Genomic DNA, 55,167 nt, shown 5'->3' on the forward strand with positions numbered 1-55,167 from the left:
GAGAATCGCGATGACTGAACGGTTGATCAGGCTGCGGCCATAGATCGAACTCACCACATTGTTATTGCGGTAGAGCTGACCGATAAGCGGGATCATCGCCTCGGCGAGGGCTTCACGATCGATCCATTCACCAAGACACTGGTCGGGCTTCTGAGTCACGGGAACCTTCCACATGTAGGGGCTGAAAAAAGGGGCTACATTATGACCACGCCAGTGTTTATGAGCAATGCACGACTGTCAGATCGTTACGCACTACATAATTTGAGCCCGTAAATACGCGGTAATAGTCCGGAAAACTGACAGCCACCACCTTCCCCCGCTACAATCGCCGCCCCTGTTGCAACGCCTGGAGCCTGACCTTCCGTGCCAGTTCTGCGTCTACCGCCTCTCTCTGCCGCCGCAGGCAAACACCACTGGGGCAATCTTCCCGGTGCCGCACTGAGCCTGGCGATCGCCGAAGCGGCCAGCGCCGCCAAGCGCTTTACGCTGCTTCTGACCGCCGACAGCCAAAGCGCCGAGCGGCTTGAACAGGAGTTGAAGTTCTTCGCGCCTACGCTTGCGGTGCTGCACTTCCCGGACTGGGAAACCCTGCCTTACGATCTGTTCTCGCCGCATCAGGACATTATCTCCCAGCGCATCGCGAGTCTTTATCGTCTGCCGGAGCTGGAGCATGGCGTTCTGGTAGTACCGATCACGACCGCCCTACACAGACTCGCGCCGACCAAATTCCTGCTGGGCAGCAGCCTGGTACTGGACGTCGGCCAGAAGCTTGATGTCGACGCCATGCGTACCCGCCTGGAAGCCAGCGGTTATCGCTACGTGGATACGGTGTACGAACACGGTGAGTTCACCGTGCGCGGCGCGCTGATCGATCTGTTCCCGATGGGCAGCAAGGTGCCTTACCGCATTGATCTGTTCGACGACGAGATCGAAACCCTGCGCACCTTCGACCCGGACACGCAGCGCTCCATCGAGAAGGTCGAGTCGGTACGTCTGCTGCCTGCACGCGAATTTCCACTGAAGAAAGAAGAAGTGACGCGCTTCAAGGCGCGCTTTCGTGAGCGCTTCGACGTGGACTTCCGGCGAAGCCCGATCCTTCAGGACCTGAGCAGCGGCATCACGCCTGCCGGCATCGAGTACTACATCCCGCTGTTCTTCGAGGAAACCTCGACCCTGTTCGACTACTTGCCGCAGGACACTCAGGTGTTTTCGCTGCCGGGTATCGAGCAGGCCGCAGAAAACTTCTGGAAAGACGTTCGCAATCGCTACGAAGAGCGCCGCGTCGACCCTTCGCGTCCCCTGCTGCCACCCGCCGAACTGTTCCTGCCGGTCGAAGACTGCTTTGCGCGCCTGAAGAACTGGCCTCGCGTCGTCGCCAGCCAGCAGGACATCGACGCCGGTGGCGACCGCGCGCGCTTCCCTGCGCAAAGCCTGCCGGACCTGGCTATCGAGGCCAAAGCGACCCAGCCGCTGGCTGCGCTGTCGAAATTTCTCGACGAATTCCCCGGACGCGTGCTGTTTACCGCTGAGTCGGCGGGACGACGGGAAGTCCTGCTGGAACTGCTGGAACGCCTGAAGCTGCGGCCAAAAACGGTCGACAGCTGGCTCGATTTCGTGGGAGGCAAGGACCGGCTGGCGATTACCATCGCGCCGCTGAACGAAGGCCTGCTACTGGAAGATCCCGCCCTGGCGCTGGTTGCCGAGAGTCCGCTGTTTGGTCAACGCGTCATGCAGCGTCGTCGCCGCGAAAAACGCAACGATGGCGGCAACAACGATGCGGTCATCAAGAACCTGACCGAACTGCGTGAAGGTGCGCCGGTGGTACACATCGACCACGGTGTCGGGCGCTACCTGGGTCTGGCCACGCTTGAAGTTGAAAATCAGGTCGCTGAATTCCTGATGCTGGCCTACGCCGAGGACGCCAAGCTGTACGTCCCGGTCGCCAACCTGCACCTGATTGCCCGCTACACCGGCAGCGACGATGAAATGGCGCCGCTCCACCGTCTGGGCTCGGAAACCTGGCAGAAAGCCAAGCGCAAAGCCGCCGAGCAAGTGCGCGACGTGGCCGCCGAACTGCTGGACATCTATGCACGCCGCGCCGCCCGGGAAGGCTATGCCTTCGCCGACCCGAAAGCCGATTACGCCACCTTCAGCGCGGGCTTCCCGTTCGAGGAGACGCCGGATCAGCAGACCACCATCGAAGCTGTGCGCGCCGACATGCTGGCACCCAGGCCGATGGATCGGCTGGTCTGCGGCGACGTGGGTTTCGGCAAGACCGAAGTTGCCATGCGTGCTGCATTCATTGCCGTGCACGGCGGGCGTCAGGTCGCGATTCTGGTCCCGACCACCCTGCTCGCCCAGCAGCATTACAACAGTTTCCGCGACCGTTTTGCCGACTGGCCGGTGACGGTCGAGGTAATGAGCCGCTTCAAGTCCGCCAAGGAAGTCAGCGCCGCCGTCGCCGATCTGGCCGAAGGCAAGATCGACATCGTCATCGGCACGCACAAGCTGCTGCAGGACGACGTGAAGATCAAGAATCTGGGGCTGGTCATCATCGATGAAGAGCACCGTTTCGGCGTGCGTCAGAAAGAACAGCTCAAGGCCCTGCGCAGCGAGGTCGACATCCTGACCCTGACCGCAACGCCGATTCCGCGCACGCTGAACATGGCGGTGTCGGGCATGCGCGACCTGTCGATCATCGCCACGCCACCGGCCCGCAGGCTGTCGGTGCGCACCTTCGTCATGGAGCAGAACAAGCCCACGATCAAGGAAGCGCTGCTGCGCGAATTACTGCGCGGCGGGCAGGTCTACTACCTGCACAACGATGTCAAAACCATCGAAAAATGCGCCGCCGACCTCGCCGAACTGGTGCCAGAGGCCCGCATCGGCATTGGCCACGGCCAGATGCGCGAGCGCGAACTCGAACAGGTGATGAGCGATTTCTACCACAAGCGCTTCAACGTACTGATTGCCTCGACCATCATCGAGACCGGCATCGACGTGCCCAGCGCCAACACCATCATCATCGAGCGCGCCGACAAGTTCGGTCTGGCGCAACTGCACCAGTTGCGCGGCCGCGTCGGGCGCAGTCACCACCAGGCGTATGCCTATCTGCTGACGCCACCGCGCAAGCAAGTCACCCGCGATGCCGAGAAGCGTCTGGAAGCCATCGCCAACACCCAGGACCTGGGCGCAGGCTTCGTGCTTGCCACCAACGATCTGGAAATCCGTGGCGCAGGCGAACTGCTGGGTGATGGCCAGAGCGGCCAGATCCAAGCCGTTGGCTTCACGTTGTACATGGAAATGCTCGAACGCGCGGTGAAGTCGATTCGCAAGGGCGAACAGCCCAACCTCGACCAGCCACTGGGTGGCGGACCGGAAATCAACCTGCGCGTGCCTGCACTGATCCCCGAGGCCTATCTGCCGGATGTGCATACGCGCCTGATTCTCTACAAACGCATTGCCAATGCGGCCGACGAGGATGGCTTGAAGGACTTGCAAGTCGAGATGATCGACCGCTTCGGCCTGCTGCCGGAACCGACCAAGTCGCTGGTGCGGATCACGCAACTCAAGTTGCGCGCCGAGCAACTGGGCATTCGCAAGATCGACGCCGGACCGCAGGGCGGGCGCATCGAATTTGCCGCCGAAACACCGGTTGATCCGCTGACCCTGATCAAACTGATCCAGAGCCAGCCCAATCGCTACAAGTTCGAAGGTGCCACGCTGTTCAAGTTCATGGTGCCCATGGAACGCGCAGATGAGCGTTTCAACACGATCGAAGCGCTGCTTGAGCGCCTGACCCCGACAACTGCTTGAAGGATTCATCCATGCGTCTGTTTCGTTCATTGACCCTGCTGCTGGCGCTGGTCGCGCCAAGCGCTTTTGCAGAAGGCACCTATCAGGTGGAAATGATTCTGTTCCGCCAAAGCGGCGAGCCGGCCGCCACGCGCCAGCTTGCCCCGGAAGACTGGGCTGCAGGCGCGCAGAAGATCGGCGCCGACAATGAACGCAGCCCTGCACTCAACGACCTGGTGAGCAAGTTGCAAGGCAGTGGCAGTTATGAAGTGCTGATGCAGCGCGCCTGGCAGCAGACCGTGGGCACCGAGCCCGGTAAAATTGCCGTTACCGGCGGCAAGGAGCAGCTTGGCCACTTCCCGATCGAGGGTACGGTGAGCCTGGCGATGGATCGCTTTACCGATATCGACGCACAGTTCTGGGTCAATCAACTGGACCCGCATGGCGTGGTCGTCAGCAGCGAGCGCATGAAGCAGACCGCCAGGGTCAAAAACGGTGAGCTGACTTACCTGGACAACGGCAATCTGGCGCTGCTGATCAAAGTCTCTCCACTGTGATCGTTACGTATTCAAGGAGCACAGGCGTGCTCTCTTTCTTTTTGAGCATCGCTGCGGCGTAGGGCTTTTTTTAACTTGTCGTCCATTCTCGAAAAAGTCCTCGCCTCGGCCTGGGCAGACCTGTTCACTGATCGAACGCTTGAGCGCGGGCGCGACTATGCCCGTCAGAAACGCATCGTGCTGGAAGATTCCAGCCCGCAGATCATCCGTACCGCTTGCCGAGGTTCGGGGCTGGATATCTACACCCAGACCCTGCTGTTCAAGGACCCTGATCGCTATCGCAATTACCTGACCTGCAAATGCACCTGCCCGGTACGAAACGACTGCAAGCACTGTGTCGCGGCCATGTATTTTCTTCAGGACCCGACCAATCAGCCACTGTTGCAGGCCGCGCTGAGCACGCACGAACGCGAGATCAAGCCCCAGGCCGAGCCGAAACCCAGACTGCCCGAGCGTCTGGTCGATGACCTGCAACCCAAGCCGCGCCTGATTCTGGCCAGTATCGAATTCAGCGCCTACGAGCCGCGCAACGGACGCATGCAGCGGCACATTCAGCATCGCGCCGCACTGGCGTTTGCCTACGGCAAGCACTATGCCGTGGGCACCACCAATGTCAGCATTCTGGTGAGTTCGCTGGGCAGCGATCTGGTGAACCAGAAAAGCGACATCATCGAACACACTGAAACCGAAACCCTGCGCATCCGCCGTCAGGGCGAGCAGGAGCGGCAGCTTCGCCAACAGTTGACTGACCTGGGCTTCAAGGTGTCGACCCGGCAGAGCAAGGCCCTGCCGGATAGCGCGGGCGATATGTATGAGCTGCCGAACGACAAGGCCTGGCTGCATTTCGTGCTCGACGACCTTCCCAGGCTTCGCGAGCAAGGCTGGGAGATCGAGATTCAGGACGATTTCGGCTTCGACGTCACGCCCGTGGACGACTGGTACGCGGTCATCGACGAAGAAAACGAGCGCGACTGGTTCGATCTGGAACTGGGCATTATCGTCAATGGCGAACGCCTGAGCCTGCTGCCGATCCTGATCAACCTGATCCGCAGCCATCCTGAACTGATGAGCCCGTCTGCCGTGGCCAAACGCGGTGATGAAGAGCAACTGCTGGTCCAGCTCAATCACTTCACGCAAAGCGGCGGCAGTCCCGTGCAGATCGCCCTGCCCTATGGCCGTCTCAAACCGGTGCTGGCGACGCTGGGCGATTTCTACTGGCGTCAGGAAGGCAACAACGCGCTGCGCATGAGCAAAGCCGATGCGGCCCGCCTGACGCAACTCGAAGATCTGCCGCTGACCTGGCAGGGCGGCGACCGGCTTCGGCATTTTGCCGAGCGTCTGGTCAATATCAAGGATGCGCCGGTTGCCGTGCCGGACGGGCTGAACGCGACCCTGCGCCCCTATCAGCTCGAAGGCCTGAGCTGGATGCAGTCGTTGCGCGAGCTGGAGGTCGGCGGCGTGCTGGCCGATGACATGGGCCTGGGCAAGACCCTGCAGACCCTGGCGCACCTGCTGATGGAAAAACAGGCCGGGCGTCTGGACCGTCCGGCACTGGCGGTCATGCCCACCAGCCTGATTCCCAACTGGCTGGACGAGTCCGAACATTTCACCCCGGACCTCAAGGTGCTGGCACTGTATGGCGCCAATCGTCATCAGGACGCCAGCAACCTGCAGGACTACGACCTGATTCTGACCACCTACGCCTTGCTGCCCCGCGACCTCGAACTGTTGAAATCACAGCCGTTTCATCTGCTGATTCTCGACGAAGCGCAGTACATCAAGAACCCCAACAGCAAGGCCGCTCAGGCGGCACGCGACCTCAACGCACGCCAGCGTCTGTGCCTGAGCGGTACGCCCCTGGAAAACCACCTGGGCGAGCTGTGGTCGCTGTTCCACTTCCTGATGCCCGGCTGGCTGGGTAACAGCAAGGAGTTCAACAGCAATTACCGCACCGCCATCGAGAAGCACGGCAATCAGGACCGCCTGCAACACCTGAATGCGCGTATCAAGCCGTTCCTGCTGCGCCGCACCAAGGAGCAGGTGGCGACCGAACTGCCGCCCAAGACCGAGATCATTCACTGGGTGGACCTCAACGACGCACAGCGCGACGTTTACGAAACCGTACGCCTGGCGATGGACAAAAAGGTCCGGGACGAGATTACCCGCAAGGGCGTGGCACGCAGCCAGATCATCATCCTCGAAGCGCTGCTCAAACTGCGTCAGGTGTGCTGCGACCTGCGTCTGGTCAACCAGGACATGCCGGTCAATAGCAAGCAGGGCACCTCGGGCAAGCTCAACAGCCTGATGGAAATGTTCGAAGAGCTGCTGGCCGAAGGGCGCAAGATCCTGCTGTTCTCCCAGTTCACGTCGATGCTGACCCTGATCGAAGCCGAGTTGAAACAGCGCGGCATCGCCTACGCCCTGCTCACCGGCTCGACCCGCGACCGGCGCACGCCGATTCACGACTTCCAGAGCGGCAAGCTGCCGATCTTCCTGATCAGCCTCAAGGCGGGCGGCACCGGGCTGAACCTGACTGCCGCCGACACCGTGATTCACTATGATCCGTGGTGGAACCCGGCAGCCGAAAACCAGGCCACTGACCGCGCCTACCGTATCGGTCAGGACAAGCCGGTGTTCGTCTACAAAATGATCGCGCGCGGCACGGTGGAGGAAAAAATCCAGCGCCTGCAACGCGAGAAATCAGCCTTGGCGGCGGGTGTTCTGGATGGCCGCACCAGTGGCGACTGGAAGCTGCGCGACGAAGACCTGCAGGCCCTGTTCGCCCCTCTTCCGGCCGCCCCCAAGAAGTCCAGAAAATAGCAGCCGAGAATGCAGGCGCTGAGCTACTATCGGCAGCGCTCGCACCCTCGCCGTTTGCTCGTTAAAAGGATTTCTCATGCGTACCCGATTGCTCAGCGCTGTGGCGGTCATGGCAAGCTCTGCCCTTCTCAATCAGGCTCAGGCCAGCGGCGATGACTCCTGTTATCCGTCCTGGAACGTGCTCAAGGAAAATCTGGACGCGTGCAGCAACCTGCCGTTCCTGAGCCCGGGCAACGACAGCGAGGTCAATCTGCGCCTGTTGCTGGCAGACAAGGGGCTGAACACGTTTCAATTGCCAGCCGATAAAAACCTGGAGTTGAATGAAGGTTACGGCGCGGTGCCGTTCTCGCTCTTTCGCTTCGGCGCGACGGATCTGGTCGAGCCAGCGCAGCCGGGCGAGACGAACGCCGCACCGCTGCAATCATCGCTGACCCCCTTGCTTGAAAAGCTTGGGCTGACACGTGGCGAGACCCCGGCGGCAGGCGATGCGTTTCTGGACGGTGAAGGCAGCCGCTGTCGCAGCAACTCCGACGACAGCGCTCAAGCGTTCATTGAGGAGGTGTCGGTCAGCACTGACCTGACCGACACCGAGCGCAAGGCACTGGCAAGTAGCCGCTTGCAGATGCTGAGCGCATGCAGCTGGGATGCCGATACCCGAGAGGCGCTGCAACCCAAGGCCATCGAATCTGCAACCGGCAAAGCGTTCGGCACTTATCTGCGTGCGTCCAGCGCCTTCTACAACGGAGCATTCGATGAAGCGCTGAGCGGATTCAACGCGCTGTCAGACAGCACGCAGCCCTGGCTCAAGCAAACCGCGCTCTACATGATTGCTCGTACGAAGTTGAACGCCGCCCAGCAGGACGTGTTCGACGAATACAGTCAGTTACTGCGCGACAAAGTCGACAAGACCGCTCTTGCAGATGTCGACGCTGCATTCAAACAGTACCTGGACAGCTATCCCGACGGCGACTACTCGGAATCCGCTCAAGGACTTTTGCGGCGCGTCCACTGGCTGGCCGGCGATGACGTGAAACTGGCCGAAGACTACGCCCGACAGCTCAAGCAACAAGGCCAGAAGCCGGAGTACCTTGACCCGCTCGTCACCGAGATGGACCGTTCGATACTGAGCAGCGCCGGACAAAACCTGCATACGCCCTGGATGCTGGCGATCACCGATCTGATCCGCATGCGCGAAACGTCCGCCCCCAGATTGAGCGAAGCCGATCTGAAAACCCAGGAACCGCTGTTTGCCGATCAGCCCGAGCTCTACCGCTATCTGCAAGGCGCCCTCGCGCTGTACGTCTTGGACGACCCGGAACACGCCCTGAAACAGCTGCCGACCGAGCTGCCGGAACACCTCGATTACGTCACCTTCAGCCAACACCTGCTGCGTGGCCTGGCGTTGCAGGCCCGACAAGACTTCAAGGGTGCGCAGGCCCTGTGGCTGGACATGCTGCCGCGCGCCACCCAGCCGTTGCAACGTGAACAACTGGAACTGGCGTTGGCCATGAGTTTTGAACGCGATGAGCAACTTTCCCGGGTGTTCGCAGCCGACTCGCCCATCCACTCGGCCAAAGTCCGTTACATCCTGCTCAGCCATGTCGCCGATGCCGACCTGCTGCGTCAACAGACGACCCAAGGCCCGACTGAAACCGAACGCAACACGGCACTCTTTGTACTGCTGTACAAGGATCTGATGCGCAAACGGTACGCAGATTTTGCCGAGGACCTTAAGCGTCTGCCGGAAAAACTGCCGGAGGAAAAACTGGGTTACGCCTTGGGCTACACCTATGAAAAAGGCCCGTCCCTGAGCTTGTTCCAATGGCAGGGCGACAAAGCCGAAGCCGCTTACACCTGCCCCGCTATCGTGCAGACAGCCGCCGCCTTGAAGCTTGACGAGAAGGATGCCAAAGCACTGAACTGCATGGGTGAGTTCATCCGTGGCAACAGCCTCGACGGCATGCCGCTGGACACCAAACGCAATGCCGACACCTTGGGTGGCAGCGCGCCGGGCTTCAGCGGCGAGGTGTTTTCCAGACTGGAAGGCTACAAGACCGTCATCGCCACCCCCAAGGCCCCGCGTGACGAAAAAGCCTACGCCCTGTTTCGGGCGATAAACTGCTACGGCCCGTCCGGCTACAACACCTGCGGCGGCAAGGAAGTCGAACCGTCTGTGCGCAAAGGCTGGTTCCGCCAGTTGAAAAAGGACTTCGCCACCACTCAGTGGGGCGAGGCCCAGCAGTACTACTGGTAATGCGTAGCCAGGTTCGCTACAGCCTGGCCCTGCTCTGCCTCTTGGCATTCGGTCAGGCAGGCGCAGCGGTCAAGGCTGAAGACTACGACGCGTTCTGGCTGTGGGCGGGGGTCAAACCGCAGCCGGTGATGGAACAGGCAAAAACCCTTTATGTGCTGCAAGGCCAGGTCAGCACATCGCGCCGCGACCCGCAGCAAGGCGTCAACTTCATCGCGCAAGGCGTGTCGGTCACACATCTTCCTCAGGAGCAGGTGTGGCTGGTCTACCGCGCCCACACGCTGCGCTGGCCGGACGCTGTCTATCGGCAGTTGCTCGGCCAGGTTCAGCGCTGGAAGGCCACTGGCACGCACGTCATCGGCATTCAGATTGATTTCGATGCCCGTACCCGTTATCTGAACGAGTACGTCGGTTTTCTGCGCGACCTGCGCCAGCGCATGCCCGACGACGCTCGCCTGAGCATCACCGGCCTGATGGACTGGAGCAGCAACGCCGACATCACCGCTATCGGCGAACTCCAGGGCGTGGTGGATGAAGTAGTGGTGCAAACCTATCAAGGCCGCCGGAGCATTGCGGATTACGCCGCCTACCTGCCTCGCCTCAGTCGCCTTGGCCTGCCTTTCAAGGTCGGACTGATCCAGGGTGGCGACTGGCAAGCGCCGGGCTATCTGAGCGACAGCCCATGGTTCAAGGGTTACGTGGTGTTCCTGCAGAATCCCGGGCCTCAGCGCTGATCGAGAATCTGCGCCGTGGAAAGCACCGTGGCGTACTCGCCGTGAAGATTGGCCAGTGACATCGCATGAACCTCTTCGGCGCTGCGCTGCGTGCCAAAGAAGTCCGCCTGATCGAAGGTGAAGCAGGCATCATGAGCGACGATGACCTCGAACCCCAGGTTGCCTCCGCTGCGTGCCGTGGACTCCACGGAGTTGTTGGTGACCACACCTGCAATGACCAGTTGCCGAATCCCGTCGGAACGTAGCCACATTTCCAGAAACGAGCCGCAAAAGGCATCGGGCACTTGCTTGCTCAGCTCACGCTCGTCCGCTTGCGGCACAAAGGCTGGCTGATACTCCACGCCAGACTGCTCGGGCCAGAACACCGAATCAGGCGAGGTGGAAAAGTGCCGGACATGAATCACCGGACGGCCCGTCTGACGCCAGGCAGACAGCAGTTCGGACAGACGGTCTTCGGCCTGAGGATTGTTACGCCGCCCCAGCTTTGGGTGATTGATGCCTTGCTGCAAGTCGATCAGGACCAGTGCGCTATTGGGTTGAATGTCCATCGGGGTTCGTTTCCTTGAAATTTTTGAGCCCGACAGTAGCCATAATCCGCGCACAGTTCCAGCGCGACATCAGGCCCCAGACAGCTTATTGCGACTACGCTGTCTACGCACATGCATTCCCTATCGCATCCACACACTGGAGAACATCATGAATCAGCACCTGCCCCTCACCGGCAAAGTCGCCTTCGTTCAAGGCGGCTCCCGTGGGATCGGCGCGGCCATCGTCAAGCGCCTGGCCAAGGAAGGCGCTGCCGTCGCCTTTACTTACGTCAGCTCTGAAGAGACAGCGCAGGAGCTACAAGGCAGCATCACCGCCAACGGTGGCCACGCACTGGCCATTCGAGCCGACAGCGCCGATGAAAAAGCCATCCGCCAGGCCATTCAGACCGCTGCCGAAAACCTGGGCGGGCTGGATATTCTGGTCAACAACGCAGGCGTGCTGGCCATCGCCCCGCTCAACGAATTCACCATGCAGGATTTCGACAGAACCCTGGCCATCAACGTACGCAGTGTCTTCATCGCCAGCCAGGAAGCCGCGCGCCACATGGGTGAAGGCGGACGCATCATCAACATCGGCAGCACCAACGCCGACCGCATGCCCTTTGCCGGCGGCGCGACGTATGCCATGAGTAAATCGGCACTGGTCGGCTTGACCAAAGGCCTGGCACGCGATCTCGGCCCGCAAGGTATTACCGTCAACAACGTCCAGCCCGGTCCGGTCGACACCGACATGAACCCCGCGCACGGCGATTTTGCCGAAACCCTCAAAGCGATGATGGCCATCCCGCGCTACGGCACGAGTGAAGAAATCGCCAGCTTCGTCGCCTACCTCGCAGGCCCCGAAGCGGGCTACATCACCGGCGCGAGCCTGACCATCGACGGCGGTTTCGGCGCCTGAGCACAGCGGTCACGTAAAGACCCAGGCTGGTCCGGCCTTCCCATGAAAGCCAAAGCCAGCCTGTCTGCACCGAGCTTCAGGTAGGCAGACTGTGTTTTTTGCTTAACCGCATGAAAATTCTGAAAAAAAGTTTTGCGTTCCGAAAAGCTTTCGACTACATTAGCGCGCCTCGACAGACACAACGTTGTCAGCGAGATACGGTGAGGTGTCCGAGTGGCTTAAGGAGCACGCCTGGAAAGTGTGTATACAAGAAATTGTATCGAGGGTTCGAATCCCTCCTTCACCGCCATATTCGAAACAGCCCAAACCCCTGACAATCCTAGCGAATGTCAGGGGTTTTGTGTTTATGGAGTGGCTGCCAGGACCAAAGCAGGACCAACGTAGCGTTTTCCACGCCGTTCAAGCCCCATCTGCCCCCCCTTCCCCGGCGTCCTGCCAACGAACATCACTGCCGATAATCGCAACCTCAACGAAAGATAATGACCGCCGCCACAGCGATTACGGCGACGACACCGAACACCATGCGCGCCAGCCAGGGGGCGGTCAGCCATACCCCGGTCACGCCAGCGATCTGGCCGATGTTTTTTTCACTGAAATAACGGTTTGAAGGCGACTCTCTGAACGGGTTGCCGCAATGCGGGCATGCATGGGCTTTATCGGAAATTTTTGCAGAGCATTCCGGGCAGTCAATCAGGCTCATTGCGTATCGTCCTTTTCATTAATGAATGGCTGCGAAGCTAAAAGAAGACCCGATTTTCCGGTTTTGGTTCTGTGATCGGAAAACGCCGCGCTTATCTGTGAGCGCTTTCACAAAACAGTTGATGCCGGAATTCGCGGCTTGATTCGTTATAATTCCGCCACGGATTCAATGCCCAAAGACCTTCCTGACGCGCCCGACAGACCGAGACAGCCGGCGCAGAACTCAAGGAGAGATGTTTGAAACCTGAAAAACATGGGCAGGAACTGCGCTTGGCCGCCGTGCCATTGTGTGCTGGCGTCGTGTTCGCTGTTACGCGCGGGATGACCGAAGTGTGGAATGGCGAGAACCTGACACCGGGTTTTCTGTACGGCAGTTTCATTGGCATTGTTCTGGGGATTCCCCTGCTGCTGCGCAGCGATGCGAAAGGTAAGGACTCCCTTGGTCGCCATCTGCTGAATGCGCTGATACAGGCGCTGGTCGCATGGCTGCTGGCGGGTGCTTCACTCGCTTATCTGCCACTCGCCATCGGCCGTGGCGTCGCCCTTGGATTACTCTTTTCGGCCACAACCTACGGCATTCGCAAGCTGTATCAGGGCCATGACCCAAGCCGTCCAGCGAGGCGTGGCTGGTTGTATGCCGTTCCATTGTCAGGGGCGCTGACACTGGGTGTGGCTGCGAGTCTGGGCTTCTCAGCCGAATCGGATGAGCGCCTTTCGTTATTTATCCTGCCGTTCATGGTCGGCGGTTTTCTGGGCATGTTGGCTGGCTGGCCCGTTTTGTGGTGCGTCGAGCGCTACCTGCACACACCGCTGCGTTACATCGCCGGAGGCATGATCACCGGATTGCTGATCTGGACGGCCATTATCCTGCCCAATCTTGTTGAAGCTACGCGTGCATTCATGTCAGGTGATGCCTATGCCTGGCCGAGGGAATTTCTCGGCGGCGCAACGTTTTTTGCAGGGATCGGAATGATCGCAGGCCTCGTGTGTACGCTGATCAACCTGTGTGCTGAGCGCATCAAAGGGATAAAGAACTCAGCTCCTCTGCCCTGATCTGCACAGCGTCAGTCGATAACGCTACCCGTCACGGTGACAGGCAGCGGCGCGACAGATGCGCACACCGCCCTCTTGTGGATTCACTGCGGGTTTCTGCCTGCCTGCGACTGCGGTAGCATTCTCGGCTTTGGGGATCAGCCCTCAAACGGCTGTCATGGGGCATCAATGAAGAAGACCGCGCTATTCGTGCTTGCGCTAGCGGTTCACCTGAGCGCTCAGGGCGCAGGCGATGCAGAGGCTGGCAAGGCGGTGTTCACGCGACTCTGCTCCGGCTGTCACAAGATCGGACCCTCGGCACGCAGCGCATTCGGTCCGCCGCTGAACGGGATCATCGATCGCCAGGCGGGTCAGCAACCGGATTATGTTTACACCGATGCGATGAAAAATTCCGGGATTGTCTGGACGCGAGAGCAGTTGACGACCTACATCAAGGACCCGAGCGCCGTGGTGCCCGGCACGCGCATGAAACTGTGGTGGATGGGCAATGATCAGCGCATGGAAGATCTGCTCGAATACCTGCACGCCAATCCGTAACCCTGAGAACGCGCGCAACGAAAATGCCCCTGGACGTCTCCGGGGGCACATGTCATTCGCCTGTTACTTGTCTGATTCGTAGGGCGGGTAGTCGTCTTTCGTGCCGTGTTCCTTGGCAGGTGTTTTCGCAGGCTTGACCGGATCGACTTGCGGATCGGCGGCATCCGGTGATTCGGTATCGAAGTCCGGTGTGTCGGTGTTGTTAGTGCTTGGCTTGTTGCCAGTCATATGCGCCTCCGTTGATTAAAACGTACAACCTGTTACTTCAGAGGTGTGATCCCCTCAGGCGTGCCATGGGACTGACGAACGGGGCCATCTGGCAGGTGCCGACGACAACTGGTAGCCTTGCGCCATTCATGGAGGATGACGATGAAAAGGCTTTCATTGACGCTGGCAGTCGCCGCGTTATCGATTTCAGGTCTGGCGCACAGCGAGATATTCAAATGCACCTCCCCTCAAGGCCGGGTGAGTTATGCATCCATGCCCTGCGAAAGCGGCCTGCAGAGTAGCGTGCAGCGCGCTGGCCCGCCCAACATGCTGAGCAAGGGCGAGCCGGTCGATCAAGCGCATAAGCTCAACCTCAAAGCCACTGAATACCTGAAGGTAAGCGGCCGCGCGTCTGTCACGGTATACGAGACGGAATCCTACAAGGCCTTTCAGAGAAATCGTCCGCCGCCGCCCAACGTGCCGTCGCAATGCCACGGCCCGCATTATGACAGCCAGTGTTTTGATCCTTCGGGCGGCACATCCTCCAGGAAAGCAGCCTCCGGCAACTGAGACTACTCGGCGCGGACCTCACTGATCTGCACCACCGGAATCAGGTCGGTGTAGTTGATGATATCGGCGTTGATGCGCTCCTGATGCGGCCCCATACCGGCCTGAAACGCTTCGACGGACTCGCAATAAATGTGGCACATGCCGATGTAGACCGGGTTGGAGCCGGGCGTTGCGCCGCCCACTCCCTTATCGACGCTGTAGCGTTTGCAGTGCTCGCCCATCAACGACTGCACCAGTGGCATGTGCTGGTCGCGATAGTAGTCATGGTCGAACCGGGCGCCTTCTTTATACGGGTACAGCACGCTGACTTTAATCATCTCGATATCTCCGATAGCCGCCAAAAATCACCTTGGCACTCTACCGTGATTATTCACGGCAAAGGGATGTGACAACACTGGCACGCGTTTCTCCCTTCCCGCACAATCACGCCGTTTGGCCAGACCGCGTTGAAACGATGTCCGGCTGCCCTGTCAGATCGAGGAACACCGCATGAATGCTCTTGAGTGGAACGAGGCCGCCCTGGCGAAATACCTCTCGACCCATCCCACGCTGAAAGATGAAATCAGCAACCTCAGCGCCACAGAACAGAAGCAGCAAGTCCAGTGGGCGTTCGAGGATGAAGCCGAAAGCCAGGGCATCGAACCCTGGGAACTGGCGCTGGAGTTGATTGCACAATCCCCGGAGGAGTTGCAGCAGATGCGCCTTGAAGCCCATGCACAGGTTGCCGAAGCCCTGGGCATGGACTGGGACGAGTACTGTGAGCTGAATGACATCAAGTTGTAACTGCCCGGCCCGTGCACAATCAGTGACCCATCAGTCAGCGCTTTACCTCTGCATGACGGGTGAGTAACGTCTGCTCACTTCAATAAAAAGGAATCGTGTCATGAGTGATCTGGTCTCGTACCACCTGGACGATGGCATCGCCACGCTGACCCTGAACAATGGCAAGGTGAACGCCATTTCCCCGGACGTCATCGCCTCGTTCAATGCCGCGCTGGATCAGTCCGAGAAGGATCGGGCGGTAGTGATTGTGACCGGACAGCCCGGCATTCTGTCCGGCGGCTATGACTTGAAAGTCATGACATCGAGTGCCGAAGCGGCCATCAGTCTCGTGGCCCAGGGCTCGACACTGGCGCGGCGCCTGTTGTCTCACCCTTTTCCGGTCATCGTTGCCTGCCCGGGGCATGCGATTGCCAAGGGCGCGTTTCTGCTGCTGTCGGCCGATTATCGAATCGGTGTCGAAGGGCCGTTCAATATCGGCCTGAACGAAGTGCAGATCGGCATGACCATGCATCACGCCGGCATCGAGCTGGCACGTGATCGCCTGCGTAAGTCGGCCTTCAACCGGTCGGTCATCAACGCCGAGATCTTTAGCCCCGAGGGAGCGCTGCAGGCCGGCTTCCTGGATCAGGTGGTCAGCGTTGAAGCCTTGGTGCCAACGGCACGTGCCGTCGCCACGCAGTTGAAGAAAATCAATATGAATGCTCACAAGAAAACCAAGCTCAAAGCCCGCAAAGCGCTGCTCGACATCCTTGACGCCGCCATCGAAGAAGACAAGCAACACACGCTGTAAGTCTCACCACAAAGCCCGCCATGGCGGGCTTTTGTCTATCGGCGAACTCCTGCGCGTTTGGTTAATCTCATTAGCCACCGCGCATCCGTTTTGCGCCATTGCCACATAGAGGAAGCGATAGCACCATGGGCCGAGTTGTTGCAGCCGCGGTTTACAGCAAGGGCAAGAAAGTTACGGATATCAGCCTTGATGAAGGCGCGGCATGGGCCGCCAAGCCGGATCACTTTGTGTGGATCGGCCTGGAGCAACCCAATGCCCAGGAGCTCACCAGCCTGAAGAAGCAGTTCAACCTGCATGAACTGGCACTCGAAGATGCAATGGAAGTTCACAGCCGCCCCAAGCTTGAAACCTTTGGTGATGCGCTGTTCATCGTGACGTACACCCCGGTTCGCGACAACGGCAAGTTGCTGTTCATCGAGACCCACATCTTTGCCGGCAAGGGCTACGTCATCACCTCGCGCAACGGCCACTCCAAGTCCTACGGACTGGTGCGCCAACGCTGTGAAGCCAGGCCTCTGCTGCTGGAACACGGCGAAGACTTCGTGTTGTATGCGCTGCTGGATTTTGTCACCGAGAACTATCAGCCGGTCACCGAGGCGATCCACGCCGATCTGGAAGTACTGGAGCAGAACGTGCTGGGCGGCGCACTGCGCGAGTCCGACATTCAGCACATTCATGCCCTGCGGCGTGACCTGCTCAGAATGCGGCGTTATGTGGCGCCTATGGTGGAGGTCGGTGAGGAATTGCAGAAGCTCAGCTTTCCGTTCATCGACAAGAACATGCGACCTTACTTCCGTGACGTCGAGATCCATGTCAAACGACAGATGGAAGACCTGGGCAACCTGTGCGACATCGCCAGCCAGACGATCGAAATCGGCCTGCTCCTGGAGTCCTCGCGACAAAGCATTGTGCAGCGCAAGTTTGCCGGCTGGGCCGCCATTCTGGCGTTCCCGACTGCCATCGCGGGCATCTATGGGATGAACTTCGAAAACATGCCGGAACTGAAATGGCACTACGGCTATTTCATTGTGCTGGGCGTGATCGTTGGCGGGTGTTCAGCGCTGTTTGCCAGCTTCAGGCGCTCAGGCTGGTTGTAGCCTCACGCGCAGACGTCCGTGAACAAATGAGCCATGTTTACGGGGGAGGCAAGCCGCCTCCCCCCGCTCGTCCGCTTGCTGATAAAAATCAGATCACACCGCCGCAGCATCCGGCTTGTGCGCCACGAAACGCATCATCCATTCGGCAACGGTCACGCCATGATGGTCATGATCAAGGCTGGCCATGCCTTTCTGGTAAACCTGTTCACCCAGCGACTGCTGGCGAATCTCCAGCAGGGTACGCGAATAGTCATGAATGAACTCAGGGTGCCCCTGGAAGCACAGCACCTGATGGTTGATGTGGTAGGCGGCAAACGGGCAGAAGTCGCTTGAGGCGATGACCGTCGCATTCTCCGGCAACGTGGTGACCTGGTCCTGATGACTGATCAGCAGCGTAAGGTTTTCCACAGCAGGTGACATCCACGGCGTGGCGGACGCCAGCTGGTAGTGATGGATACCGACGCCCCAGCCTTGCGCGGCACGCTCGGTCTTGCCGCCCAACAGCAGCGCCAGCAACTGATGACCGAAGCAGATGCCCAGCAACTTGTCGCCACGCTCATAACGCGTGAGCAGATAGTCTTTGAGAACCTGAATCCAAGGATCGGTGCCAAACGAGTCGGCCTTGCTGCCGGTGACCAGATACGCGTCGAATTCATCATCATCTGACGGATAAACGCCTTGCATAACGTTGTAGATCTGGAACTGGGCAGCAATCGGCTGGCGGGCGAACAACATCTCGAACATGTGCCCATAGCCCTGATATTGCTCAACCAGCTCAGGGCGCAGGATATCGGTTTCCAAAATACAGATGCGTAACGGCATATAAAGAGGACCTGACACAGTGACAAAGCAATATCGTAAGCGCGAAGCCTGCCTTGAAGCCCCTTCCAAATCAAGTTGAGAGTTGCCCGACACACGTTCGATGCGTTGAATCAAAGCGTGGGCAAGGACCGAATGATCTGGCAGGAGACCCTGCCTCGAACCGAAAGGCAGATAGGCGCTTCGAGCCGTTGTAGGACTTTTCCTGCCCGGACGAACGGTAGAAGACTAACGATTTCCCTCAACGTGTCTAGCAAAGGCCTGAACGGGTTTTGCGGTCGAGATATATAACAAATAACCTTCACTTTTTATTTTTACATTCCCAACCGTTCTAAACGGCATTGCACTGCGACCCTAAGGTTAAGTCTGTAACAGAACGGCGCTATAAAAATATCGCGAGCGCCCGGCTGCCGGTCGATTGATCGGAGCTCACTGTTCGAGTGCTTCACCTTTGCCAGCTGCCCGTTGTGCCGTTCATCAATCCGGTCAGCTTTTGTCGCTCAGGAATAACAACAAAAGGCAGTCAGCCATGTTCAAACATTCGAAAGTACGCCAGGCGGGTCTTATTGTCTTCGCCACCACGCTCTTATTGATCTTGCCGAACCTGACTCGACTGTTCGGTTAGACCAACATGCGCTGTCGAACTGCGCGCAACTGTGCCACTCTTCTCACTCCAATAAAGGGAGAAAGGCTCATGCGCCGATGGATAGCGTTGTGTATGGCCCTCACAGGCAGCCTTGTTGCGCAGGCCGGGGAAGTGGATCAGGCCGCTGCAGTGGCCGCACTCAAGGAAGGCAAGCTGGCGATGGATGTTCGCAGCCAGACCGACTACGACGCGGGGACTGTACTTAATGCGGTGCGCGTTGATCAGGTGCGACTGGTCAATCAGATGAAACTGGTACTCAACGACCGCAATGCCGTGTTCGTCATTTTCAGCAGTTCAAATGAAAAAGCCAGTAAAGCCCAGGACAAGCTTATGAAAGCGGGCTATTACAGCGTCATAAACGGCGGCAACTATGAAGAGTTGCACAACGCGCTGTATGACATTACGGACGATCCTGCAGAGTAAATAAACCGTCTGATAAATCCGGATAAACAACAGGCCGTGAACGCTCATCCGTGCACGGCCTGTTACCTCGATGGGTTATCCGGGCTTACTGGTGTTGCGCCTGCCCCTGAACGCGGGCTTTGGTCTTGGGCACGCTGACCACAGGTGACACCACCACTTTGGCGTGCATCTGTTCTGCCCCGCCACCGCGCCGCATGCCACGCACCGGACAGGCATCCAGATAGTCCAGACCGACTGCCAGCTTCAGATGGCGCTCAGGAATGGCCAACTGGTTGGTCACGTCAAAGCTGTACCACGCATCATCGATCCAGGCCTCGGCCCACGCATGGCTGGACAAATGATCGCTGTCCTCGCTGCACAGGTAGCCCGAGACATACCGCGCCGGTACACCCAGGGTTCGAGCACAGGCCAGAAACGCGTGAGTGTGGTCCTGACAGACCCCGGAACGCCCGGCAAAAGCCTTGGCCGCACTGGTGTCGACTTCCGTCGCGCCCTGCGTGTAAGTCATGTGCTGGTTCAGCGCCTGCATCAGGTCGATCAACGCGCTGCGATCGATACGCTTGCCACACTGCGTAGCCGCGAAGCTGCGAATGGCCTCGTCAGGTTCGGTCAGACGCGTTACGCGCAAGAACGGCAAGGGTGATTGGCTTTCATGCTCGGCCTCGCAGGTCGCGTCGATCTCCACTTGTCCACGGGCACCGATGATGATGGCCTTGTGCGGCTCTTCAAGACTCAAGACATGCAGAATGTTGCCGAACGGATCGACCTGCGCACGCACTGCGCGCGGTAGGGTCAACTGCCAGCTGAGCACCTTCTGGCGCTCGCTGTCGTGAGGTGTCAGACGCAGATACTGGATACTGGAACGCACCTGATCATCGTAGTGATAGGTGGTTTCGTGGCTAATTGAGAGTCTCATGCAGCCTCCAGGTACGAAATGTGGATAGCATCACCCAGTTGGGCCAGCATCGGGATGAATTCGTTCAACCACTCATGCAGACCTTCATCCAGGATCTGGTCGATACTGGTGTAGCGCAGTCGTGCGTCCATCTCGGCGGCCATGCGCTGTGCAGGCCTGCCGTTGACACCCGGCAGGCTGGCCAGAATCAGGTCCATCTCTTCCAGGCATGCACGCAACGAACGCGGAATGTCGGCGCGCAACAGCAGCAGCTCGGCAACCTGTCGGGCGCCCGGTGCGTCACGGTAGACTTCGGTGTACGCCTCGAACGACGACAGCGCACGTAACAACGCACTCCACTGGTAGTAACCGGCGGCGGAACTGTCTGCCGCCGCATTGGCCTGAGGGCCGCGCAGTTCGAGCATTTCATAGCGTGCGTCGAGCATGCGCATGGTGTTGTCGGCGCGCTCGATGAATGTCCCCAGACGAATGAAACGGAACGCATCGTTACGCATGATGGTGCCGTACGTTGCGCCGCGAAACAGGTGCGAGCGCTCCTTGACCCATTCACAGAAACGGCTCATGCCGTAGCGCGTCAGGCCCTGCTGCGCGATACCACGAATTTCAAGCCACGTGGAGTTGATGTTCTCCCACATGTCGGCCGTGATCCGGCCGCGCACGGCGTGAGCACTGGCCCGTGCCGCACCCAGACAGCTATAGATGCTGGCCGGGTTACTCGCGTCCAGCGCAAAGAAATGCAGCATGCGTTCGGCGTGCAATTCGCCATGACGCTCGATGTAGGTTTCCAGCGTACCGGTGATCAACAGCGGCATGGCTATTTCATCCAGCCCGTCGCCGCGCCCGTCCTGGGGCATCAACGACAGCGAATAGCTCACGTCCAGCATTCGGGCGAGGTTCTCCGCTCGCTCCAGGTAACGCGACATCCAGAAAAGATCCGAGGCAGTTCTACTTAACATTGGCAGGCATCCTTAATCCTCGACCACCCAGGTGTCTTTGGTTCCGCCACCTTGCGACGAATTCACCACCAGCGAACCTTCACGCAAGGCCACTCGGGTAAGGCCGCCGGGGACAACGCGGGTTTCGCGACCGGACAGAACAAAGGGGCGCAGATCGATGTGGCGCGGGGCGATGCCGTTCTCGACAAACGTCGGACAGGTCGACAGGCACAAGGTGGGTTGAGCGATGTACGCATGCGGCTTGGCTTTGAGACGTGCCCGGAAGGCTTCGATCTCGGCGGCCGTGGCGGCAGGACCGACCAGCATCCCGTAGCCGCCCGACCCTTGGGTTTCCTTGACGACAAGGTCCTTCAGATTGGCCAGCACGTGGGACAGCTCTTCAGGCTTGCGGCATTGCCAGGTGGGTACGTTCTTGAGAATCGGCTCTTCGTCCAGGTAGAAACGAATCATGTCGGTGACATACGGGTACACCGACTTGTCGTCCGCGACGCCGGTGCCGATGGCGTTGGCCAGCACCACATTGCCGGAACGATACGCCGCCAGCAGGCCGGGCACACCCAGCATCGAATCCGGGTTGAAGGCCAGCGGATCGAGGAACGCATCGTCCAGGCGACGGTAGATCACATCCACGGCTTTCGGGCCATCGGTGGTGCGCATGAAGACGCGATCATCACGCACGAACAGGTCGGCACCTTCCACCAGCTCGACCCCCATCTCGCGTGCCAGAAAGGCGTGCTCGAAGAAGGCACTGTTGAAACGGCCAGGCGTGAGTACCACCACGCTCGGGTTGTCCAATGGGCTGGAGCTTTTGAGCGTATCGAGCAGCAGGTTCGGGTAGTGATCGATCGGTGCGATGCGTTGTGCCGCGAACAGCTCGGGGAACAGGCGCATCATCATCTTGCGATCTTCGAGCATGTAGCTCACGCCACTGGGCGTACGAAGATTGTCTTCCAGCACGTAATACGTGCCGTCGCCATCGCGGACCAGATCGACGCCGGAGATGTGCGAGTACAGGTCACGGTGCAGGTTCAGGCCTTGCATCGCCAGCTGATATTGCTCATTGGCCAGCACTTGCTCGGCAGGAATGATTCCGGCCTTGATGATGCGCTGATCGTGATAGAGGTCAGCAAGAAACATGTTCAGCGCTTTGACGCGCTGGATGCAGCCGCGCTCTACAACCCGCCATTCGCTGGCCGGGATACTGCGCGGGATGGTATCGAACGGAATGAGCCGCTCGGTGCCCTGCTCGTCACCATAGAGCGTGAACGTGATCCCGGCACGATGAAACAGTAAATCGGCTTCACGCCTGCGTTGAGCCAGAAGCTCAGGGGGCGTATCGCCTAACCACCGGGCAAATTCCCGGTAGTGCGGGCGGACCAGACCGCCAGCGTCGTACATCTCGTCATAAAAGGTGCGGATCATGCCGTACTCCTTGTCACCATGGACACCTTAGGCTTCGCAAGGCCCGTGCCACCGGCATAAACGCTTGAATATCAATAAGTTAGATATACATCTGACGATCTGCGCACCATTCCTGTGCACTAAACGCCCCAGCTACTTCTCCTACGCCTCATTCGGAAGCGTCATTCAACCGTGAAATCTATGATCAGCATAGTCAGAGTTGATTTCCGGTGGCGATATTAGTTCGCCATAATCGCCAGCAACCGAGCAAACAGGGCATCAAACGTCACTTTTGCCCCGCCCCTTATTTTTCAGCGAGCGCGATCCACCTGACACGTTCCTGACCTGACTTCCCTTTGAGCCACTCTCTTGAGTGGCTTTTTTTTGCGCATGGAAATGTTTTCGAGAAAAGGCCTGCGCTCGGCCAACGGAACATGTTCTATGAGATACACGCCTTCCACGTTTCTGTGTTGAGGGTGAGACAGCACGTTCTCATGGACCCGGGAAGCCATCGAACCACCCCCGAAACAAGACCGGCCGACCCGGCGTTTTTTTCCAGGTCGACCGGTCAGTGCTCATGCTTCAGTGACAGCGGATCAGGCGTGCAGCCTTCTGATTTCCTGGGTCACACCCCAGCCTTCAACCTCCCCGTCCATTGGCGAAATAACGCTTTGAAAGTCCTGTTCGAAATCACCGATGCCGTCGTAAGTGGCGTACATCACCTTGCTCAACTGCAAATGCCAGGCACCGTCGTCGCGCACGTTGATCTGGGTGTTGAGGGATTCTCCGCGAAATTGCTCAGCAGCCTGCCGTGCCCGGTCCTCGTCGGGGAAAATGGCATAGAACTCGATGGGATGGATGCGTGCGAAGTCAAAACCGCCTTCTTTCATGCGGCGCAGTACGTTACTGCTGATGTCCTCTTGATAGGCTGTGCTCATGAAACGTCCTCCTATTCAACGATAGATAGAGTTTCAACTCTTCCAGAGCGATCCCGTGATCCGGGATCGCCGCACGACAGATACTCCGGCGTGAGGAATCAAGCATGTAGCTGACCGAACCTTGAACAGGTCGGAGATGGACGTGTGTCAGAGGCCGCTTTCACGGCCTCGTTTGCAGAGTAGACCCATTGCGAGGTCATTGCCAAGTGGTTGGCGCATCAAGATTTTTTGAGCAGCGGGTCAGCTCATTTCTGTAATGGAAATGATTTGCACACTGTTATGGTCCTTGAGCGTCTTGACGGTCGGCTGATCGGTCCGGCCCTCAAGGTCATTGAGATCCAACTCATCCGTGACCGGATACAAATCCTTGCGCAGCAGGCGCGCGGCGTCTTCGTCGCTGGGACGCTCCTGCCATTGCACCTCACGGCGTTGCTGCACGCCATCCTTGTCCAGATACAAAATGGCCCACTGTTTCATCAATGCCTCCAGAGTAGGCAAGCCAGGCACTCTGGCTTACCTACTCTGGACCCATTGCCAGCGGCATTCGTTCCAATGAATTGCGTCCTGAAACAGCCTCACACGGGCAAGAAAAAAGGCCCTCGCAGTCAATGCCGAGGGCCTCTCTTCTCACTGAAACGATCAACCCGACGCCTTGCCCGGCAGTCACCGGGCAAGGCTGCAGGTATCAGTTTCTGTTCTTGCTTGCCTCAACGCCTGCCGTGTTGTCCAGCAGGCTCTTGGTAGCGGTCTGCAGGAAGCTTTCCAGCTTGCGCTTGAGCTCCGCAGTATCCGGCGCGTCAGGCACTTCTTCGGCGTGCGGTTTGGCACCCAGCGTGTAGGTCAGCAGCTTGGCTGGCATTTCGGTCGGCTCGATCAGGATGCGATTGCCATTGATGATCGCCACCACCTGCTCACTGCCCGACGGCTTGATGACACCAAAGCCCTTGTCGCCTTCCGGCAGGTTGAGCAGGTCGCGTCCCCAGCACTGGTTGCGCGTCACGCCACCCAGACGACCCATGATGGTCGGTACGACGTCGACCTGGGTCCCCACGATGCTGCTGCGCTGGCCGAACTTTTCCTGCATACCCGGGGCGATCAGGAGCAGAGGCACGTTGAAGCGCCCCAGGTCCATTTCAGTCAGCTGTTTGTTGTTGCCGAAACCATGGTCACCCAGCACCACAAACAGGGTGTTCTTGTAGTAAGGCTCTTTCTTGGCTTTCTCGAAGAACTGGCCCAGGGCCCAGTCGGAATAGCGCATGGCCGTCAAATGCTCGTCCAGCGAACCATGCCCGGTTACGCGCTCGACCGGCAGGTTCTCCGGCAGTGCATAAGGCGTGTGGTTGGACAGGGTCTGCAGCAGCGCATAGAACGGCTTGCCGTTCTGACGCGCCTTGAGCTCTTCAGCGCCACGGTCGAACATGTCCTGATCGGACACGCCCCACGTCGGGTCGGAGAACACCGGATTGACGAAGTCTTCACGACCCACAAAGTTGGTCATGCCCTGGTTGCTGAAGAAGCCCGACTGGTTGTCCCACGCGAAGTTGCCGTTGTACACATAGACGTCGTCGTAGTTACGACCTGTGCTCAGCAGCTGTGGCAGACCCGACAGCTTGTGGCTGCCTTCCGGGGTCTGCATCAGGTATTCGAAACCTGGCAGGTTCGGGAAGCAGGCCATGGTCGCGAACATCCCCTGGTGGGTGTGCGTGCCGTTGGAGAAGAAATGATCGAACAGCAAGCCTTCCTTGGACAGCCTGTCGAAGTTCGGCGTGATGTTGGCCTCGCTGCCCAGCGCTCCGACCGAGTGACCCGCAAAGCTTTCCATCAGGATCACGACCACGTTGCGGATCGGCAACGTGTTTTCCGCGGGCGGCGTGAAGTCACGACGAACGGCGGCGATGTCCGGCTCGACCAGCTTGTCGTGAGAGGTCAGCAGCATGTCACGCACGGTCTGCTGGGCGTCGGCCTGAGGCAGCGTGGATTTCCAGATATTGTCGCGGTCCTCGGACATGCGGCTCTTGGCAGCCGTGATCAAGGTCAGCGTGCCATTGAGGCCCAACTGGTTGGCGAAATTCGATTCGGTGGTGTACGCATCTCCCCAGCGCAGGGGCGGACCCTGGCGCAGGGTGCCACGGGCACAGATAACCGCAACGATCAGAACCAGAAAGAACACACCCACACGCATGTACCACGGCGCGATGGCGCGAGTGCCCACGCTTGTGCCCGACACTGCATGACGCGGGCGCGTGGCACGGTCGATGCCTTTGAATACCAGGCTCAACAGCCAGGTGACCACGGCCCAGGCCAGCAGGTAACGCACGACCGGGAAGCCGTACCACAACATGCTCAGGACGGTTTTCGGGTCTTCTTTCACGTACTGGAACACCAGGCCGTTCAGGCGCTGGTGAAACTCACGGTAGAAGTCCATCTCCATCAGGCCAAAGAACAGCGTGATGCTACCGACCAGGGTCAGCCAGAACCGGAAGAAACCGCGCGCCGCCATGGCCCGCGCGCTGAACAGGGCCAGCATCAACGGGATAAGCAGGTAAACCGTCAGGCGCAGGTCGAAACGCATGCCGTTGAACAACGCTTCGATGAAGGTCGAGGCTGGCGTATCGCCGATCATCTCGCGGTTATAAACCAGCAGCCCGATACGCAGCAGCGTGTACATCACCATCAGGGCCAGGCCACTGAGCAAGGTGTACGCCAGGTGCGATTTGACGGTGGGGTTTTGCAGGCGGGACAAGGCTTGCCGATGAATCTGGGCGTCCGTTTTGGCCATGGTTGTCAGGATCCGGTGGATTCAGGGTGGGTTCAGACGTGCGACACCGACGCTCCATCGTGTGGGCAGTCGGGTGCAAGGGGGGCAGATAGTACTTGATCGCCAGGTGTTTGGCGCTCGTTCAGCGTGTCTCGTTCAGCGTCAGAAACCATCTGCAGGTTAAGCATCGCGCGCAATTCTGTGCCAGGAGGTGTGAAAATTTTGTCGCATCAAGCGCACAGGCAGCGGGGGCCGGAACGTTTCAGGCGATCACGCCTGAAACGTCTTGCACAGCCTCTTTTCCGGTTTCAGTCGTTGCTGGGCTTGCTGATCGCCTGGAGTACGAACTGCGGCAACGCGAACGCGCCGATGTGCACCTCAGGGTTGTAGTAACGGGTCACGACGCCGCTGCCGGCGAAACGCTGACGCAGGGTTTCCAGCGGCAATTTGCGATAGGCCTTGTCGGTGGCCCCCCACGCAAAGGTCATGGCACCACCGATGTAGGTCGGCACCGCCGCCTGGTAGAAATGCCAGTCAGCGAACAAGCCTTTCATGCGCCCGGCGGTGGTCTGCACGCCGTCCAGTTGCATGAACGGCGTGCCGTTCTGGGTGACCAGTATCCCGCCCTCGTTCAGGCAGCGGTGGCAGGCTTGATAGAAATTCTCCGAGAACAGCACCTCTCCAGGACCGATAGGGTCGGTGGAGTCAGAAATGATCACGTCAAACTTTTCTTCGGTGGTTGCCACGAAGCGCATGCCGTCGTCGATCACCAGATTCAGACGTGAATCCTCGAAAGCGCCATTGGAGTGATTAGGCAGAAACTCCTTGCACATCTCGACCACGGTGCCATCGATCTCGACCATGGTGATGTGCTCGACCGTCGAGTGCTTGGCCACTTCACGAAGCATGCCGCCGTCGCCGCCGCCGATGATCAGTACGCGCTTGGCAGCACCGTGGGCCAGGATCGGCACGTGGGTGAGCATCTCGTGGTAGATAAACTCATCGGCCTCGGTGGTCTGGATAACACCATCGAGCGCCATGACACGGCCCATGCGCGGGTTCTGGAAAATCACCAGATGCTGATGCTCGGTGCGCACTTCATGAAGCATTTTTTCCATACGAAAGCGCTGGCCGTAGCCTTCGTATAACGTTTCCTGATAATCACTCATGGATAAGCTCCTGAAAAAGACAGATGACAGGACGGCCGGCCGCCCGCAACAAAGGCGCGCATTCTACGTCGCGGAACATGACAGGTCGAACCTCTCTACACTCAGCCTGACGTGCGAGCCCTTCAGACAGCTTCTCTGTAACGCAAAAAGCGCCTGATTACCCGTGTAATCAAGCGCTTTGTGTCCAGCAACCCCAGGGGTCAGATACGCACGTTGCCACGCGGACCTGCAATCGCCCAGATGATCAGGCCCAGTACAGGCAGCAGGACAATCAACAACACCCAGAGGATCTTAATGCCGGTTTCCGCACCGCTTTTAAGCACATTGATAATGGCCCAGATATCGAGCGCGAGGATGATCAAACCGACCAGACCGTTAAACGTGGAACCCATGGTGTTGCCCCTGATTGAATGCAGTTACTTCTAGGATAGTCGCGCGGTTCGGGGGTTCCGTTGAACCAACGGCATATTTTCGGGCTCCGAAACAGGGTGATCCTGTTCAGGCCATGGTATTGGCCACCGGCCCCTCAGAAAAGGTACGGCTTTACATGCAACCCTCTGCACACTCCCGAACACTGCGAGCGACCTGGCTCGCCCAGCTCCAAAGCAGCCCGCTGGTCAGCCTGGGCTTTATAGTCGCCGCCCTGATCGTTGTGATTCTCGGGGCTATCAGCCTCTACAACGCGTTTTTCGGCACCAGGCAGGTCAACTTCAACTACGCGCTGCTGGGCGGTACAGCAGGCTTCGCAGCCACTGCGCTGGGCGCCGTCATGGCCGTGGTGTTTCGCAATATCGCGCAGCGCACCCAGGACATCATGCTGGGCTTTGCCGCTGGCATGATGCTGGCGGCCAGCTCTTTCTCGCTGATTCTGCCGGGGCTGGAGGCGGCCCGGGAAATCACCGGCACCGGCCCGTTCGCAGCGGCGACCGTGGTCGCCGGCCTGGCACTGGGCGTGCTGCTGATGCTGGGTCTGGACCGGTTCACCCCGCATGAACACGAAAGCTCAGGACGTCACGGTCCGCATTCGGACCGCATCAATCGAGTCTGGCTGTTCGTGCTGGCTATCACGCTGCATAACCTGCCCGAAGGCATGGCGATCGGTGTGAGCTTTGCGGGCGGCGACATGAACGTCGGCCTGCCCCTGACCACAGCCATTGCCATTCAGGACATTCCGGAAGGCCTTGCCATCGCCCTCGCCTTGCGCGCAACCGGCCTGTCGGCCTACAAGGCCATGCTGGTCGCCATCGGCTCCGGCCTGATGGAGCCACTGGGTTCATTGATTGGTCTGGGTATATCCAGCGGTTTTGCCATTGCTTACCCGCTGAGCATGGGTCTGGCAGCGGGCGCGATGATTTTCGTGGTCTCTCACGAGGTCATCCCGGAAACCCATCGCAACGGTCACCAGACCTCGGCAACCCTGGGACTGATGGGCGGGTTCGCGGTGATGATGTTTCTGGACACTGCTCTGGGTTAACCGCGCAGTGCCTGCAGCGATGGCACGGCATGAATGCCGGCTGCCGCTGCCAACTCCAGCACGCGGGCTTCATCGTTGCCGAACACCAGAACGGCCTGCAGCTCATCGTCCAGCGGCTGACTGAAGTCCATCAGCACATAGCCGCCCATTTCTTTGTTCATGCTGCTCAACTGAATCTGAATACGATTGAGCGCCACAAGCGGCTCTATTTTGCTCAGCTGTTTAGGCTTGATGTTGAACGCCACGTCCTTGCCGAAAGACTGGACGATCTGTTCGAACAAATCGGCATACGTGTCGGCTTGAAACAATACGGTCGCCGGCAGGCTACCCACCACCACCCACTCACCCAGCGGAATCGGGAAGGTGTCGTCGTAGTTGATGTCGGGATTGGCTGTCAGAAACGCCTGCGGATCGGCGTATGCCTGGGCGGCTTCGTCGGCGACCCGCACGATGTCTTCATCGCCCATGCACCCGGAACTGATTTTGCTGATTAATTCGACGAGTGAGTCTTTCATGGGGGCGATCCTGATAGCGGGTAAAAAAGAGGCGCGAAGGATAACGGGAAATCCTTCGCGCCTCTACGCCATTGGCATCGACGGGGTGCGGCTCAGACCGGCTGCACACCCAGTTTACTCAGTTGCTCTGCCGTTCCCGTCGCGCCCATGGTCTGGGCCGCGCCCAGCGCATTCACGCCCTTGGCATCACGGACATGCGGGTCGGCGCCCTTGGCGATCAGGTAGTCGACAATCTCCGTACGGTTGAACATGGCCGCCATCATCAATGCAGTGCGACCATCAGCCGACGCGCCTTCTACTTCCGCGCCGCCTTCGACGAGCATTTTGACCACCGCCAGGTCGCCCTTGAAGGCTGCACCGGCGATAGGGCTCTGACCATTATCGTTACGAATTTCAGGGTTGGCCTTGTGGTCTAGCAGCACGCGCACAGCGTCCTGGTGGCCGTGATAGCTGGCCAGCATCAGCAAGGTGTCGCCCTTGTGATTGCGCAGGTCGGCTGGCAGCCCCTTTTTCAGAAGCCGTTCGAGCATCACTGCATCGCCCTGGCGAGCGACGTTGAACACCTGTTCGGCGAACTCTGCAGTTTCTTCGTCCGTCATCGTCTTGGGTTGGTGGCTCGTTGAATCAGTCATCAGTCACTCCTTGGCGCGCGGTCATCCGGGAATCCGATGTACCCGGCAGCGGTAAACACACTGACCGCAAGTCTTGCCAGCTGTTCGATCAGGGTCAAGCGATGCCGTGGATAGCGAAAAATGTGGATCCGATCATCGCGCCAGGCATTTGGTTCCCCATAAACGGCAAAATGCAGGATGCACGACAGGCATTCATGCAAAATGCACGAAGAGATGAAATTCGAAATATTATAAGTTATTGATTTTAAAGGTGAATATTTTATAGCGAATGCTGGCACAGACACTGCACTAGTACTACCAAGCTTGTTATCCCGTGAGCAATGGAGCCGCTAGACATGACTTTTATTCAAGAAAAATTCGCTTCCGTATTCTCCGACTACACCGTTACCACCCAGCCACGTCCAGACGGCGGTGTGCTCTTGTCGCTGCGTAACGATGAAGGCAAACAGATCCGTCGCTCCGTGTCTTATGCACAACTGCACACTCCGGTTCAGCTGGAATGGGTCATCAGCGCCATTCGTCGCGACCTGGCTGCACAAGCCAGTGAACTGCCGGCGATTTCGATGCTGCAGAGCCAGCACCGCTTCGACCTGCCGACTTATCACACCCGTTGATGCTTCACGCTTTATGTCGCTCCCGCCGGGGCGGCACTGTTGTACGCTCTCTCATCCCTTGTTCACCGCGATAACAATGCTTATTTGTTATCGCGGTTTTTTTTGGCCTGTTCAGCCTATTAATCCCCGACACAGGGCTTCCCCGACAGCCTGCGCCTTGTTGGCCACGCCCAGCTTTGAATAGATCGTTTTGAAGTGATACTTGACCGTAGCCTCTGAGACACCTCGAATCACCGAAATCTCCCAAGCCGTCTTGCCATTTCTGGCCCACTGCAATATTTCCAGTTCCTTTCGGGTCAGCCCGCGAGAGTTGGACCCGATCCCGCGGCACACCCGATGCAATACCGGAACCAGGCTGGTGATCAGGTATTTGTCTTCAGGACCAAGTGCCCGCCGCATGCCGCCCAGGGTAATGACCGAGGTCACACTGTTCATATCCCGACAATGGCCGGTATAGCCATAAGACATTGCAGGCAACAGCTGGCAGGCGGCCAACGCCTCTTCATACCAGACAGGGGCAGGAAACAGCCGCAACGCATCTCGCCAATCCAGAAATCCAAGATTATTGCGGTAGAAGCGGATCACCGGGTCCTGAGCGATCATCTGTGCCCGCCCATACTCACGACGCCAGGCTTCGTCGACGTTGGAGGTGACGAGCGCCAGCAGACGAGCGCTCTTGAGCTGGTAAAACATGGCTGTTTCGCAGCCGCACTCGCGCCGCAGCCACTCAAGCGCATTCTCGATGGCAGTCTGGCCGTCGAATTCGGTGATCGTATTGACCATCTGTTCTATCAATGAGCCCATTGTTACGTTGTCTGTCATGGCACTGCACATCGCGGCCGCTCCCTACGCACCCTCGACACATGCACTGTTGGCAATTTGATTGACGAGGGGTCTGAAGGCGCGAAACTTACACGATTAACAACGTTTAAAAACAACGATTCAAACAAACAGGATTAACGCACTTACAGCCCGGCAGAGCCCTACACAACGGAAGGACACTGCCTACAAAAAGTGCCTGATTGACAGAAAAAACGTGTGCAGAAAGGCCCGTCGTCAGAGGCTCTGGAAGCTCTTGGGGTCAATGGCCGCGAAGCTGGCGACATTCTGATGCCCCACCAGAAGTCCGTCGGCGCGCACGAGGCCACAGGTGGCCATGCCAGCCGCCTGCGCGGCATCCAGTTCTTCGACAATGTCGGAAAGAAACAGAATGTCCCCAGGCTCACAGCCAATGGCCTGAGTGATCGTTCGGTACGATTGCGCTTCACGCTTGGGCCCGGACGTGGTGTCGAAATAACCACTGAACAATCCGGAAAGATCACCCGCCTCGGAGCAGCCGAAAATCAGCTTCTGGGCCTGTATCGAGCCCGAGGAATAGACGTAGAGCCTGTAACCCTCTTCATGCCAGCGCTTCAAAGCCTCGACGGCGTCCGGGTACACGTGCCCCTTGAGCTGACCGGCGTTGTAACCCTGCTCCCAGACCATGCCTTGCAGCGCCTTGAGCGGCGTGGCCTTGCGATCCTCGGCAATCCACTGCAAGAGAATCCCGATGACCCGTTCGACGTCGGCGTCAGGTTCGCCACTGTCGCTGCGCACGGCCTGCAATTGCGCTGCAACGGCGGGCTTCTCGGCATTCTGGCGAACAAAGTCCGGCAAGTGCTTTTTCGCGAACGGAAACAACACGTCGAACACGAAACTCACCGCACTGGTCGTGCCTTCGATATCCGTGAGGATGGCTTTAATGGGCATCAGGGTGTGGCTCCTCTCAAGCAACAAGTCAGTCTTCAAGCCTTGGAAAACGACCGGCGATGTCTTCGCCGGTGAAGTTCGCCACCCAGCCTTCAGGATTATTGAACAGGCGGATGGCGACGAAATGAGGGTTCTCGCCCATGTCGAACCAGTGCTTCGTTCCGGCGGGGACGGAAATCAGGTCGTTCTTTTCGCACAGCACGGCGTACACATAATCGTCGATGTGCAGGGTGAACAAGCCACGGCCCGCGACGAAGAAACGTACTTCGTCCTCGCCATGACGATGCTCTTCAAGAAATTTGGCACGCAACTCGGCTTTCTGCGGGTGATCGCTGTTGAGGCTGATGACATCCACGGTCACATAACCGTGCTCGGTCATCAGCGCGTCGATCTGGCGACGATAGGCGTGGATGACTTCTTCCTGAGAAGCACCCGGCGTGATCGGCGTAGCGGCTTCCCAGCGCGCAAACGAAACGCCCTGCTCGGCCAGCGTCGACGCGATGTCTTCAAGGTGAGTCAGTACCTTGTTGGGTACTTCGGGGCTTGAAACGTGATAAACGGACAGGCTGCTCATGGTAAAAATCCTCGGTTCAAGGCTTGGCAACACCTTCCGGCTTTTACAGGCCGGTCAGGCACACACTCTTGTTTATCGCGTGACGCTCAGCGGTTCAATACCGCACGCATCTTCAATTCGCATTCGAACAGAAACTCGAAGGCCTCGATCTGACGCAATGCATCGCTCATGTGCGCTCCCCAGGTGTACAGGCCGTGGCCGCGAATCAGATAACCCGCGCAATCGGGATGGGCATCAAGCCACGGCTGCACTCTGGCGGCCAGGCGGGCGATATCCTGATCGTTGTCGAAGATCGGCACCACCACCCGCGACTCGTGAGTGACCACACCCTGGAAGGCCTTCTGCAGTTCGTAGTCCTCGAACACCAGATGATCGGCATCGGTCAGTCTGGACAATACCGTCGCGTTCACCGAATGGGTGTGCAGTACCGCGCCGACCTGCGGCTTGCAGCTGTACAGTTGAGTGTGCAACAGCGTTTCGGCGGACGGTTTCTTGCCTGGCTCCAGGCTGGAGCCGTGCAGGTCAGTGGCCAGCACATCGTCGATGCCCAACTGGCCCTTGTGCTTGCCGGACACAGTCAGCAGCGCTTCGCTGGCCGACAGTCGCACCGAATAATTGCTGCTGGTGGCAGGCGACCAGCCGCGGCCGTACAGAAAACGACCGGCCTCGATGATCTGTTGTGTCAATTGTTCACGGGTCATACACCTTCCTCTTTCCTGGGTGTGACAATCATGATGGCTGCGGCCAGTGCCGCAACACTGGCAATGGCAAAGGTCCAGAAGGAACCCAGCACGTTCCAGCTGTAGCCTGCATACAGTGCGCCCAGCGCACCACCAACACCGGACAGCGCTGCATAGAGTGCTTGTCCCTGACCTTGCTGGCGGGGGCCGAAGCTACGTTGCACGAAATGGATGGCAGCGGCGTGAAAGCTGCCGAATGTTGCAGCGTGCATGACCTGAGCGAGCAGCAACACCGCCAGGTGCTCGGCAAATGCACCCAGCAGCAACCAGCGCAACGCCGCCAACAAAAAACTGGCCAGCAACACCTGACGCACGGAAAAACGCTGCAGAACCCGACTCATGACCATGAACATCAAGACTTCAGCCACTACGCCCACGGCCCACAGCAAACCGATCAGGCCGCGACCGTAGCCGAGCGCCTCCAGATGCAGCGTGAGGAACGTGTAATAGGGCCCATGACTGAGCAGCATCAGCGCCACGCTGATGTAAAACGCCAGTACACCGGGTCGCATCAATTGCCTGAGAAAGCCACCCTCCTCTGCTGGCCGGGTCGAGACCGGCGGCTGCGCATTGGGCACCCACCAGCTGCTGACGGCGATGCCGGCCATGATCGCCAGAAGAATGTAGGGAAACAGGTCCAGACTGAACCACTCGAACAGACGACCGAGCACCACCACCGCAAGAATGAACCCGATCGAACCCCACAGGCGGATCTGGCTGTAACGTGCTGTCTGGCCTTGCAGGTGCGCCAGCGTGATGACCTCAAACTGCGGCAGAATCGCGTGCCAGAAGAACGCGTACAAGGCCATGACCAGCGCCAGCCAGGCATAGCTGTGATCAAGCAGAATGAGCGAGAACGCCAGCAGCGTGCAGATCGCGCCAAAGCGGACAATGGCCAGCCGTCGCCCGGTGTAGTCGCCCAGCCAGCCCCAGATATTGGGTGCCACGCAACGCATCAGCATGGGAATGGCGATCAGTTCGCCAATCCGCGCACTGGAAAACCCGAGATGATGCAGGTACAGCGCCATGAAGGGTGCCGCCGAGCCAAGCAAGGCGAAGTAACACACATAAAACCCGGACAGCCGCCAGTAAGGCAACTGTCCGCCGGGAAGTGGCGCCACGCTAGCAGTCCGCGACAGCCGCAGCGCCCATTACAACTGAGCCAGTACAGGCGTGTTGACGCTGACGTCCGCGTTCTGACCGCGATGACGCAGCAGATGGTCCAGCAGCACGATTGCCATCATGGCTTCGGCAATCGGTGTGGCGCGAATGCCGACGCACGGGTCGTGACGGCCTTTGGTGATGACGTCGGCAGCGTTGCCATCGACATCGATGGAGCGGCCCGGTGTGGTGATACTGGACGTCGGCTTAAGCGCCAGGTGCGCAATGATCGGCTGACCGGAGGAGATTCCGCCCAGAATGCCGCCCGCCTGATTGGACACAAACCCTTCAGGCGTCATTTCGTCACGATGCTCGGTGCCACGCTGGGCAACGCAATCAAAGCCTGCGCCGATTTCCACGCCTTTGACGGCATTGATGCTCATCAGCGCATGGGCCAGTTCGGCATCCAGGCGATCAAAGATCGGCTCGCCCAGACCCGGCATGACACCTTCGGCAACCACGGTAATCTTCGCGCCGACCGAGTCCTGGTCGCGACGTAACTGGTCCATATAGGCTTCCAGTTCCGGCACCTTGTCAGGGTCGGGGCAGAAAAACGCGTTGTCCTCTACCGAATCCCAGGTCTTGAACGGAATCTGGATAGGGCCCAACTGACTCATGTAGCCACGAATGACAATGCCCTGAGTCGCCAGGTACTTCTTGGCGATAGCACCCGCTGCGACACGCATGGCGGTTTCACGCGCGGAGCTACGACCGCCGCCGCGATAATCGCGGATGCCGTACTTATGGTGGTAGGTGTAGTCGGCATGAGCAGGCCGGAACAGATCCTTGATGGCCGAGTAGTCCTTGGACTTCTGATCGGTGTTGCGGATCAGCAGGCCGATGGAGGCGCCTGTGGTCTTGCCCTCGAAGACCCCCGAGAGAATCTCGACCTCATCGGCTTCCTGACGCTGCGTGGTGTGCCGGCTGGTGCCCGGCTTGCGGCGATCCAGGTCGCGCTGCAGGTCCTGCAGGTCCAGCTCAAGCCCTGGCGGGCAGCCGTCGACGATCGCGACCAGCGCCGGACCGTGGCTTTCGCCGGCAGTGGTGACAGTGAACAGCTTGCCGAAAGTGTTGCCGGACATGCGGGCGCTCCGAAAAATCAGTCAAAAAACCGAATCAATGAATCAAGCGCGCCAGTATACGCAGGCTCGTCGCTCAGTTCATCCTCGAACCTTCCGTGACGGCGTGCGTCCAAGCGAGACCCCGCCCCAATGATGGCCTTGCGATGTTATCTGGTAATCCCTTGATGAAAGCTCCAAACCTGCTGCGCCTGCTGGTTCTGCCGATGACATTGATGCTCAGCCTGCTGAGCGGACTGGCCAGCGCAGCCACGCCCAGCGTGGTGCAACGGCCCATGAGCGTGGACACCGGCAACGGCAAGCTCTACGGCACGCTGCTGATGCCCCGCGCCGACACGCCCGTACCGGTGGTCCTTATCATTGCAGGCTCAGGCCCGACGGACCGCGACGGCAATAACCCCGAAGGCGGACGCAACGACAGCATGAAACGCCTGGCAGTCATTCTGGCCACCCATGGCATCGCCAGTGTGCGCTATGACAAGCGCGGCGTCGCCGCCAGCAAGGCGGTGACCCCGGACGAACGCGACCTGAGCGTCGAGCGCTATGTTGCCGACGTTCAGCTGTGGGTCCGGGCGATCAGAGCCAACCCGCGCCTGGGTCAGCTAATCCTGCTGGGGCATAGCGAAGGCGCATTGGTGGCCAGCCTGGCTGCCGAGAAAGCCGACGCCGCAGCGGTGATTTCGGTCGCAGGCACCGGGCGACCGGTGGATCAGGTGCTGCGTGAGCAGTTTCAGGAGCGCCTGCCGCCCGAATTGTTGCAGCGCAGCAACGAACTGCTCGATGAACTCAAGGCAGGCAAGACCGACGACAAGGTGCCGCAGGAACTTGAGGTGGTGTTCCGCCCCAGCGTGCAGCCTTACCTGATCTCGCTGTTTCGCCAGGATCCAGCCGACGCATTCGGCAAGCTGAAAATGCCTGCATTGATCGTTCAGGGTCGCAACGACATTCAGGTCGGCGTGGGCGACGCCCTGCTGCTGCAGAAAGCCAGGCCTGATGCCGAGCTGGCACTGATCGATGGGATGAATCATGTGCTGCGCATTGTCCCGGACGATCTTGAGCAACAACTGCTGTCCTACCGCAACCCTACGCAGCCCTTGGCCAAGGAAGTGACGGCCCGGATCCTGCGCTTCATCAAGGCATTGCCCCCCGCCTGACAGAAGATTTGACGCCAGCAAACCGTGAACCCTTCAGTCTGGCAAAAGGCTGCCGATAGCGGAGTGCTGGCGTTGTGTTTGCTGCACAGCGCCAAGGACAGGACCGCCATTGATGACTGACACGACTATGACCGACACCGTCGCTGAACCCGAGAACGCGGAAGCCGCCGCGCCTGCGCCGCCGCAGCCGTGGGAAGATGTGGTGCCCGAGCAGTTCCAGATGCTGCGTCTGTCGCCATTGCCGACCGACCGCGCCACGGGCGGCCGACCGCTGCGCTTCGTGCAATTCGGACGCGCCGAGCGTCACAGCAAGGAGCTGAGCCTGCTGCGCATCAGCATTCAACTGCCCGGCCAGCGCGTGCGCAAGGAGCAGAACAACCTGGATATCTGGGTCGATCACGAAAAACGCATGGTGCGCTTCGGACCCGAGTCCGGCCTGCAGATCGAGCCCTGGAACCGGGGCATCGGCCGCTTTCTGATTGCCCATGGCGTGCACTGGGCTCAGCGCAAATGGTCATCGTACAAGATCGAGAGCGTGGCACTGGCGAGCAAGGACGGTCTGAACGAAGACACACGCCTGCGCCGTGACCACTTTCTGCGTACGCTGGGCTTCGAGGTTGTGTACGCCGATGCCCAGCACATGAAGGGCAGCATCAAGGATGTCCACGTCGGCAATCTGCATAGCACCTGGAACAACGACAAGGTGCAGATCATCGAGATCCTTGAAGCCTCGCAGATGCTGGAAAAAGCCGAAAAGAACCTGCTGGAGCAGGAAGTCACCATTCGCCAGCATGAGGATCGGGTCAGCAAATACAAGCGCGAAGACAGCAGCCTGCGCTTCACGATTGCGTGCCTGGTCACCTTCGCTGTGTTTCAGGCGGGCCTGCTGATCTGGATCGCCACTCACCGCTGACGAGGCGGCACATGCCGTGCCGCCGTTCAGGATTCACTCAGACGCGCGACTGAAACAGCGCCTGATGCGCAAGGCACTGCTCGGCGGTCAGCATGAACACGCCGTGACCGCCGCGCTGGAAGTCCAGCCAGGCGAAATCGACTTCCGGGTACAGCGCCTGAACATGCACCTGGCTGTTGCCCACTTCAACGATCAAAAGCCCCTTCTCGGTCAGGTGATCCGCCGCCTCGGCAAGCATGCGACGCACCAGATTCAGTCCATCGCTGCCACAGGCCAGCGCCAGCTCAGGTTCGTGCTGATACTCCTCGGGCATGTCGGCAAAATCCTCGGCATCGACATACGGCGGATTGGAGACGATCAGGTCGAAACGCTGCCCGGGCAAGCCGTCAAAGCCATCGCCCTGCACGGTGTAGACACGGTCTTCCATGCCATGACGCTCGATGTTCTGATTGGCCACTTCAAGTGCGTCATAGGACAGGTCGGCCAGCGCGACCTCGGCGTCCTTGAACTCGTCCGCACACGCAATACCGATGCAGCCAGAACCGGTGCACAGGTCCAGGATGCGGCTTGGCTCGCTGGCCAGCCAGGGCGCGAACCGGTCTTCAATAAGTTCGGCGATGGGCGAACGCGGAATCAGCACGCGGTCATCGACAATGAACGACATGCCACAAAACCAGGCCTCGCCCAGCAGGTACGATGTAGGAATACGATCGTCGATACGGCGCTTGATCAGGCGCTGCAGCTCGGAGATCTCATCGACTTCCAGGCGGCAGTCCAGGTAGCTGTCGGCAATTTCCCACGGCAGGTGCAGCGCTCCCAGCACCAGTTGCCGCGCTTCATCCCAGGCGTTGTCGGTGCCATGACCGAAAAAAACATCCTCCTCGTGAAACCGGCTGACAGCCCAGCGAATATGGTCGCGCACCGTACGCAAGCGGGAAGTGATCATGGGCAGACTCCTTAAAAACGACGCGTCACTTGGGCAGACCGAATGCAGATCAAGGCTGCACTCTTCGTACCTGGCAGGCGTGGAAGTTTCCATCATTCGCGATCCGTCATCAAGGCAAACCGCCAGCAACGGCGCCTCCTGACTGCCCTGCAGGCCAGAAAAACCGCGACTTGTGATCGTTGCCATTCCCATAACCCTTCAGCCAGAGGACAATGCTGCAAAAGCCCCACTCAAAAGGAGCCCTTGAATGCCTTCCCTCAAGACCATGTTTCAACTCAGCGGCCGTGGTCATGCACCGGCCAACCTGAGCAATGCCACACTGATCATCATCGATGCACAGAAAGAGTACCTCAGCGGCCCTCTGGCCCTGACCGGCGTCGATGAAGCCCTGGCCAATATCGGCCAACTGGTTGCCAAGGCCCGCGCGGTGAAATGCCCGATCGTCCACGTCCGTCACCTCGGCACAGTGGGCGGTCTATTCGATCCGCAGGGCGAGCGCGGACAACTGGTCCCCGAACTGCAGCCGCTGGGCGATGAGCATCTTGTGGAAAAGCGCCTGCCCAACGCCTTCAATGGCACCGGGCTGCACGACCTGCTGCAACGGCTGGGGCATCTGGACCTGATCGTGTGCGGCTTTATGAGTCATTCGAGCATCAGCACCACCGTTCGCGCCACCAAGGATTATGGCTACCGCTGCACGCTGGTTGACGACGCCTGCGCAACCCGTGACCTGCCGAGCCGGCATGGGGTGGTAAGCGCGCAGGTCGTGCACCGTACCGAGATGGCGATCATGGCCGACAACTTTGCGACCCTGGCGCTGACCAAAGACCTGATCTGAAACATGCCCGACCCAACGGTTGTGTGAACGCATCCACATAACCGCCCATCCTTTACTGCCCTCCTTTGCGTCCGGAACGGGAACCCACTCATCCCTGTTCGGGTCAAAGCGCCGATAAACATAGAGGAAACCGGAATGAAAATATCCGATGGTTTCGACGCCCGCAGGCTTCGCCCCAAAGGCCCGCGAAACTGGCGGACGCGGATAGGCACTGCGATTGCCTCCGTCCTTCTGGTATCCGGCATGCTGCTCGCACTGGCGGGTGCGTCCAGCCTGATCATGCATCCTCAGGCACTGGCCGAGCTGAACGCGAACCCTGCAGGCGCAGCGGTGGTTGCGGTGATCGGCCTGTTGGTGCTCTTGCTGGGGGTATGGCTGTGGCGCAGATGCCGTCGTGGCCCAGGCAGGTCGAACGGCCTGAGCATGTCAGCCCACCTGATGAAAAAACACGACTGAACTGCTCGTCTTAATGGTTAAACTAGCCCCCTTCGCGGAGGCCCCATGCAAGACGACGATTTTTCCCTGTTCAGAAGCGAGACGCGTGGCGTCAAGCCTATCAAGCACGAACACGCCGATGTCGGCAAACCCAAAACCGACCGTAAATTACTGGCCCGCCTGCGTCAGTCTGCGACCGTGCGCACCGACTCGGTGACGGTCGACGGCCTCTCGGATCAATTCGTGATCGATGTCGGTCCCGAGGACGTTCTGAGCTGGACACGTGACGGCGTTCAGGAAGGTCAGATGCGCAAGCTCAAGCTGGGGCAGATCAGCTTTGAAGGCAGCCTGGACCTGCATGGGATGAGCGTGGAGATGGCCCGGGAAACACTGTGGGAGTTCCTGGCCGAAGCCACGAAGCTGGAAATCCGTTGCGTGCGCGTTACCCATGGCAAGGCAGTCCGGCTGGACGGCAAGCGCCCGATGATCAAAAGCCACGTGAACACCTGGCTGCGCCAGCATCCTCAGGTGCTGGGTTTCTGCTCCTGCCTGGCCAAACATGGCGGTGCAGGTGCGGTGTATGTGATGCTCAAACGCACCATGATGGAAGGCCGCGACGAATAGCCGCGGCGGCCTCCCGTTATCAGCCGGGCCAGTGACCGGCTGACAGGTTCAGCGGTTGCTGCCTCCAGGCGCAAAACCCGGACCAGGACCGCCGCCGCCCGGCCCCTGATGATGACCTCCGCCACCGCCTCCGCCGCCACCATGCCCGCCCGGACCGGGCCAGAACGGCCAGCAGCCCGACATTGAAGACAGCACGATGGCAAACATCGCTACTTTGATTATTCGACTCGACATCCCGGATTCGCTCTTTCAGACAGTTATTTGAAGACCTGTCCATCAGACCGCGCGGCGCACGCAAAGTGGGTAGCCAACGGGTTGCCATCGGGTAAGCAAGACGATACAAAGCGTCGTTTTGCAGCAGCGCCGTGCACCTGCCCCCGCCTGTAAGTTACTATATGTGACTTGGCGAAAGGCTCATGCCTTCGCGTTTATCGAAACCCACACGGAAACACAGTCCTGTGACACTGGAACAGAATTACACGGCCATCCTGGGACAACTGGGCGAAGATGTCTCACGCGAAGGCCTGCTCGATACACCCAAGCGTGCAGCCAAAGCCATGCAGTACCTGTGTCGCGGTTACACGCAGACCCTCGAGGAAGTGACCAACGGAGCGCTGTTCAGCTCTGACGCCAGTGAAATGGTCATGGTCAAGGACATCGAGCTGTACTCGCTGTGCGAGCACCATCTGCTGCCGTTCATTGGCAAGGCTCACGTGGCCTACATTCCCAAGGGCAAAGTGCTGGGCCTTTCGAAAGTAGCGCGCATCGTCGACATGTATGCACGCCGCCTGCAGATCCAGGAAAATCTCAGCCGCCAGATCGCCGAAGCCATCCAGCAGGTCACCGGGGCGCTGGGCGTTGCAGTGGTCATCGAAGCCAAGCACATGTGCATGATGATGCGCGGCGTCGAGAAACAGAACTCGGCCATGATCACCTCGGTGATGCTGGGTGAATTCCGTGAGAACGCAGCGACCCGCAGCGAGTTTCTCAGCCTGATCAAGTAACGCTCGGCCAGCAGCCCTATCCCATGGCTTCAGGGCTGCTGCTCCATCTCCCTTTTCGCAAGAGGTTCTGATCGTGTTCATGAAAGCCCTCAGGGTCGGTCTCGGCCAACTCGTCATCGGCATCGATTTCCTCACCCGCCCGAGCAAAAAGAAGCGTGACCCGCAGGCTCAGGCTGCGGTGGACCAATCAGCCCAGGACCTGACGCTGTACCAGTTCCACGCCTGCCCTTTCTGCGTGAAGACCCGTCGCACCCTGCATCGCCTCAATGTCCCGGTCGCCCTGCGAGACGCGAAGAATAATGAGCTGGATCGCCAGACACTGCTCAACGAAGGCGGCAAGATCAAGGTGCCCTGCCTGCGCATCGAGGAAGGCGACAAGACGGTCTGGATGTACGAGTCCAAGGTCATCATCGACTACCTGGACAAACGGTTCGGCGCTGCCTGAACCTTAGGCCCGCGCATCGCTAGCGTGGGCATCCTTCCTGCCGACAAGCGACGTAGGTTTTCAACTGCTTGACCCGCACTCTGGTCTGCTCGGCCAGGCATTGCGTTTGAAGCAGTGGCCAGATGGATCCTGAACCCTCCCGCTTACCGACCTGATACAGGCAATCGGCGTCACGCAAGGCAATCCATTTGCGCTGGGCGTCCTTGAGCGCCTGCTTCTTTGCCGGGCTTTTCAGCCAGCTCATCTGCGCGGTGTACTGCGTGTTCAGATCAGCATCCAGTGCCGCCAGCTCTTTGGCTGCGCACTGATTCATGCTCGCCTGATTGGCATCGCAATCCTCGGCCTGGGCCGAACAACCTACGCCTAGCGCCATCAGGGCGGCGAGAAGGGTTATGGCAAAACGCATGGACGTATTCCTTTCCAATGTCTGTCACCCTTTCTGAAGAGCGACGAGACTTGCTGCAAACAGTGCAGCGCTCACACAGCAGCTGCACTCAGTCCAGCATCCCCACATACCCCGGCTGATCCTTGACCCGATCCAGCCACTTGCGGATGCCAGAATAAGGCGCCAGGTCGAAACCGCCCTGATGCGCCACATGGGTGTAAGCATAGAGCGCGATGTCTGCAATGGAGAAGCTGTCGCCCACCAGGAACGGCGTACGATCCAGTTGCTGCTCCATCACAGCGAGCGCGCGATAGCCGGACTTCTGCATGGCGCGGTATTCAGCCATGCGCTCGGCGGGCAGGCCCAGGTAGAACTGGATGAAACGGGCAACCGCCACCGAGGGCTCATGGCTGTACTGCTCGAAGAACTGCCATTGCAGCACTTGAGTACGCAGACGCGGCTCGGTGGGCAGGTAGGCCGTACCGTCGGCGAGGAAATTGAGAATCGCGTTGGACTCCCACAGACACGTCCCATCGTCCAGTTCCAGAACCGGAATCTTGCCGTTGGGGTTCTTCTCCAGAAAAGCCGGGGTCTGGGTCTCGCCGTTGAGAATATCGACAGGCACCCATTGATACTCACTGCCCAACAGGCTGAGCATCAGCTTGATCTTGTAGCAGTTGCCCGAATTGTAATCGCCGTAAACCTTGTACATCGCCCTGCCCCTTTTTGTGGCTGAAGTCCCTGCTGATCGAATCGAATCAGGCTGCCTTGAGATTCTGTGCGGTACGCACGACACACGCCAGCCGCTTCACGCCTTCGTCCAGCCGCGCCGGGTCGATGTGGCTGAAGTTGAGCCTGAGATGACCATGATTGGCGTCCGGGTCGGCGAAAAACGGTTCGCCCGGCATGAACGCTACGTCCTGAGCCAGCGCGGCATCAAGCAGAGTGCGAGTATCCAGCGGCTGACGCAAGGTCAGCCAGAAAAACAAGCCGCCTTGCGGGCTGTTCCATTCGGCCAGATCGCTGAAATGCGCCTGCAAGGCACTCTCGAACGCATCACGTCGGCTGCGATAGAACTCGCGCAGGGTCAGCAAGTGCTCACGATAGTGGTCAGTACCGATCCACTGCAAGGCCTGCCACTGCCCGAGACGGTTGGTGTGCAGGTCAGCCGACTGCTTGAGGCGCAGCAGATGCGGAAAAAGATCCGCGCTGGCAATCAGGTAACCGACGCGCAAGCCTGGCAGCAGGGTCTTGGAGACCGTCCCGGTGTAGATCCAGCTGGACTTCTTCAGGCGGCTGACAATCGGCTGGGCACTGCCGCCGTCGAAGCTCAGTTCGCGATAAGGTTCGTCCTCGATCAGGGTCACGCCGAACTCATCGAGCAAAGCAGCGACGGCCTCGCGACTGGCCTCGCTGTAGCGCACGGCCGAGGGGTTCTGAAAGGTCGGTATCAAGTAAGCGAACGCTGGCCTGTGCTGCTCAAGACGCTGGCGCATCGCAGCCAGGTCCGGGCCGTCGGCCTGCAACGGGACGGTGATGCAGTCAGCACCGAACAATTGAAAGATCTGCAAAGCGGCCAGATAGGTCGGCGCTTCCAGCAGGATTTCAGTGCCTTTGTCGATATACAGTTTGGCTGCCAGATCCAGCGTCTGTTGCGAGCCGCTGACCACCAGCACCTGACTGGCGTCACAAGCGATCCCCAGCGCTCTGGCCTCAGCCGCCAGCGCTTCGCGCAGTGCCGGCTCGCCTTCGCTCATGCCGTATTGGCCCAGCGCCACAGGCATTTGCGCCCATTGCACCTTGGGCAGCATCGACTCGGCAGGCAGGCCACCGGCAAACGACATCACTTCCGGACGCTGTGCAGCGGCAAGAATCTCGCGGATCAGAGAACTTTTCAGACGGGAAACGCGTTCGGAGAATGGCATGAGAATATCCCTGGCCGAGCCAAATAAAAATGAGTCAAACTTGTTGACTCAAATTACGCCACGCCACCCGGATACGTCAACATGCTTGACCTTAAAAACACTGCCGATCAGCAACGCGCCATGGAAGCCTTCTTCTTCGGCTATCAGGCGTTTACCGCCAAAGCCGACGAAATGCTCGACAAGCGTGGGTTCAGCCGTGTGCATCAACGCATCGTTTTCTTCATCGCGCGTTACCCAGGCCTGAGTGTCAAAGAGTTGCTGACGGCGCTGGGCGTCAGCAAGCAGGCGCTCAACGCGCCCTTGCGGCAACTGATCGCCATGGACCTGGTGCGCAGCACCACCGGACAGACCGACAAGCGCAAACGGCTGCTGGAGCTGACCGAGGAAGGGATGAAGTTTGAGCACTCCCTGCGACGCGAGCAGGTGAAACTGCTGCAACGGGTGTTTGCCGACGCAGGCCAGGCCGCTGTCGATGGCTGGATGGCTGTCAATGAAGCACTCGGCCTGACCCTGCAATCCAGCGCACGGCCGACCGGGTCTGACGTCGACTGATTGCGCAGCGTACCGCCCCATGCCAACTGTTCTGGCGTTTAGTTGGTTCGCTGTATCGTAAGGTGCTTCGACGATACGTTTAGGCTGAGCGCTCTTTGCCACCGCCTGCCTGTTCAAGGAAAGACCTGCATGAACGAGACCCTCAAGCTGCCCTTGCGTCCATTGGCAGACTCGTCGCCCTCAGCCGTGGTTGCCGGCTTCATCGCCATGATGACCGGCTGCACCAGCTCGCTGGTGCTGATGTTTCAGGCCGGGCAGGCCGCCGGGCTGACCAACATGCAGATTTCGTCGTGGCTGTGGTCGTTGTTCATGGGCATGGCGGTATGCAGCATCGGTCTTTCGCTTCGCTATCGCGCGCCCATCACGGTTGCCTGGTCGACGCCAGGTGCTGCGCTGTTGATCACCAGCCTTGGCGGTGTGACCTACCCGCAAGCCATCGGCGCATTCATTACTTGCGCGATTCTGGTCACGCTGTGTGGCCTGACCGGCAGTTTCGAGCGGATGGTCAAACGTCTTCCGGCATCGCTGGCGGCGGCATTGCTGGCCGGGATTCTGTTCAAGATCGGCAGCGAGATTTTCATCGCTGTCCAGCATCGCACCAGTCTGGTGATGGGCATGTTTGTGACGTATCTGGTCATCAAACGCCTTTCGCCGCGCTACTCGGTTTTGGCAGCCTTGCTGGTCGGCGTGATGCTCTCGGGCATGCTTGGGCTATTGAATTTCAGTGGCCTGGCGCTGGAGGTGGCTGTGCCGGTCTGGACAACGCCTGAATTCTCGCTGGCGGCGACCATCAGCATCAGCATCCCGTTATTCGTGGTGGCCATGACCTCGCAGAATATGCCGGGCGTTGCGGTATTGCGCGCCGACGGCTACCACACGCCCTCCTCGCCGCTGATTTCAGTGACGGGTATCGCGTCGCTGCTGACGGCCCCGTTCGGCGCTCACGGGGTTAACCTGGCCGCAATCAGCGCCGCGATCTGCACCGGCCCACATGCCCATGAAGACAAGGCCAAGCGTTACACGGCAGCCATCTGGTGCGGGATTTTCTACGGCATCGCCGGGATCTTTGGTGCAACCCTGGCCGCTCTGTTCAGCGCCTTTCCAAAAGAGCTGGTGCTGTCGATAGCGGCACTGGCGCTGTTCGGCTCGATCATCAACGGCCTGACCGTGGCGATGGCCGAACCCAAAGAGCGCGAAGCGGCATTGATCACTTTTATGGTCACCGCTTCGGGGCTGACGCTGTTTTCGATTGGCTCGGCCTTCTGGGGCATCGTGGCAGGTGTATTGACCCTGCTGATCCTCAGCCCGCGCAAGGCCGGATGATCACAGCGCAGCGGGCCTGTCAAAGCCGGAAATGCCCGACCATGCCCTTGAGCTCGTTGCCCAGTGACGCCAGTTCGATACTCGAGGCCGTGTTGCCCTGCATCGCCAGCGCGGACTGATCGGCGCTGGCGCGAATGCTGGTCACGCTGCGATTGATTTCCTCGGCCACCGAGCTTTGCTGCTCGGCAGCGGCCGCAATCTGCTGGTTCATCTGCTGAATCATCGACACCGCCTCGGCAATACTGCCCAACGCATGCTCAGTTTGTAGCGCATCGTTAACAGCCAGCTTCACCAGTTCGCCGCTGCTCTGGATCTGCAGGACAGATGATTGCGCGCCGTTGCGCAGGCGGGTCACCAGCGTTTCGATTTCCTCTGTGGACTGCTGAGTGCGTTTGGCCAAGGCACGCACCTCATCGGCCACCACCGCAAACCCACGGCCCTGCTCGCCAGCTCGGGCAGCTTCGATGGCTGCGTTGAGCGCCAACAGGTTAGTCTGTTCGGCAACACTTTTGATCACGCCCAGCACCTGGCCGATGTTCTGGATTTCAGCGCTCAGGCTCTCAATGCTTTGACTGGCGGACGCCGAAGAGCTGGCCAGTTGCTCGATGCGCTGCAGGCTCTGGCGCACGATGGTCTGTCCGCTGCCGACCTTGGCGTCAGCCGTTTGCGCCGCCAGCGCGGCTTCTTCGGCATTACGCGCCACGTCATGGACGGTGGCAGTCATCTGGTTCATGGCCGTTGCCACCTGCTCGGTCTCTTCCTTCTGGCTGTTGACCTCAAGATTGGTCTGCTCAGTGACCGCCGACAATGAATGCGCCGAACTGGACAGCAACTCGATTCCCGATTGCAACCCGCTGACAATACTGCTCAAACCCGCGCCCATCTGCTGCATCGCGCTCATCAATTGGCCGATTTCATCGCGCCGGGTAACCGGCTCGCTGCTGCGCAGGTCCCCGGCAGCGATACGCTGCGCAAAGCCGATCACCGTGCGCAACGGTGCGACGATCAGCCGGGTGATCAACCACGAGGCAAGCAACCCCACCAGCAACGCAACCACAGAGAAACCAATAATTTGCAGCGTGCTGTCGGCAATCTGGGTCTGCATGGATTGATCTTCGGCGGTATAGACCTGCTGCACCAGATCCGTTACCTGCCGTGCATTGGCGGCCAATTGACCTGAAATCTCGGCCTCTGTGGCCAGCAGACCGGTGTATTCACGAAGTTTTTCGGTGAAGTTGACGATGTGTGTGCTGACTTCACCCAGCACCGTCAGGTAGCCGTCGTCCTTGATCAGACCTTTTAGCTCCTCGGCCAGCGCACTGGCCTGATCAGCCTGCTCGATCGTGCCGGTTTTTGCGGCATCACCCGACGCGGTGCGACGGCTCTTGTCCAGCCGGACTCTGGCCTCGTCCATAGCCTGCAACATCAGACGAGCCACCTGACTGACCTTGTTAGCCTGCTCGATGAACTCCGCGCCTTGCTGCCCTTGGGAATCTTTGAGCGTCCAGGTGCCATCATCGGCAAGACCGGCCTGCAACACATCAAGATTATTGGCCACGCTAGACACGGACCAGTTGGCCATTTCCAGGGCCAGGTCCTTGCTCTGACTGATGTCCACAAACTGATCGAAAGATTTGCGGTATGCCGCCAGCGCCTGCTGCACTTGCCCCATCATCGCTTCGCTGGACGGCGACCGGGCCTTGACGGCCTCGGCCAGTGCGCTCAATTCCTCGACACCGACATGCAGCTGCTCGACCGTTTTGGGATTGCTGTGCAAGGCATAGTCCTGTTCGAGCAAGCGCACCTTGAGCAAGCCGTTGTTGAGCGACGACATCTGCTTGAGATCGTCGAAACGCAGCCCGACATTCTTGAGCGACCATACGCCGATGGCCGCGACCCAAGCCGTCAACAGCAATACCAGGAAGAAACCCAGGCCCAGTTTTTTCGCCATGCCCAAATGGGCAAATCTGCGTTGCGCAGCCGAAATCATAGCACTCGACCCCTGATCGAAGAGGCAAGGCATCGTTGCCTCGCGTGGCCTACATGACTGGATCATTAACAGTCGTGCAGATTCTCAACGGGTGGAGCCGGGCACAAGTCTTTGACGTCGAAATAATGGCAAAGAGCTATGCGGGGGTCGCTTTCAGAATGGTCGGACGATAACGCCTCAATCGCGGGCGGCCGGGGCGACCAGCAGCGTGCCCGCATCGGCGTCGAGAACGGCCTGGGTTCCGAGTGGAACCGCCTGATTGACGTCGCCATGACCCACCGGCAACCCGCCAAGCACGGGAATACCCAAATGACCAAGGCGCTCTGCCAGGACATGAGCAGGGCTGATGGTTCCACCCGTATTGGCAGCCGGGCTGAACTCGCCCAGTGCGATGCCTGCCAGACGGTCAAGAATCCCGCAGTTGCCCAGATGCGTGAGCATGCGGTCTACCCGATACGCGGCCTCACCCACCTCTTCGAGCAATAGAATTGCGCCGGTGAGGTCGGGCATGAAAGGCGTACCGAGCGACGTGCTGAGGATGCAGAGATTGCCGCCCAGCAAAACACCCTGCGCGGTTCCGCGGGTTCGCACACTGGCCGTTGGCGCAGCAGCGTCTGACGTGAGCAGAACAGGCTCGGTACTCATCAATACATGACGCATGCCGCTGGCGAAAAGGCCGCCGCGCTCCAGTTGGGTGGCAACCGGGCCATGAATACTCGCCACGCGTGCGTGAGTCCAAAGCGCGCCGTGCAAGGCGGTGATGTCGGAAAAGCCGGTGACCAGCTTCGGATCGCGGCGAACGGCGTCCATGTCGACCTGCTGAACGATCCGCTGCATGCCATAGCCGCCCCGGCTGCATATCACGGCCCGGATTTCAGGATCGGCCAGCGCAGCATTGAGGTCGGCAAGGCGCTCTTCGTCCGTACCTGAATAGAAAGAATGCTTACCCAGTGCATGGGGATAGACCTGCGGTCGCAGGCCCCAGCTTTTGAGGACTTCGACAGCCGATTCGATCTTGCGCGGATCCACAGGCCCGGCAGGCGATACCAAGGCGACGGCGTCGCCCGTACGCAGAACCTGAGGGTGAAGGGTGTTCGAATTCGTGGATAACATGCCCGTGATCCGTACTTCAATGAACGGCCAATGTAGAGCACTGAGCGGGACGACTCAAGGCGCACAGTTCCTCTGCACAAAGGTGACGTATATCAATTTGAACGCAGCCGCCCGACCGGACTCCTATCAAGCATATGGATCAGACGGCATTCGCCCAACGATCGCCGCTTGCCTCGGCTACTGTCCGAGGCTTGAATCACTTTTTGACTTTTCAGGAGACCCTGCCATGACTGACCAGACCAATCGCCAGTTCCTGCTCGCCAAACGCCCTTCCGGGGCTGTACGCCGTGATGATTTCACTTATCAGGAAGTGCCCGTCCCGGCCTTGGCAGAGGGTCAGATTCTGCTCAGAAACAAGTACCTGTCGCTGGACCCGGCCATGCGCGGCTGGATGAATGAAGGCAAGTCCTACATCCCGCCTGTGCAGCTTGGAGAAGTGATGCGCGCGTTGGGCGTGGGTGAAGTCATCGAATCGAAGAACCCGAAATTCGCCAAGGGTGATCACGTACAAGGCGCCATCGGTGTTCAGGATTACTTCGTCGGCGAGCCCAAGGGGTTCTACAAAGTCGACACCAGCCTCGCACCGCTGCCGCTGTATCTTTCGGCACTGGGCATGACGGGCATGACGGCGTATTTCGCGCTGCTGGATGTTGGCCTGCCAAAAAGCGGCGACACCGTGGTGATTTCCGGCGCAGCCGGTGCCGTGGGCAGCATTGCCGGGCAAATCGCCAAGCTTAAAGGGTGCCGCGTAGTCGGGATCGCCGGCGGCAAGGAAAAATGCAGCCTGCTGACTGAAGAGCTCGGTTTCGATGCGGCCATCGACTACAAGGCCGAGAACGACATTCACAAGGCATTGAAGCGCGAATGCCCGGATGGCGTGAATGTGTATTTCGATAACGTGGGCGGCGACATTCTGGACGCCGTGCTCAGCCAACTGGCCGTGGGCGCTCGGGTGGTGATTTGCGGTGCCATCAGTCAGTACAACAGCACCACCGCCGTCAAAGGGCCGGCCAACTACCTGTCACTGCTGGTGAACCGTGCGCGGATGGAAGGCTTCGTGGTTCTGGACCATGCTGCTCGCTTTGGCGAGGCCGGCAAGGAACTGGCAAGCTGGGTCAAGGAAGGCAAGATCAAGAGCAAGGAACACATCGTGGAAGGCCTTGAGACCTTCCCTGAAACCCTGCTCAAACTGTTCAGCGGCGAGAACTTCGGCAAATTGATGCTGAAAGTGGATTGAAGTCACACCGACCGGATGATCATGCCAACGCGCTGCGTTGGCGTGACGCCCGTGCCGCTGAGCGTCTTGGCTGCATTCCCCACTCCCCTCCTTTCGTCAGCAGGCTCGCGCCTGCTGACTGTCAGTCAGGACAGCCAATTACGCCAGCTCGGCAACCACCGCCGCCAGCGCCTTGGCAGGATCAGCCGCCTGGCTGATCGGGCGGCCAATGACGAGGTAGTCCGAACCTGCGTCCAGCGCCTGACGCGGGGTCAGGATGCGACGTTGATCGTCCTGCGCGCTGCCAGCAGGACGAATGCCTGGGGTGACCAGTTGCAATGACGGGTGAGCGCTCTTCAAAGCTTGTGCTTCAAGCGCCGAACACACCAGACCGTCCATACCTGCCTTTTGCGCCAGTGCCGCGAGACGCAGCACCTGCACCTGCGGATCGATATCCAGACCGATACCTGCCAGATCCTCCCGCTCCATGCTGGTCAGCACCGTTACGCCGATCAACAACGGCTGCGGACCAGTGCGCTGATCAAGCACTTCGCGGCAGGCCGCCATCATGCGCAGGCCGCCCGAGCAGTGAACGTTGACCATCCACACCCCCATCTCTGCGGCAGCCTTCACTGCCATGGCGGTGGTGTTGGGAATGTCGTGGAATTTGAGGTCCAGAAACACTTCAAAACCCTTGTCTCGCAGGGTTTCGACGATATCCGATGCGCAGCTGGTGAACAGTTCCTTGCCGACCTTGACCCGGCACAGCGTGGGATCGAGCTGATCAGCCAGGCGCAGTGCGGCCTCACGGGTCGGGAAATCCAGGGCGACGATGACAGGAGTCTGGCAGGCGGACATGAGCGGGTTCTCAGGTAAGTCGAAATCGGCGCGCATTGTAGCCGAACCCGTGGACGGACGGGACCCGTAGGTCGGTATTTACCGTACACCCTCCTCTGCACTTGCAGCGAACACGGCCATGCCTGCGCGCACCAAAGCCGCACATCCAAGTGAATCGATTCACTCATGCGTTCTGCAAACGACCTCTTTTGAAGCAATACGACGGTTCGTCGTGCACTGGCACGGGGTCTGCAACAAGATATTTCGACAGTTTTTGAACCTCAGGGAGATAACAATGAGTACTCAACTCAAGCCAACGCTAGGCACGCTGCACTTATGGGGGATTGCCGTCGGGCTGGTGATTTCCGGCGAATACTTCGGCTGGAGCTACGGCTGGGGCGTCGCCGGCACCTTGGGGTTTCTGGTAACAGCGCTGATGGTCGCGACGATGTACACCTGCTTCATCTTCAGCTTCACTGAGCTGACCACCGCCATTCCCCACGCTGGCGGTCCGTTTGCCTACAGCCGTCGTGCCTTCGGAGAAAAAGGTGGCCTGGTCGCTGGCATGGCCACGCTGATCGAGTTCGTGTTCGCGCCACCGGCCATCGCGCTGGCGATCGGCGCATACCTGAATGTGCAGTTTCCAACGCTCGACCCAAAACACGCTGCAGTCGGTGCCTACATCGTGTTCATGGCCCTCAACATCATGGGCGTGAAGCTGGCGGCGACCTTTGAACTGGTGGTGTGCATTCTGGCCGTTGCCGAACTGCTGGTGTTCATGGGCGTGGTCGCGCCGGCCTTCAGCTTCAGCAATTTCGCCCTCAATGGCTGGGCAGGCTCACAGACGTTCGGCCCTGAAGCCATCGCGGGCATGTTCGCAGCGATCCCGTTCGCCATCTGGTTCTTCCTGGCGATCGAAGGCGCAGCCATGGCGGCCGAGGAAGCTAAAGATCCGAAGCGTACCATTCCCAAAGCCTACATCAGCGGTATCCTGACCCTGGTGATACTGGCGCTGGGTGTGATGCTTTTTGCCGGCGGCGTGGGCGACTGGCGTACCCTGTCCAATATCAATGACCCGCTGCCGCAGGCGATGAAAGCCGTAGTCGGTGACAGTTCCGGCTGGCTGCATATGCTGGTGTGGATCGGCCTGTTCGGCCTGGTCGCCAGCTTTCACGGGATCATCCTGGGCTACTCGCGCCAGTTCTTCGCCCTGGCACGCGCCGGGTACCTGCCGGCTTCGCTGGCCAAACTGTCTCGCTTTCAGACCCCTCACCGGGCAATCATTGCAGGCGGCCTGATCGGCATTGCAGCCATTTACAGCGATGGGCTGATCAACCTGAGCGGCATGACGCTGACCGCGGCGATGATCACCATGGCGGTCTTCGGCGCCATCGTGATGTACATCATGAGCATGCTCAGCCTCTTCAAGCTGCGCAAGACCGAGCCGCTGCTGGAGCGCTCGTTCCGTGCCCCCGGCTATCCGATCGTGCCCGGCATTGCCCTGGCACTCGCGGTGGTATGCCTGATTGCAATGGCCTGGTTCAACATGCTGATCGGCCTGATCTTTCTGGGGCTGATGGCAATCGGTTTCATCTACTTCAGCCTGACCGCCAAATCCCGTGCCGATGCGCCTGCCGACGCCATGCTGACCGGCCACTGACACCATCCCTGCGCGTAACCTTGCGGCCGCACGCGATTTGATCGCGCGCGGCCTCTGCATGACGCTTACACTTGAACCATTGAGCAGCCTCAGCGCTCAAACCGGTATCACAAGAAGGAGAGCGTTATGCCCTGGTATGCCTGGTTAATCCTGTTGGTCGCAATCGGCTCGATCGTAGGTGGCCTGATGATGCTGCGCGACACAGCAAAGAAGGTGCCTTTGACCGAAGAACAACTCAAGCGCGTCCATGAGCGCAATGCTGAAATGGATGCCAAGGAAGCCAAGGACCGCTGAAGTTGCCAGGATGACAGGCCGTGTACCTGTCATCCGCCCCTCTCTGCACACGCCGCGTTAGTGGATCGCCTCTACATTGCCCGTATCCACAACCTTGATATGCAGCGGCTGGAAGATGGCCGCCAACTGCCCGCTTTTACGCAACTGTTGAAACAATGAATTGAACCGGGCGGCGTTGATAGCACTTCCAGGCCGTATCAGTGCGTACTGTCGGTAAATCTGGTCTATACGATCCGACACCAATAGTTTCGAGGCTTCATCCCTGTTGTGTGCCATGAAATCGATCAGGTACGAGCGTGTGATCGGCGCTATATCTGCTCGTCCACGCGTCACCATCAGCAGGTTACTGTCGTGCGAATACGTCGACGTGACGTTGAAATGCTCGCTCAGGTATTTCTGATCGGCATTGAAGTTGGCAAAGCCGTAGTGGTACCCACTGAAAATAGCCAGACGTTTGCCTGACAGGTTGTCGAAATACTCCTGACCGCGCCCTTCCAACCGCATAGCCACATACACTTCGGCGTCTTCAAGACCCAGATCCACCGTTTCGTGAGCGATGGACTTCCAGCCCCAGTCGGGGTTTTCGAAAATCGCGATATCGAAACGGCCTTCGGAGAAGTCGCGGAACCGGCGCGGCACGGAGGTGGGCACCATGATGAAATCATAATCGTCCTGCTCTGCATTCAGCGCAGTCACCAGCATCGGCAGCAGCCCTGCGTCCTCACCTCGTTCCGGGCGCACCATGTAAGGCGGGAAATGCACGGCAGCGACACGCACGATCTGCGCCGCTGCAGCCTGTGTGGCCATGAACAGGGAAGTCACCAGAAAGAGTCCCAGCGCCGCCCTACGTGTCACGCCATCAATTACCACTGCAGGTTTCATCATAAGAAACGATATCGAATAAAACCCCACACGCTATGCGGTTTCGAAGGTTTAAACAACTGTCGTTTGAAGCAGGCAAGTATCGATTCAGCCTTGACGTGCAGATCACGTGTTGCGCGTCCTTGACACAAGGCACCAATACCGGATTTCAGTGTCGATGTTAGGGTTGGTCAGTGGCTGGAAATGAGGACTGCCCCGGCGGGCATCTCCGGCTGAATGTGGCTACGCTCAATGGATCAATACTGGATGGGAGCTTGACGATGCCGCATTGGCTGGTGATTGACCTGGAGGCCACCACCGAAGAGGGAGGCTGGCCGGTCGCTGAAATGGAAGTCATCGAGATCGGCGCGACACTGGTCAATCAGGACGGCCGCGAGCTCGATCACTTCGAGCGCTTCGTGCGCCCGGCACGCAGGCCGTTGCTGACCCACTTCTGTCGGGAGCTGACCCACATCAGCCAGGCGAACATCGACAGTGCCGCGCCTATCACGGCTGTGTGGCCGATGTTCGAACGCTGGCTGAGCCATCACCGGGCCCGGGTCGTCGGCTGGGCAAGCTGGGGCGACTACGACCGCAAGCAGCTGGAGGAGGAATGGCGAAGGCACGAGATCAGCAGCGCCCTGTCCGACATGCCCTACGTCAATCTGAAACAACGATTTGCGCAGGCGCGCCAATTGCAACGGCCGCTCGGGCTCAATAGCGCTTTGCAACTGGCGGGCATGCAGTTC

The 55,167-nt window shown here is 59.3% G+C and carries 59 protein-coding genes, 1 tRNA gene and 1 pseudogene (2 of these 61 running past the window's edge); 29 read left to right on the forward strand and 32 right to left on the reverse strand.

Annotated features, from left to right (window positions below; translation table 11 throughout):
• Positions 1-174 carry the beginning of a glyceraldehyde-3-phosphate dehydrogenase gene (locus tag BUB69_RS23865; protein ID WP_024687320.1) on the reverse strand. Its footprint begins 1,290 nt before the window's first position, so the window shows 174 of its 1,464 coding nt (coding positions 1-174); its start codon is at positions 172-174; its stop codon lies beyond the left edge, outside the window.
• 189 nt (positions 175-363) lie between these two features.
• Between BUB69_RS23865 and mfd the strand changes: the two genes are divergently transcribed.
• The 5 genes from mfd to BUB69_RS23890 all read left to right on the forward strand — a co-directional run bounded on the left by mfd (position 364) and on the right by BUB69_RS23890 (position 10,157).
• Positions 364-3,816, forward strand: a complete 3,453-nt coding sequence (gene mfd / locus BUB69_RS23870; RefSeq protein ID WP_073171490.1) for a transcription-repair coupling factor — start codon at positions 364-366, stop codon at positions 3,814-3,816.
• Between the two features lie 11 nt (positions 3,817-3,827).
• Positions 3,828-4,352, forward strand: a complete 525-nt coding sequence (locus BUB69_RS23875) for a CsiV family protein (protein WP_073171494.1) — start codon at positions 3,828-3,830, stop codon at positions 4,350-4,352.
• A gap of 75 nt (positions 4,353-4,427) precedes the next feature.
• Positions 4,428-7,172: a DEAD/DEAH box helicase gene (locus BUB69_RS23880; RefSeq protein ID WP_073171497.1), complete on the forward strand. Its 2,745-nt coding sequence runs from the start codon at positions 4,428-4,430 to the stop codon at positions 7,170-7,172.
• Between the two features lie 76 nt (positions 7,173-7,248).
• Entirely contained in the window at positions 7,249-9,426 is a 2,178-nt protein-coding gene (locus tag BUB69_RS23885) for a PA5441 family protein (protein WP_073171500.1), read from the forward strand.
• Positions 9,426-10,157 (forward strand): DUF3142 domain-containing protein, encoded by a 732-nt coding sequence (locus BUB69_RS23890; RefSeq protein ID WP_073171504.1) that lies wholly within the window; start codon positions 9,426-9,428, stop codon positions 10,155-10,157. Before BUB69_RS23885 ends, BUB69_RS23890 begins: the two co-directional genes overlap by 1 nt.
• Here the strand turns inward: BUB69_RS23890 and BUB69_RS23895 are convergent.
• Positions 10,148-10,705 (reverse strand): cysteine hydrolase family protein, encoded by a 558-nt coding sequence (locus tag BUB69_RS23895; protein ID WP_073171507.1) that lies wholly within the window; start codon positions 10,703-10,705, stop codon positions 10,148-10,150. The two genes, BUB69_RS23890 and BUB69_RS23895, sit on opposite strands and share 10 nt — an antisense overlap.
• A gap of 148 nt (positions 10,706-10,853) precedes the next feature.
• On the opposite strand from BUB69_RS23895, the gene BUB69_RS23900 reads away from it, so the two are divergent.
• Positions 10,854-11,603, forward strand: a complete 750-nt coding sequence (locus BUB69_RS23900) for a 3-oxoacyl-ACP reductase family protein (protein ID WP_073171510.1) — start codon at positions 10,854-10,856, stop codon at positions 11,601-11,603.
• A gap of 199 nt (positions 11,604-11,802) precedes the next feature.
• A tRNA-Ser gene (locus tag BUB69_RS23905) sits at positions 11,803-11,892 on the forward strand.
• A 177-nt stretch (positions 11,893-12,069) separates the two neighbouring features.
• On the opposite strand, the gene BUB69_RS23910 is transcribed toward BUB69_RS23905, so the two are convergent.
• Positions 12,070-12,303, reverse strand: coding sequence for a zinc-ribbon domain-containing protein (locus tag BUB69_RS23910; protein ID WP_073171512.1), 234 nt, complete (start codon positions 12,301-12,303; stop codon positions 12,070-12,072).
• A 236-nt stretch (positions 12,304-12,539) separates the two neighbouring features.
• Between BUB69_RS23910 and BUB69_RS23915 the strand changes: the two genes are divergently transcribed.
• Together BUB69_RS23915 and BUB69_RS23920 are read left to right on the forward strand one after the other, a co-directional pair.
• Positions 12,540-13,355 carry a hypothetical protein gene (locus BUB69_RS23915; protein ID WP_073171514.1) on the forward strand — a complete coding sequence of 272 codons (816 nt, stop codon included), beginning with the start codon at positions 12,540-12,542 and terminating at the stop codon, positions 13,353-13,355.
• A gap of 168 nt (positions 13,356-13,523) precedes the next feature.
• Entirely contained in the window at positions 13,524-13,892 is a 369-nt protein-coding gene (locus BUB69_RS23920; RefSeq protein WP_073171517.1) for a c-type cytochrome, read from the forward strand.
• A 63-nt stretch (positions 13,893-13,955) separates the two neighbouring features.
• Here the strand turns inward: BUB69_RS23920 and BUB69_RS28955 are convergent, their stop codons facing one another.
• On the reverse strand, positions 13,956-14,120 hold the full coding sequence (locus tag BUB69_RS28955) for a DUF6021 family protein (RefSeq protein ID WP_073171520.1): 165 nt from the start codon (positions 14,118-14,120) through the stop codon (positions 13,956-13,958).
• A gap of 141 nt (positions 14,121-14,261) precedes the next feature.
• Between BUB69_RS28955 and BUB69_RS23930 the strand changes: the two genes are divergently transcribed.
• Positions 14,262-14,669, forward strand: coding sequence for a DUF4124 domain-containing protein (locus tag BUB69_RS23930; protein WP_073171523.1), 408 nt, complete (start codon positions 14,262-14,264; stop codon positions 14,667-14,669).
• A gap of 2 nt (positions 14,670-14,671) precedes the next feature.
• Here the strand turns inward: BUB69_RS23930 and BUB69_RS23935 are convergent, their stop codons facing one another.
• Entirely contained in the window at positions 14,672-14,986 is a 315-nt protein-coding gene (locus tag BUB69_RS23935) for an EthD family reductase (protein ID WP_073171526.1), read from the reverse strand.
• 172 nt (positions 14,987-15,158) lie between these two features.
• Between BUB69_RS23935 and BUB69_RS23940 the strand changes: the two genes are divergently transcribed.
• The 3 genes from BUB69_RS23940 (at position 15,159) to BUB69_RS23950 (ending at position 17,339) form a co-directional block, all read left to right on the forward strand.
• The gene (locus tag BUB69_RS23940; protein WP_073171528.1) at positions 15,159-15,452 is read left to right on the forward strand and encodes a DUF6388 family protein; all 294 of its coding nucleotides are present in this window, start codon (positions 15,159-15,161) and stop codon (positions 15,450-15,452) included.
• Between the two features lie 100 nt (positions 15,453-15,552).
• On the forward strand, positions 15,553-16,242 hold the full coding sequence (locus BUB69_RS23945) for a crotonase/enoyl-CoA hydratase family protein (protein ID WP_073171531.1): 690 nt from the start codon (positions 15,553-15,555) through the stop codon (positions 16,240-16,242).
• Positions 16,243-16,367: 125 nt separating this feature from the next.
• Positions 16,368-17,339 carry a magnesium and cobalt transport protein CorA gene (locus BUB69_RS23950; protein WP_073171534.1) on the forward strand — a complete coding sequence of 324 codons (972 nt, stop codon included), beginning with the start codon at positions 16,368-16,370 and terminating at the stop codon, positions 17,337-17,339.
• Positions 17,340-17,432: 93 nt separating this feature from the next.
• On the opposite strand, the gene BUB69_RS23955 is transcribed toward BUB69_RS23950, so the two are convergent.
• A complete protein-coding gene (locus BUB69_RS23955) occupies positions 17,433-18,161 on the reverse strand; it encodes an amidotransferase (RefSeq protein WP_073171537.1) in 729 nt (242 codons plus the stop codon).
• A 691-nt stretch (positions 18,162-18,852) separates the two neighbouring features.
• Here BUB69_RS23955 and BUB69_RS23960 point away from each other — a divergent pair.
• Positions 18,853-19,227, forward strand: coding sequence for a rhodanese-like domain-containing protein (locus BUB69_RS23960; protein ID WP_073171540.1), 375 nt, complete (start codon positions 18,853-18,855; stop codon positions 19,225-19,227).
• A gap of 85 nt (positions 19,228-19,312) precedes the next feature.
• Here BUB69_RS23960 and BUB69_RS23965 read toward each other — a convergent pair whose 3' ends face one another.
• The 8 genes from BUB69_RS23965 to BUB69_RS24000 form a co-directional block, all read right to left on the reverse strand.
• Entirely contained in the window at positions 19,313-20,143 is an 831-nt protein-coding gene (locus BUB69_RS23965) for a transglutaminase family protein (RefSeq protein ID WP_073171543.1), read from the reverse strand.
• Positions 20,140-21,099 (reverse strand): alpha-E domain-containing protein, encoded by a 960-nt coding sequence (locus tag BUB69_RS23970; protein ID WP_073171547.1) that lies wholly within the window; start codon positions 21,097-21,099, stop codon positions 20,140-20,142. Before BUB69_RS23970 ends, BUB69_RS23965 begins: the two co-directional genes overlap by 4 nt.
• Positions 21,100-21,111: 12 nt before the next feature.
• Positions 21,112-22,521 carry a circularly permuted type 2 ATP-grasp protein gene (locus tag BUB69_RS23975; protein WP_004880943.1) on the reverse strand — a complete coding sequence of 470 codons (1,410 nt, stop codon included), beginning with the start codon at positions 22,519-22,521 and terminating at the stop codon, positions 21,112-21,114.
• A 575-nt stretch (positions 22,522-23,096) separates the two neighbouring features.
• Positions 23,097-23,438 (reverse strand): ribonuclease E inhibitor RraB, encoded by a 342-nt coding sequence (locus tag BUB69_RS23980; protein WP_024688148.1) that lies wholly within the window; start codon positions 23,436-23,438, stop codon positions 23,097-23,099.
• 240 nt (positions 23,439-23,678) lie between these two features.
• Positions 23,679-23,915 carry a hypothetical protein gene (locus BUB69_RS23985; RefSeq protein ID WP_024694167.1) on the reverse strand — a complete coding sequence of 79 codons (237 nt, stop codon included), beginning with the start codon at positions 23,913-23,915 and terminating at the stop codon, positions 23,679-23,681.
• Between the two features lie 208 nt (positions 23,916-24,123).
• Positions 24,124-26,217, reverse strand: coding sequence for an LTA synthase family protein (locus BUB69_RS23990; RefSeq protein ID WP_073171550.1), 2,094 nt, complete (start codon positions 26,215-26,217; stop codon positions 24,124-24,126).
• 287 nt (positions 26,218-26,504) lie between these two features.
• Positions 26,505-27,365, reverse strand: coding sequence for a polyamine aminopropyltransferase (speE, locus tag BUB69_RS23995; RefSeq protein WP_073171553.1), 861 nt, complete (start codon positions 27,363-27,365; stop codon positions 26,505-26,507).
• 200 nt (positions 27,366-27,565) lie between these two features.
• Complete coding sequence (locus BUB69_RS24000) at positions 27,566-27,757, reverse strand: PLDc N-terminal domain-containing protein (RefSeq protein WP_073171556.1); 192 nt, start codon at positions 27,755-27,757, stop codon at positions 27,566-27,568.
• A gap of 155 nt (positions 27,758-27,912) precedes the next feature.
• On the opposite strand from BUB69_RS24000, the gene BUB69_RS24005 reads away from it, so the two are divergent.
• Positions 27,913-28,839, forward strand: coding sequence for a ZIP family metal transporter (locus BUB69_RS24005; RefSeq protein WP_073171559.1), 927 nt, complete (start codon positions 27,913-27,915; stop codon positions 28,837-28,839).
• Here the strand turns inward: BUB69_RS24005 and BUB69_RS24010 are convergent.
• Both BUB69_RS24010 and BUB69_RS24015 read right to left on the reverse strand, forming a co-directional pair.
• Positions 28,836-29,354 (reverse strand): hypothetical protein, encoded by a 519-nt coding sequence (locus BUB69_RS24010; RefSeq protein ID WP_073171561.1) that lies wholly within the window; start codon positions 29,352-29,354, stop codon positions 28,836-28,838. The two genes, BUB69_RS24005 and BUB69_RS24010, sit on opposite strands and share 4 nt — an antisense overlap.
• A 92-nt stretch (positions 29,355-29,446) precedes the next feature.
• Positions 29,447-29,986: an ankyrin repeat domain-containing protein gene (locus tag BUB69_RS24015; protein ID WP_073171563.1), complete on the reverse strand. Its 540-nt coding sequence runs from the start codon at positions 29,984-29,986 to the stop codon at positions 29,447-29,449.
• A gap of 335 nt (positions 29,987-30,321) precedes the next feature.
• Here BUB69_RS24015 and BUB69_RS24020 point away from each other — a divergent pair, with 335 nt between their 5' ends.
• Positions 30,322-30,600 carry a DUF3509 domain-containing protein gene (locus BUB69_RS24020; RefSeq protein ID WP_024688140.1) on the forward strand — a complete coding sequence of 93 codons (279 nt, stop codon included), beginning with the start codon at positions 30,322-30,324 and terminating at the stop codon, positions 30,598-30,600.
• Between the two features lie 111 nt (positions 30,601-30,711).
• Here the strand turns inward: BUB69_RS24020 and BUB69_RS24025 are convergent, their stop codons facing one another.
• The 6 genes from BUB69_RS24025 to aroC all read right to left on the reverse strand — a co-directional run bounded on the left by BUB69_RS24025 (position 30,712) and on the right by aroC (position 35,906).
• Positions 30,712-31,434, reverse strand: a complete 723-nt coding sequence (locus BUB69_RS24025) for a helix-turn-helix transcriptional regulator (protein WP_073171566.1) — start codon at positions 31,432-31,434, stop codon at positions 30,712-30,714.
• A gap of 222 nt (positions 31,435-31,656) precedes the next feature.
• On the reverse strand, positions 31,657-32,349 hold the full coding sequence (gene mtnC, locus BUB69_RS24030) for an acireductone synthase (protein ID WP_073171568.1): 693 nt from the start codon (positions 32,347-32,349) through the stop codon (positions 31,657-31,659).
• Between the two features lie 28 nt (positions 32,350-32,377).
• A complete protein-coding gene (locus BUB69_RS24035) occupies positions 32,378-32,923 on the reverse strand; it encodes a 1,2-dihydroxy-3-keto-5-methylthiopentene dioxygenase (protein ID WP_073171571.1) in 546 nt (181 codons plus the stop codon).
• A gap of 86 nt (positions 32,924-33,009) precedes the next feature.
• Positions 33,010-33,624 carry a methylthioribulose 1-phosphate dehydratase gene (locus tag BUB69_RS24040; RefSeq protein WP_073171574.1) on the reverse strand — a complete coding sequence of 205 codons (615 nt, stop codon included), beginning with the start codon at positions 33,622-33,624 and terminating at the stop codon, positions 33,010-33,012.
• A complete protein-coding gene (locus tag BUB69_RS24045; protein WP_073171576.1) occupies positions 33,621-34,784 on the reverse strand; it encodes an MFS transporter in 1,164 nt (387 codons plus the stop codon). The genes BUB69_RS24040 and BUB69_RS24045 overlap by 4 nt, the downstream gene beginning before the upstream one ends.
• Before the next feature lie 30 nt (positions 34,785-34,814).
• Complete coding sequence (aroC, locus tag BUB69_RS24050; RefSeq protein WP_073171579.1) at positions 34,815-35,906, reverse strand: chorismate synthase; 1,092 nt, start codon at positions 35,904-35,906, stop codon at positions 34,815-34,817.
• Between the two features lie 143 nt (positions 35,907-36,049).
• Between aroC and BUB69_RS24055 the strand changes: the two genes are divergently transcribed.
• Positions 36,050-37,057: an alpha/beta hydrolase gene (locus tag BUB69_RS24055; protein ID WP_073171582.1), complete on the forward strand. Its 1,008-nt coding sequence runs from the start codon at positions 36,050-36,052 to the stop codon at positions 37,055-37,057.
• Positions 37,058-37,169: 112 nt separating this feature from the next.
• Entirely contained in the window at positions 37,170-37,970 is an 801-nt protein-coding gene (locus BUB69_RS24060; RefSeq protein ID WP_073171585.1) for a hypothetical protein, read from the forward strand.
• Between the two features lie 37 nt (positions 37,971-38,007).
• Here BUB69_RS24060 and prmB read toward each other — a convergent pair whose 3' ends face one another.
• Complete coding sequence (gene prmB / locus BUB69_RS24065; RefSeq protein WP_073171588.1) at positions 38,008-38,916, reverse strand: 50S ribosomal protein L3 N(5)-glutamine methyltransferase; 909 nt, start codon at positions 38,914-38,916, stop codon at positions 38,008-38,010.
• 247 nt (positions 38,917-39,163) lie between these two features.
• Between prmB and BUB69_RS24070 the strand changes: the two genes are divergently transcribed.
• The 3 genes from BUB69_RS24070 (at position 39,164) to BUB69_RS24080 (ending at position 40,813) form a co-directional block, all read left to right on the forward strand.
• Positions 39,164-39,754 (forward strand): cysteine hydrolase family protein, encoded by a 591-nt coding sequence (locus BUB69_RS24070; RefSeq protein WP_073171591.1) that lies wholly within the window; start codon positions 39,164-39,166, stop codon positions 39,752-39,754.
• A gap of 135 nt (positions 39,755-39,889) precedes the next feature.
• Positions 39,890-40,210, forward strand: coding sequence for a hypothetical protein (locus tag BUB69_RS24075; protein WP_073171595.1), 321 nt, complete (start codon positions 39,890-39,892; stop codon positions 40,208-40,210).
• A gap of 45 nt (positions 40,211-40,255) precedes the next feature.
• Positions 40,256-40,813 carry a Smr/MutS family protein gene (locus BUB69_RS24080; RefSeq protein WP_073171598.1) on the forward strand — a complete coding sequence of 186 codons (558 nt, stop codon included), beginning with the start codon at positions 40,256-40,258 and terminating at the stop codon, positions 40,811-40,813.
• A gap of 48 nt (positions 40,814-40,861) precedes the next feature.
• Here BUB69_RS24080 and BUB69_RS24085 read toward each other — a convergent pair whose 3' ends face one another.
• Positions 40,862-41,047 carry a hypothetical protein gene (locus BUB69_RS24085; RefSeq protein ID WP_073171601.1) on the reverse strand — a complete coding sequence of 62 codons (186 nt, stop codon included), beginning with the start codon at positions 41,045-41,047 and terminating at the stop codon, positions 40,862-40,864.
• A 224-nt stretch (positions 41,048-41,271) separates the two neighbouring features.
• Between BUB69_RS24085 and folE the strand changes: the two genes are divergently transcribed.
• Positions 41,272-41,817 (forward strand): GTP cyclohydrolase I FolE, encoded by a 546-nt coding sequence (gene folE, locus BUB69_RS24090; protein ID WP_024688128.1) that lies wholly within the window; start codon positions 41,272-41,274, stop codon positions 41,815-41,817.
• 73 nt (positions 41,818-41,890) lie between these two features.
• Positions 41,891-42,262: a glutathione S-transferase N-terminal domain-containing protein gene (locus tag BUB69_RS24095; RefSeq protein ID WP_163032062.1), complete on the forward strand. Its 372-nt coding sequence runs from the start codon at positions 41,891-41,893 to the stop codon at positions 42,260-42,262.
• A 19-nt stretch (positions 42,263-42,281) separates the two neighbouring features.
• Here the strand turns inward: BUB69_RS24095 and BUB69_RS24100 are convergent, their stop codons facing one another.
• From BUB69_RS24100 to BUB69_RS24110, 3 genes are all read right to left on the reverse strand, one after another.
• Positions 42,282-42,668, reverse strand: a complete 387-nt coding sequence (locus tag BUB69_RS24100) for a lysozyme inhibitor LprI family protein (RefSeq protein ID WP_073171610.1) — start codon at positions 42,666-42,668, stop codon at positions 42,282-42,284.
• 88 nt (positions 42,669-42,756) lie between these two features.
• On the reverse strand, positions 42,757-43,359 hold the full coding sequence (locus tag BUB69_RS24105; RefSeq protein WP_073171614.1) for a glutathione S-transferase family protein: 603 nt from the start codon (positions 43,357-43,359) through the stop codon (positions 42,757-42,759).
• A gap of 46 nt (positions 43,360-43,405) precedes the next feature.
• A complete protein-coding gene (locus tag BUB69_RS24110) occupies positions 43,406-44,572 on the reverse strand; it encodes an aminotransferase-like domain-containing protein (protein WP_073171617.1) in 1,167 nt (388 codons plus the stop codon).
• Positions 44,573-44,653: 81 nt separating this feature from the next.
• Between BUB69_RS24110 and BUB69_RS24115 the strand changes: the two genes are divergently transcribed.
• Both BUB69_RS24115 and BUB69_RS24120 read left to right on the forward strand, forming a co-directional pair.
• A complete protein-coding gene (locus tag BUB69_RS24115; protein ID WP_073171620.1) occupies positions 44,654-45,124 on the forward strand; it encodes a MarR family transcriptional regulator in 471 nt (156 codons plus the stop codon).
• A 129-nt stretch (positions 45,125-45,253) separates the two neighbouring features.
• Entirely contained in the window at positions 45,254-46,447 is a 1,194-nt protein-coding gene (locus BUB69_RS24120; RefSeq protein ID WP_073171623.1) for a benzoate/H(+) symporter BenE family transporter, read from the forward strand.
• A 19-nt stretch (positions 46,448-46,466) separates the two neighbouring features.
• On the opposite strand, the gene BUB69_RS29735 is transcribed toward BUB69_RS24120, so the two are convergent.
• The 3 genes and pseudogenes from BUB69_RS29735 to BUB69_RS24130 form a co-directional block, all read right to left on the reverse strand.
• Positions 46,467-47,348, reverse strand: coding sequence for a methyl-accepting chemotaxis protein (locus tag BUB69_RS29735; RefSeq protein WP_425439402.1), 882 nt, complete (start codon positions 47,346-47,348; stop codon positions 46,467-46,469).
• Positions 47,328-48,503 (reverse strand): annotated as a pseudogene (locus BUB69_RS29740) (HAMP domain-containing protein); the annotation flags it as partial. The gene BUB69_RS29735 and the pseudogene BUB69_RS29740, both read right to left, overlap by 21 nt.
• A 111-nt stretch (positions 48,504-48,614) precedes the next feature.
• A complete protein-coding gene (locus tag BUB69_RS24130; RefSeq protein ID WP_073171630.1) occupies positions 48,615-49,550 on the reverse strand; it encodes a S66 peptidase family protein in 936 nt (311 codons plus the stop codon).
• A gap of 226 nt (positions 49,551-49,776) precedes the next feature.
• Here BUB69_RS24130 and BUB69_RS24135 point away from each other — a divergent pair, with 226 nt between their 5' ends.
• Positions 49,777-50,787, forward strand: coding sequence for an NADP-dependent oxidoreductase (locus BUB69_RS24135; protein WP_073171634.1), 1,011 nt, complete (start codon positions 49,777-49,779; stop codon positions 50,785-50,787).
• Between the two features lie 138 nt (positions 50,788-50,925).
• Here BUB69_RS24135 and pyrF read toward each other — a convergent pair whose 3' ends face one another.
• The gene (gene pyrF / locus BUB69_RS24140; RefSeq protein WP_163032061.1) at positions 50,926-51,624 is read right to left on the reverse strand and encodes an orotidine-5'-phosphate decarboxylase; all 699 of its coding nucleotides are present in this window, start codon (positions 51,622-51,624) and stop codon (positions 50,926-50,928) included.
• Positions 51,625-51,898: 274 nt separating this feature from the next.
• On the opposite strand from pyrF, the gene eat reads away from it, so the two are divergent.
• Together eat and BUB69_RS24150 are read left to right on the forward strand one after the other, a co-directional pair.
• A complete protein-coding gene (gene eat, locus BUB69_RS24145) occupies positions 51,899-53,263 on the forward strand; it encodes an ethanolamine permease (RefSeq protein WP_073171640.1) in 1,365 nt (454 codons plus the stop codon).
• Positions 53,264-53,389: 126 nt separating this feature from the next.
• Complete coding sequence (locus BUB69_RS24150; RefSeq protein WP_032610734.1) at positions 53,390-53,557, forward strand: DUF2897 family protein; 168 nt, start codon at positions 53,390-53,392, stop codon at positions 53,555-53,557.
• A 57-nt stretch (positions 53,558-53,614) separates the two neighbouring features.
• Here BUB69_RS24150 and BUB69_RS24155 read toward each other — a convergent pair whose 3' ends face one another.
• Positions 53,615-54,442, reverse strand: a complete 828-nt coding sequence (locus BUB69_RS24155; protein ID WP_084537166.1) for a substrate-binding periplasmic protein — start codon at positions 54,440-54,442, stop codon at positions 53,615-53,617.
• Between the two features lie 257 nt (positions 54,443-54,699).
• On the opposite strand from BUB69_RS24155, the gene BUB69_RS24160 reads away from it, so the two are divergent.
• Positions 54,700-55,167: the 5' portion of a 3'-5' exonuclease gene (locus BUB69_RS24160; protein ID WP_073171643.1), read on the forward strand. Its footprint extends 75 nt past the window's final position; 468 of the gene's 543 nt are visible here — the first part of the coding sequence; the start codon lies at positions 54,700-54,702; its stop codon lies beyond the right edge, outside the window.

This window comes from Pseudomonas asturiensis (assembly GCF_900143095.1).
GTDB lineage: Bacteria > Pseudomonadota > Gammaproteobacteria > Pseudomonadales > Pseudomonadaceae > Aquipseudomonas > Aquipseudomonas asturiensis.

Bases quoted from the DNA above. Each gene is read 5' to 3' on its own strand.
- BUB69_RS24010 (WP_073171561.1), bottom strand. From the start codon at position 29,354: ATGAAAGACTCACTCGTCGAATTAATCAGCAAAATCAGTTCCGGGTGC.
- aroC (WP_073171579.1), bottom strand. From the start codon at position 35,906: ATGTCCGGCAACACTTTCGGCAAGCTGTTCACTGTCACCACTGCCGGC.
- BUB69_RS24155 (WP_084537166.1), bottom strand. From the start codon at position 54,442: ATGATGAAACCTGCAGTGGTAATTGATGGCGTGACACGTAGGGCGGCG.
- BUB69_RS23950 (WP_073171534.1), top strand. From the start codon at position 16,368: ATGGGCCGAGTTGTTGCAGCCGCGGTTTACAGCAAGGGCAAGAAAGTT.
- BUB69_RS24110 (WP_073171617.1), bottom strand. From the start codon at position 44,572: ATGCCATTCTCCGAACGCGTTTCCCGTCTGAAAAGTTCTCTGATCCGC.
- BUB69_RS23910 (WP_073171512.1), bottom strand. From the start codon at position 12,303: ATGAGCCTGATTGACTGCCCGGAATGCTCTGCAAAAATTTCCGATAAA.
- BUB69_RS23900 (WP_073171510.1), top strand. From the start codon at position 10,854: ATGAATCAGCACCTGCCCCTCACCGGCAAAGTCGCCTTCGTTCAAGGC.
- BUB69_RS24105 (WP_073171614.1), bottom strand. From the start codon at position 43,359: ATGTACAAGGTTTACGGCGATTACAATTCGGGCAACTGCTACAAGATC.
- BUB69_RS28955 (WP_073171520.1), bottom strand. From the start codon at position 14,120: ATGACTGGCAACAAGCCAAGCACTAACAACACCGACACACCGGACTTC.
- BUB69_RS23965 (WP_073171543.1), bottom strand. From the start codon at position 20,143: ATGAGACTCTCAATTAGCCACGAAACCACCTATCACTACGATGATCAG.
- BUB69_RS24080 (WP_073171598.1), top strand. From the start codon at position 40,256: ATGCAAGACGACGATTTTTCCCTGTTCAGAAGCGAGACGCGTGGCGTC.
- BUB69_RS24075 (WP_073171595.1), top strand. From the start codon at position 39,890: ATGAAAATATCCGATGGTTTCGACGCCCGCAGGCTTCGCCCCAAAGGC.
- BUB69_RS23920 (WP_073171517.1), top strand. From the start codon at position 13,524: ATGAAGAAGACCGCGCTATTCGTGCTTGCGCTAGCGGTTCACCTGAGC.
- BUB69_RS23975 (WP_004880943.1), bottom strand. From the start codon at position 22,521: ATGATCCGCACCTTTTATGACGAGATGTACGACGCTGGCGGTCTGGTC.
- BUB69_RS24120 (WP_073171623.1), top strand. From the start codon at position 45,254: ATGAACGAGACCCTCAAGCTGCCCTTGCGTCCATTGGCAGACTCGTCG.
- BUB69_RS24025 (WP_073171566.1), bottom strand. From the start codon at position 31,434: ATGTGCAGTGCCATGACAGACAACGTAACAATGGGCTCATTGATAGAA.
- BUB69_RS23985 (WP_024694167.1), bottom strand. From the start codon at position 23,915: ATGAAACAGTGGGCCATTTTGTATCTGGACAAGGATGGCGTGCAGCAA.
- mtnC (WP_073171568.1), bottom strand. From the start codon at position 32,349: ATGCCCATTAAAGCCATCCTCACGGATATCGAAGGCACGACCAGTGCG.
- BUB69_RS23945 (WP_073171531.1), top strand. From the start codon at position 15,553: ATGAGTGATCTGGTCTCGTACCACCTGGACGATGGCATCGCCACGCTG.
- BUB69_RS23980 (WP_024688148.1), bottom strand. From the start codon at position 23,438: ATGAGCACAGCCTATCAAGAGGACATCAGCAGTAACGTACTGCGCCGC.
- BUB69_RS23875 (WP_073171494.1), top strand. From the start codon at position 3,828: ATGCGTCTGTTTCGTTCATTGACCCTGCTGCTGGCGCTGGTCGCGCCA.
- BUB69_RS24130 (WP_073171630.1), bottom strand. From the start codon at position 49,550: ATGTTATCCACGAATTCGAACACCCTTCACCCTCAGGTTCTGCGTACG.
- BUB69_RS23955 (WP_073171537.1), bottom strand. From the start codon at position 18,161: ATGCCGTTACGCATCTGTATTTTGGAAACCGATATCCTGCGCCCTGAG.
- BUB69_RS23895 (WP_073171507.1), bottom strand. From the start codon at position 10,705: ATGGACATTCAACCCAATAGCGCACTGGTCCTGATCGACTTGCAGCAA.
- BUB69_RS24150 (WP_032610734.1), top strand. From the start codon at position 53,390: ATGCCCTGGTATGCCTGGTTAATCCTGTTGGTCGCAATCGGCTCGATC.
- pyrF (WP_163032061.1), bottom strand. From the start codon at position 51,624: ATGTCCGCCTGCCAGACTCCTGTCATCGTCGCCCTGGATTTCCCGACC.
- BUB69_RS24115 (WP_073171620.1), top strand. From the start codon at position 44,654: ATGCTTGACCTTAAAAACACTGCCGATCAGCAACGCGCCATGGAAGCC.
- BUB69_RS24005 (WP_073171559.1), top strand. From the start codon at position 27,913: ATGCAACCCTCTGCACACTCCCGAACACTGCGAGCGACCTGGCTCGCC.
- BUB69_RS24015 (WP_073171563.1), bottom strand. From the start codon at position 29,986: ATGACTGATTCAACGAGCCACCAACCCAAGACGATGACGGACGAAGAA.
- BUB69_RS23885 (WP_073171500.1), top strand. From the start codon at position 7,249: ATGCGTACCCGATTGCTCAGCGCTGTGGCGGTCATGGCAAGCTCTGCC.
- BUB69_RS24040 (WP_073171574.1), bottom strand. From the start codon at position 33,624: ATGACCCGTGAACAATTGACACAACAGATCATCGAGGCCGGTCGTTTT.
- BUB69_RS23970 (WP_073171547.1), bottom strand. From the start codon at position 21,099: ATGTTAAGTAGAACTGCCTCGGATCTTTTCTGGATGTCGCGTTACCTG.
- BUB69_RS23930 (WP_073171523.1), top strand. From the start codon at position 14,262: ATGAAAAGGCTTTCATTGACGCTGGCAGTCGCCGCGTTATCGATTTCA.
- BUB69_RS24020 (WP_024688140.1), top strand. From the start codon at position 30,322: ATGACTTTTATTCAAGAAAAATTCGCTTCCGTATTCTCCGACTACACC.
- BUB69_RS23890 (WP_073171504.1), top strand. From the start codon at position 9,426: ATGCGTAGCCAGGTTCGCTACAGCCTGGCCCTGCTCTGCCTCTTGGCA.
- BUB69_RS24100 (WP_073171610.1), bottom strand. From the start codon at position 42,668: ATGCGTTTTGCCATAACCCTTCTCGCCGCCCTGATGGCGCTAGGCGTA.
- BUB69_RS24000 (WP_073171556.1), bottom strand. From the start codon at position 27,757: ATGGGTTCCACGTTTAACGGTCTGGTCGGTTTGATCATCCTCGCGCTC.
- BUB69_RS23990 (WP_073171550.1), bottom strand. From the start codon at position 26,217: ATGGCCAAAACGGACGCCCAGATTCATCGGCAAGCCTTGTCCCGCCTG.
- prmB (WP_073171588.1), bottom strand. From the start codon at position 38,916: ATGATCACTTCCCGCTTGCGTACGGTGCGCGACCATATTCGCTGGGCT.
- eat (WP_073171640.1), top strand. From the start codon at position 51,899: ATGAGTACTCAACTCAAGCCAACGCTAGGCACGCTGCACTTATGGGGG.
- BUB69_RS24135 (WP_073171634.1), top strand. From the start codon at position 49,777: ATGACTGACCAGACCAATCGCCAGTTCCTGCTCGCCAAACGCCCTTCC.
- BUB69_RS23960 (WP_073171540.1), top strand. From the start codon at position 18,853: ATGCGCCGATGGATAGCGTTGTGTATGGCCCTCACAGGCAGCCTTGTT.
- BUB69_RS29735 (WP_425439402.1), bottom strand. From the start codon at position 47,348: ATGAGCGCGATGCAGCAGATGGGCGCGGGTTTGAGCAGTATTGTCAGC.
- BUB69_RS24035 (WP_073171571.1), bottom strand. From the start codon at position 32,923: ATGAGCAGCCTGTCCGTTTATCACGTTTCAAGCCCCGAAGTACCCAAC.
- BUB69_RS23935 (WP_073171526.1), bottom strand. From the start codon at position 14,986: ATGATTAAAGTCAGCGTGCTGTACCCGTATAAAGAAGGCGCCCGGTTC.
- BUB69_RS24055 (WP_073171582.1), top strand. From the start codon at position 36,050: ATGTTATCTGGTAATCCCTTGATGAAAGCTCCAAACCTGCTGCGCCTG.
- BUB69_RS23940 (WP_073171528.1), top strand. From the start codon at position 15,159: ATGAATGCTCTTGAGTGGAACGAGGCCGCCCTGGCGAAATACCTCTCG.
- BUB69_RS24085 (WP_073171601.1), bottom strand. From the start codon at position 41,047: ATGTCGAGTCGAATAATCAAAGTAGCGATGTTTGCCATCGTGCTGTCT.
- BUB69_RS24060 (WP_073171585.1), top strand. From the start codon at position 37,170: ATGACTGACACGACTATGACCGACACCGTCGCTGAACCCGAGAACGCG.
- BUB69_RS24070 (WP_073171591.1), top strand. From the start codon at position 39,164: ATGCCTTCCCTCAAGACCATGTTTCAACTCAGCGGCCGTGGTCATGCA.
- speE (WP_073171553.1), bottom strand. From the start codon at position 27,365: ATGAGTGATTATCAGGAAACGTTATACGAAGGCTACGGCCAGCGCTTT.